We start from the raw sequence: 57,246 nt of genomic DNA, 5'->3' as shown, positions 1-57,246 counted from the left end.
GGGAGCGCGGGTTCTCAGTAGGACCGGTTGATGCAGTGGTCGACGACCGGGATCATCGAGTCGACGGTGACCTCGCGGGGGTTGCCCGGGGTGCACCAGTCGTCCTGGATGTGCTCGGAGATCGCCCGGACGGTCTTCTCGTCGCCGCGGATCGTGTCTCCGCGACCCGCATACTTCTTGGTGTTCATCTGGTTCTTCTCGTACGAGTCGGTGCGCACCTGCCCGAAGTTGTCGGGGATGCCGACGTCCTTCGCGAGACGGATCGCCGCTTCGACCGCCGCGTCGGCGGCCTGGACGGTGGTCATGTTGCGGGTGTCCACGCCCATCGCGGTGGCGATGCGGGCGTAGTGCTCGTAGCGGGAGGGCAGGTTGTACTCCCACACGCGCGGCAGGGCGATGGCGTTGTTGAGGCCGTGGTGGCTGTCGAAGAAGGCCGAGACGGCGTGCGAGATGGAGTGCACGATGCCGAGGCCGCCGGAGTTGAAGGCCTGCGCGGCGATGTACTGGGCGTTCATCATGCCTTCGCGAGCCTTGAGGTTGCGCGGCTCGAAGACCGCTTCACGCAGGTGCTTCGCGACGAGCTCGATCGAGTACAGGGCGTTGCCGAGCGACGGGGCGAAGTCCAGCCGGGAGACGTACGGCTCGGAGCCGTGGGCGAGGACGTCGAAGCCGCAGTAGGCGGTGAAGTGCTGGGGGCAGCTGTAGTAGAGCAGCGGGTCGTCGATCGCGAGGGTGACGATCGTGGCCTCGTCGAAGCCGACCCACTTGTGTGGGTGGTCCATGTCGGAGGTGTCGGTGATGACGTAGGCCCAGGACGTCTCGGAGCCGGTGCCGGCGGTCGTGGAGACGGCGATGTGCGGCGGGTTCTCCTTGTTGGTGGACTTCGCGAAGCCCTCGAACTCGTTGATGTTGCGGCCGTCGTGGGCGATCACGACGCGGGCGCCCTTCGCGGCGTCGTGGCTCGATCCGCCCCCGACGGAGATGATCGAGTCGCACTTCTCCTTCTGGTAGAGCGCCGCGGCCTCCATGACGTTGTAGTCCTTGGGGTTGGACTCGACCTTGTCGTAGAGGACGACCTCGACGCCCTGGTACTCGATCTTGCCGATGAGCTCCTCGATGATCCCCGATCCGCGCAGGCCGGTGGTCATCAGCAGGGCGCGCTTGAAGCCGAGGTTCTTCGCCTCGACGCCGAGGATGTCGTGGGCGCCGACACCCATCAGCGCGCGGGGGAAGGGGTGGAATTCCTTGATCGGGAAGTCCCAGATCTGATTGAGCTCGATTGCCATGGTGTATCTCCTCGCAGAGGGGGTGTACCGGATCGGGAGTGTGATGTGGACCTCATCCGCGATTCACCATCGACCAGAGCTGCGAGGCGTGAAAGACGCAGCGGCCGAAACCGTCCGGTCGCCGCGGGGGCACCGCCCGTTCGGGTAGGGCACCTCCCGCTGACCGGGTGGGCGCCGCACCCGCCCGAGCAGTGCCGGTACCGTTTTCCTCATCCCATGCGCGCTGGTAACCTGAATTAGAACACGTTCTAGATTCGGTCGTGCGCGGCCATCTTTGCAGGAGAGGACGAGACCCACCCATGACGACTGTCGAGGTGCCCCACGGCTCACGCTCGGTGATCCTCACCGTGTCCGCCGTCGTCGAGGAGACCGCCGACACGCGGTCGATCGTGTTCGCCGTCCCGGACGAGCTGCGCGACAAATTCGCCTACCGGCCCGGCCAGTTCCTCACCCTGCGCATCCCGAGCGACCGGACGGGCTCGGTGGCCCGCTGCTACTCGCTCGCAAGCTCCCCGTTCACCGACGACGCCCCCAAGGTCACCGTCAAGCGCACCGCCGACGGTTACGGATCCAACTGGCTGTGCGACAACATCGCGGCCGGACAGACCATCGAGGTGCTGCCGCCCGCGGGTGTCTTCACCCCGAAGTCGCTCGACCACGACTTCCTGCTGTTCGGCGCCGGCAGCGGCATCACCCCGGTGATCTCGATCCTCAAGTCCGCGCTCACCCAGGGCGGCGGCAAGGTGGTGCTGGTCTACGCCAACCGCGACGAGAAGTCCGTCATCTTCGCCGAGGAGCTGCGGGCTCTCGCGGAGAAGTACCCGACGCGCCTGACCGTCGTGCACTGGCTCGAGTCCGTCCAGGGTCTGCCCACCGCCGACCAGCTCGCGGCGATCGCAACGCCCTACGAGTCGTACGAGGCGTTCATGTGCGGCCCCGGACCGTTCATGGACACGGTCCACCAGGCACTGAACACCGTGGGCATGCCCCGCGCCCGCGTGCACGCCGAGGTCTTCAACTCGCTGTCGGGCGACCCGTTCGCCGACCAGGCGCCGGTCGAGGTCAGCGACGAGGACGCCGCCGACGCCGCGACCGTCGAGGTCGAACTCGACGGCGAGGTCCACAAGCTCTCGTGGCCGCGTAAGCAGACCCTCGTCGACATCATGCTCGCGAAGGGCATCGACGTGCCGTATTCGTGCCAGGAGGGCGAATGCGGGTCGTGCGCGTGCACCGTGCTCGAGGGCAAGGTCGAGATGGAGAACTGCGACGTGCTCGACCCCGAGGACATCGAGGCGGGCTACATCCTCGGTTGCCAGGCCCGGCCGGTGACCGACCACCTCAAGATCGAGTTCTGAGCCGGCGGGTTCACGCCCCGCTGCTCCCGCTCTTTGCGGAAGTGCCCGGCCCCTACGAACGTGCGGGGACGGGCACTCCCCGCATCCCGGCGGAGTCGGGCTTCGGCTTGCGCACGAGCACGCCGACCCCGGCCACGAGCGCCAGCACGGCGACGACCACGCCGTAGCCGACGGCGGTGGACATCAGGCCGAACGATCCGGCCGCCACCCCGGCGGCCATCGCGGGCACCGAGAACGCGAAGTAGCAGACGACGAAGGTCGTCGCGAATATCCGGCCGCGCTCGTGGGGTCGGCCGAGCGAGCCGACCACGCCCATGGCCGCGACGAAGGTCGAACCCCAGCCGAAGCCGGCGACCGCGGTACCCGCGTAGTACACCGCGACCCATCCCGTGAGGAGCGCGGTGATCACCGCGGCCAGTCCCGTCGCGAGCAGCACGGCCCCGAGGATCACGATGCGATGGGGGTCGCGGCGGGCCGTGGTGGTCGCCGCGACCGTGCCCGCCGTGAACAGCGTGCCGATCGCCAGACCCGCGGCGAGGCGGTTGTCGATACCGAACACCGAGTCGACGATCGAGGGCCCCAGCGACATGTACAGCCCGCCGAGTGCCCACGCCGACATCAGGCTGGGCAGGATGAGCAGATAGCGGCCCCGGACCTCACGGGGCACCGACGCGCTCGGCACCAGGCTCCGCAGGGCGTCGCGTCGCGACGGGAAACCCACCGACGGCGACGTCTCCGGCACGAAGATCAGCGCGATCGCCAGCACGACGGCGAGAACGCCGACGACCGCATAACTCAGGACCGTGGGGAACGGCGCGAACTGTACGAGTACGCCGGCTCCCGCCGCGCCGAGTGCGAGGCCGAGCGACGGCGCCGCGGTGTTGATCAGCGGACCGATGTGCCTGTTCGGCTGCATCTCGATCACGGCCGCCGCCAGCGCGCTCGTCGCCGCGCCCACCGCGAGACCCTGCAGGATCCGCGCGACGATCAGCCACCCCACCCCCGGGGAGGCGATGAAGACCACCATGCTCGCCGCGAGCAACAGCAGGGCCGTCACGATCACGGGTCTGCGCCCGACGTGGTCGGACAGCGACCCCACCGTCACGAGCGCCGCGAGCAGTGCGAGCACGTAGACCGCGAACACCACCGTGAGCATCGCCGCGGAGAATCCCCACATCTGCTGGTAGACGGGATACAGCGGTGACGGTGCCGACGACGACGCGGTGAGGGTGAACGCTCCCAGGCCGACCACGGCGAAACCGAACGAGCGGATACGGCCTCGGGGCTGTACGGGAGCAGTCATCGAACCTCCAGAAGGTGATCGGCGCGTTCCACGCGAGAGACGAACGGCGTGTCCCACGCGGAAACGAACGATGCGCCCCCGCGCGAATTGGTGAACATCCCTTCACCAACATACTTCGCTCGACGAAGTATTCCTCCGGCCATCCACCCGACGGCTCGGACACTCAGAGGGAGGTGGCGTCCTCGACGTCCTCGTCCCGCATGTCGCCGGGCGCCGCGAGCAGGGCGCGACCGGCAGCGAAGACCGTCGCTGCCGGCGGCAACTCTCCGGGCACACCGCTGCGGAAGACTTCGACACGACCCGATCCCGAGGCGGGTCGCCCGAGCGCATCGATCCGGCGCAGCGTCTGCCGTGCGACGGCCTCGGCGCTGTCGAACAGGCGCACTCCGGCCGGCAGGTGTTCGGTGATGGTGTCGGCGACAAGCGGGTAGTGGGTGCAACCGAGAACCACACCCTGGACGTCCCGAGGGGTGCGCTCGGCCGCGGAGGCGACCGCTGCGGCGACGGCCACCCGATCACCCGCATCGATGGCGTCGGCAAGTCCGTGACACGCCACGCCGACGACCTCGGACCCGTTCGCGAACTGTTCGATCAGATTCGCCTGGTACCTGCTCGCGGTGGTCGCCGCGGTGGCCCAGATCGCCACCGAATCGCACGCGGCGGCCGCGGGCTTGACCGCGGGGACCGTGCCCACCACGGGCACCGACGGACCGAGATCGGCCCGGACGTGTTCGAGGGCAGTCACCGATGCGGTGTTGCACGGGAGCACGACCACCTCGGCGCCCCGGGCGACGGCGCGACGGGCGGTAGTGACGACCCGGTCGATCACCCAGTCCGGAGACTTCGGGCCCCACGGGGCGCCGTCGGGATCCGTCGACAACATGAGGTCGAGATCGGGACGCAACCGTCGCAGCCACGCGGACGTCGGCAACAGCCCGAGACCCGAGTCGATGAGCGCAACGATCACCCTACGAATCTAGCGGGTCGCGCGCGGCCGGCCCGACGGCGGTCGTTCCGGCGCGCAGCCCACTCCCCTAGACCGCCGCTGTGAGCAGCTCGTCGATCGGGGCGCCCGCGGCGATCTTCGCGCGCGACTTCATGACCAGCGCGGGCAGGCCGCCGCCCACAGCGCCGACGAACCTGCCGTCGCGCTCGTAGTACGCGAGAAACTTGCGGCCGTCGTCGCGCACGACGTGCACCGTGTCGTCGGCGGTGACCGCACCGAGGCCCTGGATCTTGATGTCGTACTGGTCGCTCCAGAAGTAGGGCACCTGCGCGGCCGCCCCGGCCTCGACGCCCATGATGGTCTTCGCCAGGACGGATGCCTGCTCGCCGGCGTTCGTCCAGTGCTCGATGCGCCTGCGCCCCCCGGCCGGTACCTGCCAGGACGCGACGTCGCCGACGGCCCACACGTGCGGGGTGGAGGTGCGGCCCGTGCCGTCGCACACGACACCGTTCTCGACTTCGACACCCGATCCCTCGAGCCACTCGGTGGCCGGGATCGAACCGATGCCCAGCACCACGAGGTCGACGTCGATCTCGCTGCCGTCGCCGAGGACTGCGGAGGTGACACGCTCGTCGCCGCGGATCTCCGACAATCCGACGCCGGCACGCACGTCGACGCCCTCGGCGGTGTGCAGGCGGGTGACGAGAGCACCGACCTCGGCACCGAGCACCGATGCGAGCGGGGTGGGCTGCGGTTCGACCAGCACGACCTCCACCTCGCGCGCCCGCAGGCTCGCCGCGACCTCGCACCCGATGAACCCGGCACCGACGACGAGCGCGCGGGCACCCGGAACGATCGCCTCGCGCAGGGCGCGGCTGTCCTCGAGCGACCGCAGGACGTGGACCCCCGCCAGATCCGGCAGACCGGGGATGCGGCGGGGCCGCAGACCTGTGGCGACGACGAGTTCGTCGTAGCCGAGTTCGATGCCGTCGGTGAGGGTGAGGGTGCGCGACGCGGTGTCGACCGAGCGAGCCGCGGCACCGAGCTTCAGCTCGATGCGGTTCTCGCCGAAGAACTCGCTCGGCCGGAGGGTCGTGTCGTCGCGGTCGCCGCGCAGAACCTCCTTCGACAGGGGCGGGCGGTCGTAGGGCAGGTGCGTCTCGTCGCCGACGAGCACGAGTTCGCCCTCGTATCCGGCGCGGCGCAGCTCCTCGGCGGTACGCACCGCCGCCAGGCCGGCGCCCACGACGACGACGCGCTCCGGCGTACTCTCGGTCTCCCGCTCGATCGACACCCTCGGCCCATCCTTCGCTTCGTCTGTGACACGCATGCGCGTGCCGCGCGGTAGTGATGCATCCCACCCTGCGTCCCACGTTCTTACCAAACGGCGACGACGGGCGACAGACCTACGTCGGCCGTTAGAGTTCGAGGCACCGTGAGGACAATGGGATCCAGCACAGGATCGAGCACGGAACACGACCGGTACACCTACCTGGGAGCCCTCATGACCAGCGACAGCGGCGCAGGTATCAGCCGCATACAGTTCGGCGCCGGAACCTCCTCCGGCCCCGCCGACCCGCAGGGCCGCACGATCATCGCGGACGCGGTGGTGGCCAAGATCGCGGGGCTCGCGACCCGCGAGATCAGCGGCGTCATCGAGGTGGGCGCCGGCACCGCCCGCGTCGTGGGCGCACTGCGCGACCGCATCCCCGGTGCGCGCATCAACCACGGGCAGGGTGTCGCCGTCGAGGTCGGTGAACGTCAGGCCGCGATCGACATCGGAATCGTCGCCGAATACGGCGTCGCGCTGCACGAACTCGCCGTCGCCATCCGGCACAACGTCATCGCTGCGGTCGAACGCATGACGGGACTCGAGGTCACCGAGGTCAACATCACGGTCTTCGACGTCATGCTCCACGAAGAGGCCGCGGCCCTCACCGACGACGCCAAACCCCGCGTGCAGTGAACCCCGGATCAGCAGCGCAGGCGAACGCGGCCGACCTGGTGGCGGACGCCGCGCTGTCCGTTCCCGGCGTCGTGGGTCTGCACCGCGGCGCATTCGGGGAGGTCGCCACCTATCTGCCCGGCCGACGGGTCGAAGGTGTGCGGCTGACCGATCAGCTGTGCGCGGTGCACATCGTCGTGCGGATCCCCGCCGATCTCCCGGCCGTCGCCGACGCCGTCCGCGTCCGGGTGTCCCCGCTGGTGGACGTCCCTGTCCAGGTGACCATCGAAGACGTCCACGCCGGTGAACGAGAAGGAGCCCCATCGTGAACCACACACCCGTCAGCAACACCGTCGTCGGACTCCTCGCGGGGCTGCTCCTGGCCCTCGCCGGCATCATCGGCGGGTTCAGCGGTCTGCTGTTCGCCGTGCTGCTCGGCGCGCTCGGTGCCGCGATCGGCGCCCATCGCGACGGCCACCTCGACCTCGGCGCCCTGCTGAGGAGTCGGGGCCGTGGCTGATCCCACTGCGTCCGACGTCGGGACATCCGACGACACCGGGACCGGGGTCGTTCCCCCGGGCGAACGCGGCAGCCTCGTCGTCAAGGACCGTGCGATCGAACGCATCGCCGCGGCTGCCGCGCTCGGCGTTCCCGGTGTGGTGCGGCACAGCGGAGGTGGGATCCTGCGTCTCACCGGCCGCGACCTGCCCCGGGCCGACGTCACCACCGGCGCGAAGGCCGTCGCGGTGAATCTCTACATCGCCGCCGAATGGCCGTACGACGCGGCGATGCTCACCCGCCGGGTCCACGACGCGGTCGAACGCCAGCTGCACGACCTGACGGGCATGCGGATCAGCGAACTCAACGTGCTCATCGTCGCGACCGCGCTCGTCGAGGACGGCGAGACCGACGAGGCGCAGCCACCCGTCGAGTACCTGGAATCCGACATCGTCGCGGCGCGGACCACTCCGCATCCCGACATCCCCACCGTCGCTCCCCTGCCACCGCTGGCGCCGCCCGCGGCCGCACCCGCCGCCGCGATCGTGGCGATCGCGGCGCTCGCCCTGTCGTTCGTCGCCGCCCGGGAACTGCTCATCGTCAACGGGACGTACGGCGGTGCCCCGTGGCTGCGCAACTCCTTCGAGTGGTTCGGCCGCCTGCACTGGCACACCTGGCTCGCACCCGTCGCGGGCGTCTGCCTCGTCCTCGGGATCGTCCTGATCGTCGTCGCCCTCAAACCCCGCCGCCGGACGCATGTGCCGCTGCAGGTCGCGGGGCCGGTGCCCACGGTGTGGATGCGGCGCACGGACGTCGCACGCATGTGCAGCGCCCACGCGTCCGCGCTCACCGGCGTGCGCACGGCCCGCACGGTCGTCGACCGTCGCCGTGCCGTGGTGCGCATCTCGATCGAGGACGAGACACCGGTCGACGAGATCACCGCGTCCGTGCGCGGCGCGGTCGCCCCGAACCTCGCGGCGCTCGCCGACCCCGTCGAACTCGTGGTGGAGGTGGCGCGGTGAAACTCCGTACCGTGCTGGCGAATCGGCTCGTCACCTTCCTGGCGGGCCTTGCCCTCGCCGGTGCCGGCGCATTCGCCCTGGCGTGGGTGTGGCAGGTTCCCCTAGCCCGAGAGCAACTCTCGCGTCTCGACCGTCCCCGCGTGACCGACGTCCCGGACCAGTCGTGGTGGACACCGGCCCTGTGGTCGGTCTTCGCGGGCGGACTCGTGCTCGGCATCGCGTTGCTCGCCGTCAACCTGTCGCGCCGGCGCACGTCGACCGTGCAGCTCTACGACCAGGTCACCGACGCCACCCTCGGTGTCGAACTCGGTCCCGTCGCCGACGGTGTGGCAGCCGAACTCGCCGCCCTGCCGGGCGTGCGGGCCGTGCGCGGACGCGCGGTCGTCGAACGCCACCTGCCGACGCTCTCGGTGGTGGTGCACGCCGACCCGACCATCGACGTCACCGAGCTGACAGAAGCCGCGGAGGATGCCGCCCAGCGGGTCGCGCGGGCTCTCGGCGGGGCGCACGTGGCGACGCAGGTCCTCGTACATCTCGACCCGGCTGTGGACGTTCACTGAGCCCACCCACCCGGGGCCGGAACCCATCCGGCCCGGGGCGGCTCAGCTTCGGGCCGCGTCCACGAGGTCGTGCTCGACGCTGTAGTCCACGCGCATCCGGTCCATCGCCACGTCGCGCACCTTGTATGCCCGCTGTGTGGTGCGTTCGAGGTCCGGATAGCGGAATTCCTGGACGCGGTCGACGAGCGCGAGCAGCGGCCCGACGCGTCCGAGGACGTGCTTGAGCGGGCTGTCGGGGATGTGCAGGGCGTCGGCGTCGGCGTCACCGATGAACACCCGCTGCAGCGAGTGCATCACCGTGCGGGCGACCGTCGTCCGGATCGGTGCGGTGCCCGGCAGCAGGTTGGCCAGCTCCGGGACGAGATACTGCTCGGTCAGCGCGGTGACGAAATCCCGGTCCTCGTCGCTGGGGCCGGGCGAGGTGAGCCGGTACAGGTCCTCGACCGCGATGTGGTCGCGTTCGGTGCGCAGGCCCAGTTCCTCGCCCATCCCGATCACGTGCCCGACGTAGCGCCACAGGTGGTAGATGTCGTCGAGTTCGCGATCGGTGAAGCGCACCCCGAGGATCTGCATCGCCTCGACCGCGATGTGCCCGAACTCGGCCATCGTCAGCGCCATGTACGACTGCGGGATCGGCACTCCCCAGGCGTCCTCGTCCCACACCCCGCTCGCGAGGATGCTCTTGCGCACGTGGGCGTGGATCAGGCGCACCCGCACCGTGAACGCGAATCCGCCTCCGTCGCGGCGCATTCCGCCGCGAGTGAGGACGTGCCGTAACCACTCCCCGACCTCGACCGACCGCACGGCAGGCTGACTCACATAGCGGCCCGTCAGTGCGAGAGGCTTTCCGGCGATGAAGTTTCCGGCACCGCGCAGCAGCGAGGCGGCACCGAGCACCATGCCGAGGATCGGCGTGTGCCGAACGAGCGCGTCGGCGGCGTTGTCGATGCGGTGGTGGTCGACCCAGGCGGGTTCGTCGTCGAGGAAGGCGAACAGCTCTCGCAGGGATTCGGGTGCGTCGGGGACCGCCTCGACACCGTCGGTGAGTGCGACGCGCACGGCAGCCGTCGCGGAGTTCGGACCGAAGTCGTCGTTCACCACGGCGTCGGCCGGCGGGTCGGCCTGCCACATGCCGTCGAGCCAGCGCTCGCCGAGATCTGCGTATCGGCGCACCGCAAGGTCGGCGTTGACGAGATCACGTGGGATACGTCGCTCCATACATCCATGGAAACACGAGGAATCCTCACTTACTATTCACTTTTCATGAGCTCCCCGCGCGGCAACAGAACCGCAGGCAGAACCCCTCGGAAGCGTCCTGTGCAGCAGCGGAGTCACGACACCCGTAAGCTGCTCCTCACCTCTGCGTACGAGTTGCTCGAGCGCAGCCCCACCGCGCGGATCAGCACCACGGCACTCGCCGAGCACGCCCACGTGAGCATCGGGACGGTCTACCGATACTTCCCCGACGTCGACGCCGTGCTCGACGAACTCCGCATGACCGCCGTCCACGCGATCACCACCTCGCTGTCCACCGCCATCGGGCGGGCGATGGACCAGGAGCCGGAGGAGGCCATGGTGACGGTCGTGGAGAGTCTCACCGCCGCGTTCGAGAAACACGCCGCGGTGCTCCGGGTGTCGTACACCTCCGAGGAGATCGAGTTCGGACTCGCGTGGGCCGAGGTCGAAGGTCCGCTGCGGCCGCTCGGACGCATCATCCCGGCGCGGCTGCGACCCGATCTCGACGACGCAGCACTCGACGATCTCGTGTTCATCGTGATGGGAGCGACGGCGAGCCTGTGTTCACGGATCGCCCTCCTGCGGCCCCGGAGATCCGATCGGACCCGGATGATCGCGGTGACGGCGCGGATGCTCCTCGCCGCGATCGAGAGCGCCTGACGCACGGCGCATCATCTACGGCGCGCGGTCATCTCCGGGTTCGAAAACAGACCCGGCGTCCTGCCGAACGGCACATACTGATCACTGTCGTTCTCACACCGTCGACTCGACCGGGGAGAGTGCCGTGCGTCGACTACCGATCGTGTTGTCCGCCGTGATCCTCACCGTCGTGGCCGCCTGCGGCAACGACACCTCGGGCGAATCACCGCCCGCCGCAACGTCCGAAGCGACAGCGACCGGTGCGACCGCCACCGGCGCGGCGCCCGCCGACGAATTCCAGGACGTGCTCGACCGCGTCCGCGAGGAAGTCGGCTTCCCGGGAGTCGTTGCGCGCGTGGTCACCCAGGAATACGAGTGGACCGGTTCGTCCGGCACGATCGGCGCGGATCGATCGGAGGAACCCGGCCCCGACGACCACACTCGCATCGGCAGCATAACGAAGACGATGACGATCACCGCTCTGCTGCAACTGGCGGAGGACGACCGCCTGTCGCTGGAGGATCCGATCGACCGCTATGTGCCGGGCCTGCCGAACGGCGACGTCGCCACCCTGGGTCAACTGGCCTCGATGGTGAGCGGTATCCCCAGCTACACCTTCGACGAGGAGTTCCAGCAGCAACTCTTCGACGATCCGGAGGCACCGTGGACCCCGGACGAACTCCTCGACTACGTACGCGGTGACGCACCGAACTTCGCTCCCGGGGAGCGGTTCGAGTACTCCAACACCAACACGATCGCGCTCGGGGTGGTCGTCGAGCAGGTTTCCGGGCAGAGCCTGCACGAGTACTTCCGGGCGAACATCTTCGAGCCCCTGGGCATGGCCGACACCGTGATGCCCACCGACGCGGCCATCGCGTCACCGCACCTGTACGGGATCACCGAACAGGGACAGCCGGACGGGCAGACGGCCGATGCGACCGGTTGGAACCCGTCGTGGGGATGGTCGGCCGGCGCGGTGATCTCCACCGTCGACGACCTCGAACTGTGGGGCACGGCCCTCGGGACGGGCGAGGGCATCCTCTCCCCCGAGATGCAGCAGCTCCGTCTCGACTCGTTCCTGTTCGACGTCCCCGGTGCGACCGACACCCGCGCCTACGGCCTCGGGCTCGGTATCGAGAACGGCTGGCTCGGCCACACGGGCGAACTCCCCGGTTTCAACACCTACGTGGGATATCTGCCCGAACGCCGGGCCGTGGTCGTCGCCGCCGTGAACAGCGACATCCCGACGGCCGACGGGGAGGAACCGGTGACCCCCGTGGCGAACCAGCTGAAGGAGATCGTCGGCTGATCGCCTGTGACCCCGAAACGCCGAACGGCGTCCACGCCGGAGCAGAAACGCCGAACGGCGCCCACCCCGGAGGGTGGACGCCGTTCGAGCGTCAGTGAGGACTAGCTCACTTGATGATCCCGTAGGCGGTGCCTACTTGATGATCTTCGTGACGCGACCGGCGCCGACGGTGCGGCCACCCTCGCGGATCGCGAAGCGGAGGCCCTCGTCCATGGCGACCGGCTGGATCAGCTTGACGGACATCTCGGTGTTGTCACCGGGCATGACCATCTCGGTGCCCTCGGGGAGGGTAACAACGCCCGTCACGTCCGTGGTACGGAAGTAGAACTGCGGACGGTAGTTGTTGAAGAACGGCGTGTGGCGGCCGCCCTCCTCCTTGTTGAGGATGTAGGCCTGGCCCTCGAACTCCGTGTGGGGAGTCGTGGTGCCCGGCTTGACGACGACCTGGCCGCGCTCGACGTCCTCGCGCTTGATGCCGCGGACGAGGAGACCGACGTTGTCGCCGGCCTGGCCCTGGTCGAGCAGCTTGCGGAACATCTCGATGCCGGTGACCGTGGTCTTGGTCGACTCGGGGCGGATGCCGACGATCTCGACCTCTTCGTTGACGTTGATCACGCCACGCTCGATACGGCCGGTGACGACGGTGCCACGACCCGTGATGGTGAAGACGTCCTCGACGGGCATGAGGAACGGCTTGTCGGTCTCACGGACCGGGTCCGGGATGGAGTCGTCGACGGCCTGCATGAGGTCGACGATCGACTGGACCCACTTCTCGTCACCCTCGAGAGCCTTGAGAGCGGAGATCGGGACGACCGGAGCGTTCTCGTCGAACTCCTGCGAAGCGAGGAGCTCGCGCACCTCCATCTCGACGAGCTCGAGGATTTCCTCGTCGTCGACCATGTCGGCCTTGTTCAGGGCGACGAGGATGTAGGGAACGCCGACCTGGCGAGCGAGCAGCACGTGCTCACGCGTCTGGGGCATCGGGCCGTCGGTGGCGGCCACGACCAGGATCGCGCCGTCCATCTGGGCGGCACCGGTGATCATGTTCTTGATGTAGTCCGCGTGACCCGGGGCGTCGACGTGCGCGTAGTGGCGCTTGTCGGTCTGGTACTCGACGTGGGAGATGTTGATCGTGATACCACGAGCCTTCTCCTCAGGTGCCTTGTCGATCTGATCGAAAGCGAAGCTCTCGTTCAGGTCGGGGAACTTGTCGGCAAGCACCTTGGTGATCGCAGCCGTGGTGGTGGTCTTGCCGTGGTCGACGTGACCGATGGTGCCGATGTTCACGTGCGGCTTGGTCCGCTCGAACTTCGCCTTCGCCACTGGATGTCCTCCTGGACTGTTGTTGCTTGCTGTATGCAGCAGTGCGGTTTGTATTACTTGGTCGTGCAGGTGACCGAGGGATAACCCGGAGGCTACTCGCCGGTCGCCTTGGCGATGATTTCCTTCGCGACGTTCGAGGGAACCTCTGCGTAGGAATCGAACACCATGGAGAAGTTCGCACGACCCTGGGTCTTCGACCGCAGATCGCCGATGTAACCGAACATCTCCGAGAGCGGAACCAGCGCCTTCACGACACGGGCACCACTGCGTTCCTCCATGGCCTGGATCTGACCACGGCGGGAGTTCAGGTCGCCGATCACTTCACCCATGTAGTCCTCGGGCGTGGTGACCTCGACCGCCATGAGGGGCTCGAGGATCACCGGGGCGGCCTTGCGGGCCGCTTCCTTCAGTGCCTGCGAGCCGGCGATCTTGAACGCCATTTCGGACGAGTCGACGTCGTGGTACGCACCGTCGATGAGGGTGACCTTCAGGTTCACCAGCGGGTAGCCGGCGAGCACGCCGTACTGCATGGCGTCCTGAGCACCCGCGTCGACCGACGGGATGTACTCGCGCGGGATGCGACCGCCGGTGACCTTGTTCTCGAACTCGTAGGTCGCGCCGTCCTCGCCGACGAACGGCGAGAGGCCGATGATGACCTTTGCGAACTGGCCCGAGCCACCGGTCTGCTTCTTGTGCGTGAACTCGAGCTTCTCGACCGGCTTGGTGATCGTCTCGCGGTACGCGACCTGCGGCTTGCCGACGTTGGCCTCGACCTTGAACTCGCGCTTCATGCGATCGACGAGGATGTCGAGGTGGAGCTCGCCCATACCGCCGATGACGGTCTGGCCGGTCTCGTCGTCGAGCTCGACCGAGAAGGTCGGGTCCTCTTCGGCGAGCTTCTGGATGGCCGTCGACAGCTTCTCCTGGTCGGCCTTCGACTTCGGCTCGATGGAGACCTGGATGACCGGGTCCGGGAAGGTCATCGACTCGAGGACGATCGGGGCGTCCTGCGCGCACAGGGTGTCGCCGGTCGTGGTGTCCTTCAGACCGATCATCGCGTAGATGTGGCCCGCGACCGCCTCGTCGACCGGGTTCTCCTTGTTGGCGTGCATCTGGAACAGCTTGCCGACGCGCTCCTTCTTGCCCTTGGTCGAGTTGAGCACCTGGGTGCCCGAGTCGATCCGGCCGGAGTACACGCGGACGAAGGTCAGCTTGCCGAAGAAGGGGTGCGCAGCGATCTTGAAGGCGAGAGCCGAGAAGGGCTCCTCCTTCGAGGGCTTACGACGCATCTCCTCTTCTTCGTTACCGACCTGGTGGCCGATGACGTCGCCGATGTCGAGCGGGTTCGGCAGGTAGTCGATGACCGCGTCGAGCATGGGCTGGATGCCCTTGTTCTTGAAGGCGGAGCCGCACAGCACCGGGTAGAGCTCGGAAGCAACCGTCATCTTGCGGATGGCGGCCTTGATCTCGGCGACGGTGAGCTCCTCACCGCCGAAGTACTTCTCCATGAGCTCTTCGTCGGACTCGGCGACCGTCTCGAGCAGCTTCTCGCGGTACTCGGCAGCCTTGTCGGCGAGATCGGCCGGGATCTCCTCGATGGTCGGCTCGGCACCGATCTCGGTGACGCCGCGCCAGGTGATGGCCTTCATCTCGACGAGGTCGACGACGCCGTCGAAGGCATCCTCGGCACCGATGGGGAGCTGGAGGACCAGCGGCTTCGCGCCCAGGCGATCGATGATCGTCTGCACGGTGAAGTAGAAGTCCGCGCCCATCTTGTCCATCTTGTTGACGAAGCAGATGCGCGGAACGTCGTACTTGGCAGCCTGGCGCCAGACCTGCTCGGACTGGGGCTCGACGCCCTCCTTGCCGTCGAACACGGCGACTGCGCCGTCGAGGACGCGCAGCGACCGCTCGACCTCGACCGTGAAGTCGACGTGCCCGGGGGTGTCGATGATGTTGATCTGGTTCTTGTTCCAGAAGCAGGTCACAGCAGCGGAGGTGATGGTGATACCACGCTCCTTCTCCTGCTCCATCCAGTCGGTGGTCGAGGCACCGTCGTGCGTCTCACCGATCTTGTAGTTGACACCGGTGTAGAAGAGGATGCGCTCGGTGGTGGTGGTCTTGCCGGCATCGATGTGCGCCATGATGCCGATGTTGCGGACCTTGTTCAGGTCGGTCAGCACTTCCTGTGCCACAGGTAACCCCGCTCGTAGCTCGTGTCGGTCCTTGGGTGCGGACCACATGTTCTTGTGTTGTCAGCCGGCCTTTACGGGACCGACACAGTTGTGCGAGCAGCCGACCGGGAGNNNNGGCGACGACTCACCAGCGGTAGTGCGCGAACGCCTTGTTGGCTTCAGCCATCTTGTGCGTGTCCTCGCGGCGCTTCACGGAGGCGCCGAGGCCGTTGCTCGCGTCGAGGAGCTCGTTGGCGAGCCGCTCGACCATGGTCTTCTCGCGACGCTGACGCGAGAACGTCACCAGCCAGCGCAGCGCGAGCGTGGTGGAACGACCGGGGCGAACCTCGACCGGCACCTGGTAGGTGGCACCACCGACGCGACGGCTGCGGACCTCGAGGGCGGGCTTGACGTTGTCGAGCGCGCGCTTGAGGGTGACGACCGGATCGGTACCGGTCTTCTCGCGAGCCTGCTCGAGCGCCTGGTAGACGATGCGCTCGGCGGTGGACTTCTTGCCGTCCAGCAGGATCTTGTTGACCAGCTGGGTGACCAGCGGCGAACCGTAGACCGGATCGGCGATCAGCGGGCGCTTGGGAGCGGGACCCTTACGTGGCATCAGCCCTTCTCCTTCTTCGCTCCGTAGCGGCTGCGGGCCTGCTTGCGGTTCTTGACACCCTGGGTGTCGAGCGAGCCGCGGATGATCTTGTAGCGCACACCCGGGAGGTCCTTCACACGACCGCCACGCACGAGCACCATCGAGTGCTCCTGGAGGTTGTGGCCCTCACCGGGGATGTAGGCGGTGACCTCGACCTGGGAGGTCAGGCGCACACGGGCGACCTTACGGAGAGCCGAGTTCGGCTTCTTCGGGGTGGTGGTGTACACGCGAGTGCACACACCGCGACGCTGGGGGCTGCCCTTGAGCGCCGCGCTCTTGACCTTGGCGGCCTTGTCGCGGCGGCCCTTGCGGACCAGCTGATTGATGGTTGGCATTAACCGGCTTTCTTCGTTGTCTGAAGCTGCTCACTTCGAGCAACCTCGGCTGTTCTGAAATTAGGGATCCATCGGTTGGGGCAAGAAAGCTGCTGCCCCGCACTCGCCCCTCGTGTGCACACGAGGTCGGGTGTGTCGCGTACCCCCACACAGGCAGCCGGGGGCTCGCTCCTGCAGATATCCACAGACCGCGCGCACGGCACTACCTCGCATAGGCACACAGACCGGCCCGGGCATGCCGGACACGACCCACAACGATACCCGGCGTGCGCGCATGAGGTCAAAGTGAGGAGCGCGCACCCTCCCGAGGATCCGCACACACCGTCAACTGCTGAGGTTCAGTGTGAGCCGGGCCAACGTAGCAGCAGCTTCACACGGGTCCGCTCCCCCGGAGGTGTACTGCACCCACCACCCGAAGATGCCGGTCGTCGACGCCCCGGAACTGACCCCGCACGACAGCGGATCGCCGGGTCGGCGCATCTGCAGTGCCCGCCGGCCCTCGATGGTCGTGTTCTCGATCTCGTAGCCGAGCCCCTCGGCGGCGGCGCGTTCGTGGTCGAGGGAACCGGTCTCGAACCAGTTGAAGGTGACCTTCACTACTCCCGTGGGCCCCTCGCCGTCCCAGCGGCAGATCGCACCGAAGAACCCGCGATAGACGTAGTCCGCGCCCACGGCCTCGGCGATCTTCTCGTCGGCGACCGCATCGCACTCGGTGAGCAGCCGGGTGAACTCGGCGCCCGTGCCGCCGCCGATCCCCTCCGGGACGGCCCGCCCCTCGATGGTGCGGGTACATCCGGTGAGCAGAGCACCCGTCGTGAGGACGGTCGCGAGTGCGGCACCCCAGCGGCGGGCGTTCACTTCTGCACCCTTTCCACACTCGTGGTGGCCAGTCCGCGAGCGACGACGCAGGCGTCGGCGACGGGCGTGAGGTTCGAGTACGAGACCGACCAGTGGACGAAGTCGCCGCCGAACTCCACGCCGATCTCGCACAGCGTCGTCTGCCCCAGCTCGTTCTGATAGGACCCCATGAAACCGGACCGTCCCCCGATCTCGACGTCGGCGGCGGGTCGGCCGATGAGATCGGAGCCGGCGCGTTCGCGGCCGATGGGACTTCCCCGGTACCACGAGAAGCTCACGCTGGGGCCGCCGACGTAGATCTCCCATTCGCAACCCACCGAGTTGCGCGTCACCGTCGTGAAACTGCCGAGACCGAAGGCCGCCGCCACCTCGTCGTCGGACATCGCGCCGCACTCGTCGAACAGCGGGCCGGGGTCGGTGACGGACGCGGTCGGCGAGGTCTCGACCTGTCCGGCGTCGTCGGAGTTCCCGCACGCCGCCGCACCGAGACCCATGAGACCGACCGTCGCCACGGCAGCCGCCGTCCTTCCGATGCGCGGGAGAGGCATGGCGGGAAGACTACCGAGCCGGGCCCGCCTGTGTGCGACGACTCGAGGACTCCCGGAGCACCTCGTCGAGCTGCGCGGCCCAGTGCCGGACGATCTCCCGCCGGCGTGCCGAGTCGTCCGTCAGCACGTCGGCCAGGCCGAGGCCGCGCGCGAGATCCAGGGTCGCCTGCACCGTCCGGTGCACGACCGGGTCGGTGTCGTCGGCACCGAGCTGCTCGACGGCCACCGCGTGCGAGACACGCCCGAACTTCTCCTCGAGCGGCAGGAGCATCTCGCGCAGAGCCGGATCGGCGGCCGCGGCCGTCCACACCTGCAGGGCGGCCTTGAACATGTTGCCGGTGCACTGGTCGACGATGCGCTCGACCACCGCCTCCGTGCGGCCGACGCCCTCGGGCACGTCGAACGGTTCGGTGCGGACCCGCTCGATGCGACTGTCGAACATGAACTCGAGCGATGCGGTGATGAGATCCTCCCGGGTCGGGAAGTGATGCTGGGTGGCCCCGCGCGACACTCCTGCCCGCTCGGCGACCACACTCACCGTGGTTGTGGCCCAACCGGATTCGACGAGGCAGTCGATCGTCGCCTCGAGCAGTCGCCGCCGCGTGGCGCGGCTGCGGTCCTGCTTCGGTTCTCGCGCCATCGGGACTCCTGTTCCTGCCTGTCCTGTCACGACCCCCTGGTCACGACCGTTCCGTCACGACTGATCTTCCGCCGAGCGGGTATTCGTGCGACCCCGAGACCGTACGCAAAGCTCATCATCCGTACACTCGTATAACAGGTCGGGGCGAAAGGGGAGCACCACGTGGCGACCATCGTCAGGCGCGAGGACTACTTCGACGCCGCGCTGGCCATCCTGGCCACCAACGACCATGCCGGACTCAAGCAGGCACGGTTGTGCAGTCACCTCGAGGTGACGACCGGCTCGTTCTACAACTATTTCGAGAGCTGGGCGCAGTTCAAGACCGAATTCCTCCAGCACTGGCTCGAGAGCCAGACGCTCCAGCTCGCCGCCGCGGCGCGCCTCGAGGGTTCGCTGACCCGGCGGCTCCGGTTGCTCGTCGAATTCGCGTGCAGCCTCCCCCACTCCGCCGAGTCCGCCATCCGCGGTTGGTCGCACAGCGATTCCGGCGTCCACGAGGTGCAGAGCAAGGTCGACGACCTGCGGTACGCGGTGGTGGCCGAAGCGGTGGCCCAGTACCTCGGTTCGAGGGAACAGGCCGAGCGGTTCGCGCGGCTGGCCCTGTACACGCTCGTGGGCTACCAGCAGACCGTGCCGCTGCAGGACGTGAGCTCGTTGCGGTGGTCCCTCGCCTATCTGCTGGGGACGCTGCTCCCGGCGGAGGAGGCGGCCGGTCTCCTCCCGCCGGATTCCTTTCCGCCGAACATCGGAACCTCCGGGTCCGAGGTGTCGAACCCCGAAACCTCGAACCCGGAAGCATCCGACTCGGAAGCGTCGGCCTAGTACGACTTCGGCAGGCCCAGCGAGTGCTGGGCCACGAAGTTGAGGATCATCTCCCGGCTGACCGGCGCCACGCGTGCGATGCGCGCGGCGCCGAGCATCGCCGCGAGGCCGTACTCCCGAGTGAGGCCGGCACCGCCGTGGGTCTGGATCGCCTGGTCCAGCGAGGCGATCGCGGCCTCACCCGCGGCGTACTTGGCCATGTTCGCGGCCTCGGCGGCCCCGAAGTCGTCGCCGCTGTCGTAGAGGACGGCGGCCTTCTGCATCATGAGCTTGGCGAGTTCGAGCTCGATCTTGCGCTGCGCCAGCGGGTGCGCGATGCCCTGGTGCGCACCGATGGGCTGCTTCCAGACGGTCCGCTCGTTGGCGTAGCGCACCGCGGCGTCGAGGGCGTACCGGCCCATACCCACTGCCATCGCCGCGCCCATGATCCGTTCGGGGTTCAGTCCGGCGAACAGCTGCATGAGCGCGGCCTCCGGCTCACCGACGAGTGCGTCGGCGGGAAGTCGGACGTCGTCGAAGAACAGGGAGAACTGGTAGTCCGGCTCGAGGATGTCCATCTCCATGGGCGTCTTCGTGAAGCCCGGGGCATCGGTCGGCACGATGAACAGGGCCGGACGGAGCTTGCCGGTCTTCGCGTCCTCGGTGCGGGAGACGACGAGCGCGGCGTCGGCCTGGTCGACACCGGAGATGTACACCTTGCTGCCGGAGAGGATCCAGTCGTCACCGTCGCGGCGCGCGATCGTGGTGATGTTGTGCGAGTTGGATCCGGCGTCGGCCTCGGTGATGCCGAAGGCCATGATGCGAGAGCCGTCGGCGAGGCCGGGCAGCCATTCCTGCTTCTGGGCGTCGGTGCCGTACTTGGAGATGATGGTGCCGCAGATCGCCGGCGAGACCACGACGAGCAGCAGCCCGGCGCCCTTCGCGGAGAGCTCCTCCTGCACCAGCGCTAGTTCGTAGATGCCGGCGCCGCCGCCTCCGTATTGCTCGGGAAGGTTCACGCCGAGGAAGCCGAGCTTGGCCGCCTCCGCCCACAATTCGGTGAGCGGCTCGTGCGCGCGCGACTTGGGAAGTACGTAGTCGACGTAGTTGTAGCGCTCGGCCAGAGCCGCCACCGCAGCGCGTAGTTCCTTCTGTTCTTCGGTCTCGATGATGCTCACGGGGATGCCTTCCGGGTCGGGTGAGAGGACGCGCGGCCGTGGACGGTCGCATGAGGGAACAGGTGGGTCAGGCGCCGTAACCCAGCCGCTTGGCGGCGAGTTCGGTGAGGATCTCTGTGGTGCCACCACCGATGCCGAGGATGCGCATGTCGCGGTACTGCCGTTCGACCTCCGATTCGGCCATGTACCCGAGGCCGCCGAACAACTGAACCGCCTGATTGGCGACCCATTCGCCGGCCTCGACCGCGGTGTTCTTCGCGAAACACACCTCGGCGATCAGGTCGGTCTCCCCCGCCACGGCGCGCTCGGTGACGTGCCGGGTGTAGACGCGCGCGACGTCGACGCGACGCGCCATCTCGGACAGGGTGCGCTGCACGGCCTGGCGGGTGATCAGCGGCCGGCCGAAGGTCTCGCGGTCGCGGCACCACGCGACGGTCAGGTCCAGGCACCGCTGCGCACCCGAATAGGCCTGGGCGGCGAGGGCGATCCGCTCGGAGACGAAACCCTGTGCGATCTGCCAGAATCCGGTGTTCTCCGCGCCGACGAGGTTGGTGACCGGTACGCGGACGTCGGCGAAGGACAACTCGGCGGTGTCCGACGCGCGCCACCCCATCTTGTCGAGCTTGCGGGAGACGGTGAAACCCGGTGTGCCCTTCTCGATCACGAGCAGCGAGACTCCCCCGGCGCCGGGACCTCCGGTGCGGACCGCGGTGACCACGAAGTCGGCGCGGCATCCCGAGGTGATGTAGGTCTTCGCGCCGTTGACGACGTAGTGGTCGCCGTCGCGTACCGCGGTGGTGGTCAGATGGCCGACGTCCGATCCACCGCCCGGTTCGGTGATCGCGAGGGACCCGACGAGTTCGCCTGCGAGAGTGGGCCGTACCCATCGGTCGATCTGATCGGGATCACCGGCCGCGATGAGGTGCGGCAGTGCGATGCCGCACGTGAACAGCGACGCGAACGTACCGCCCGAGGCCCCCGCCTCGTGGAACGCCTCGCACACGGTCAGCGTGTCGGCACCGTCACCGCCGGAACCGCCGACCTCCTCGGGGAATCCTGCGCCGAGCAGGCCGATCTTCGCGGCCTCGACGTGCAGTTCGCGGGGCAGTTCGCCGGCGCGCTCCCAGTCGTCGAGGTGGGGCAGGATCTCGCGCTTCACGAAACCGGTGACGGTCTCGCGGAGGGCGAGGCGCTCGGGGGTGGTCCACATGCTCACGATGTCTCCGATGGTGTTTCGGTCGAAGATGGTGTTTCGGTCGAAGATGTCTCGGCCGGAGGTGTCTCGACTGGGGGGGGTGGTCTCAGGAGGCGGGCGAGCCGGGCTCGCGCCCGGCGCCGGGGGCACCGGCGAAGGCTTGCGCGAGACCGAGCCATTCCTCCGCGTCCGGGCCGTCGGTGACGAGGGCGGTGTCGTCGCGGTGGATGCGCTGGGTGACGAGCAGGCAGAAGTCGAGGGCCGGGCCGGTGACCGACTGCGCCGCGTCCTCCGGACCCCATTCCCAGCTGTCCCCGTCGGGGGCGGTAAGCACGACGCGGAACGGCTCGGCCGGGGGCTTCCGGTCGCGGATGACGTACGCGAAGTCGCGCGTCCGCACCCCCAGGTGCGCGACGTTCTTCAGGCGCGCGGTGGGCGTGCGGGTGACGCCGAGGGCGTCGGCGACGTCACCCCCGTGCGCCCAGGTCTCCATGAGCCGCGCGGTCGCCATCGACGCCGGGGACATCGGCGGTCCGAACCACAGGATCTTCGTACCCCGCGGGAGCTCGGCGAGCGCGTCGGCGAGTTCGCGGCGGGTGTCGCGCCAGTCGGCGAGCAACTCCGCGGGCGGCCGCCCCGCCTGTTCCTCGGCACCGACGTCGACGAATCCCAGCGGGTCGCCGAATGCCGCTTCGACCATCTTCACGAAGGCGTCCGGGTCACGCACGGCGGTGAGCGCCGCCCGGTCGGTCCACAACAGGTGACCGATCTGGTGAGCGATGGTCCAGCCCTCCGCCGGGGTGGGCAGTGCCCAACTCTCGTCGGGCAGGGTCGCGACGAGAGCGTCGAGATCGTCGCCCTCCGCGCGGAGATCGTCGAGCACGATGTGCAGATCGGACATGCGGCAAGCGTCACACGTCACAGTCCCAAAATCAAGCACGTGTGATTGTTTTTTGCGGCAGGCGTCGTTCGTGCTCGTCGGACAGACTGACGGGATGGCCGACGATTCCCGCACGCACACCGTCGGTCCTGTCGTCGCGGTCCTCACCGCGGTGCTGTCGATGCAGTTCGGGGCGGCCTTCGCCGCGACCCTGTTCGACCGGGCTGGTGCCCTCGGCACGGTGACCCTGCGCCTGCTGTTCGCGGCCGTGATCCTCTGCGCGTTCACCCGGCCCCGGCCGCGGACGTGGACACCGGAACAGTGGCGGGCGGTGGTGACACTGGGCGCGAGTCTCGCGCTGATGAACACGGCGTTCTACGGGGCGTTGACGCGACTGCCGCTCGCCGCGACCGTCACCATCGAGTTCCTCGGCCCTCTCGGGCTGGCCGCGATCCTGTCCCGACGTGTGCGCGACGCCCTGTGGGTGGTGCTCGCGCTGGGCGGGGTGGTCCTGCTCGGCGTCGGCGACGGTGCCGGGCTGTCCACCGGTCTCGATCCGCTCGGAGTCGCCTTCGCGCTGGTCGCCGCAACGGGGTGGGCCTGGTACATCGTGGCCGGCTCACGTGTGGCGACGACCCTGCCCGGATCGGCGGGGCTGGCCGGGGCGACGACGATCGCGGCCGTCGTCGTCCTGCCGTTCGGCGCGGCGACGGCCGGCACCGAGCTCCTCCGGCCCGACCTCGTGCTCGCAGGACTCGCCGTGGCGCTGCTGTCGTCGGCGATCCCGTACACCCTCGAGATCCGTGCCCTGCGCGACCTGCCGAAGAAGGTGTTCGCGATCCTCATCGCGCTCGAACCCGCCGCCGCAGCGCTCGCCGGCGCCCTGGTGCTGGGGCAGGTCGTCGAACCTCTCGCCCTCGCGGGTATCGCACTCGTGGTGGTCGCGGGGGCCGGTGCGTTGCAGCACTCGCGCGCGTGACCCGGCACCGGATGTAAGCCAGGTCAGCGGGTACGGGTGATCAGTCGGACCAACTCCCCCGCCGGACCGGACAACGCCCGCGGCGGCCTCCAGACCGCGCGGAGCACACGCTGCAGGTCGAGTCCGTCCACCGCCACCGCGACGAGCCGGCCGGAGTCCAGATACTCCTCCACCGCCAGGGTGCTCAGCACCGCCGGGCCCGTGCCCCCGAGCACACTCGTGCGGACCGCGGCTCCGCTCCCGAGTTCGAGCAGCGGTGCGGCCCGGTCGTACTCCTGCAACGCGAGGTCGAGGGTGCGCCGGGTGCCGGACCCCTCCTCGCGGACGACCAGCGGCGTCGCTGCGAGTTCGGCCACGGTGAGCGGGCGCCGCCGCCGCGCCCACGGATGCTGCGGCGGGACGACCACGACCAGGCGGTCGCGTGCCACCGCGACACTGTGCAGTCCCTCCGGAACCGTCGGCCCCTCGACGAACCCGACGTCGCATCCGCCCTCGGCGACGACGTCACACACCCGCATCGAGTTGTGGACCTGCAACTGGATCTGGACGTCGTCACGGAGCGTGCGGAAGGCGCCGAGCCACCGCGGGATGAGGTGTTCGGCGACCGTCATCGACGCCGCGACCACCAGTTCGGGTTGCTGCTCGACGCGCAGTGCTGCAGCGGCGTCGAGGAGGCGTTCCGCGTCGGCCAGGACCTCCCGCGCCCAGTGCGCGACCACCGTGCCCTCCGGGGTGAGCACCGAACCCGTCCGGCCCCGCCGCACGAGGACCGCGCCGAGTTGCCGTTCGAGCCGGCGCAGCATGCGGGTCGCGTTGGGTTGGGCGAGACCGGCCGCGCGGGCCGCGGCGCCGAGCCCGCCCCGGTCGTCGACCCCGACGAGCAGTTCCAGAGCGACGAGATCCGGCCAGCTGGTCATGCACGAACGATATGCCGCACTCACTACTCATATCCATTCGATATGAGCTCATGTCCGATCGACGCCTGGTGCGGACACCGCTGCGGCGGAAGAGTCTAGGCATGCTCACCGTCCACGCGCCCCCATCCCGGCCCACCGTCGTCCCGGGTCTCCTGGTGGCCGCGGCGGGCGCGGTCGTCGCACTGGGAGCGGCGCACCTGATCCCCGGGGCGAGCCCGTTGCTCGTCGCGATCGTCCTGGGTGTGGTCGTGGCGAATATCGGTCTACCCGCACCGGTGGTCGGCCTTCTGGAGCCGGGCCTGGGTACGGCGTCGAAGCGTCTCCTCCGAGTGGGCGTCGCTCTTCTCGGCGTGCAGCTCGCGGTCTCCGATCTCGTCGACCTCGGGTGGGGCACAGCGGTCGTCGCGGCGACCGTCGTCGTTGCGGGTATCGGCGGGTCGCTCGCCTTCGGCCGGTGGCTCGGGGTGGGCTGGACCCAGCGCCTGCTCATCGCGTGCGGTTTCTCGATCTGCGGAGCCGCGGCCGCGGCGGCGGTCGACGGTGTGATCGATTCGCGCAAACGCGAACTCGTCACCACCGTCGCATTGGTGGTCGTCTTCGGCACCGCGATGATCCCGCTCGTTCCGCTCGCCGCCGGGATGCTCGGGCTGACCCCCGGGACCGCGGGCCTGTGGGCGGGTGCGGCGATCCACGAGGTCGCCCAGGTGGTCGCGACCGGCACCGCCCTCGAGGCCACCGCCGGTGGGGTGCTCGCCGCGGCGGTGACGGTCAAGCTCGCGCGGGTGGCACTGCTGGCCCCGGTCGTGGCGGTCGTCGGGGTCGTCGCTCGGCGGCGCGGTGAGGACCGCCGCGACGAGCGCACTCCCCCGATCGTGCCGGTCTTCCTGCTGGGCTTCCTCTCGTGCGTCGCACTGCGCTCGACCGGACTGCTCGATCCGATCGTGGTGGAGGCTGCGGGGACGGTGCAGCGCACGCTGCTGACCGTCGCGATGTTCGCCCTGGGCGCGGGGGTGCGCCGGGAAGTGCTCCGCGGCGTCGGATGGCGTCCGATCGCGCTCGCGGCAGCGGCGACCGTCTGGGTCGCGGCGATAGCCCTGATCGGCGTGTTGTCACTCAGCGGGCGGTGACGATCAGGACGGCCGACGAGATCGCGAGCACCACGACCGTGGCGGAGACCGCGACGTTGCGCCACCAGAAATAGGGCGCGCGACCCGCGACCAGACCGCGCACTCGCGCGCGGTGACCGATCCGGGAGGCGAGCAGCACCGCCAGCACGGGCACGAGGCAGATCAGGCCGATCGACGCGACCACGGCACCCGGGCCGGGCACGAACCGCATGAATCCGAGCACCACCGCACCGAGCACCGAGGCGGTGCGCAGCCACGCCAAACTCGTCCGTTCGGGCTGCAGACCGGCGTCGCCGTGCCGCAGATCGTCCCGGCTCACGATGCGGCTCGTCTCACCGGGCGATCGCGACGGCGAGCACGACCCCCGAGACCCCGAGGGCCACGGCGAGCAGATAGGCCACCCACGGCACCGGGAGTGCCCGTCCGGTGCGCATCGCGTGCTCGACGCGGTGCCAGCGGATCAGCGCGAACACCGTGAGCACGGCGGCGAATCCGAGCAACGCGCACGCCAGCACCGTGCGGAGCCCCTCCGACACGATGCCGCCCGCGAAGGTCTCCAGCGCGACCGCCGCGGCGATGACGCCGAGCGCGGTCCGCACCCACGCGAGGAAGGTGCGCTCGTTGGCCAGCGTGAAACGAGGGTCCGGGTCCGTACCGTCACGCAGCGCCTTCGGGCGCCAGCCTCCGCTGGTCTCCACGGAGCGGACTCTATCCCCGGACCGATCAGCCCACGACGAGATCGGACCCGCGCGCCGCCACGGGACGGGTCTTCAGTGGCCGCTTCGCCGGTCCTTCCACCGGGGCGCCGTCGAGGTCGTATCTGCTGCCGTGGCACGGGCAGATGATGCGGTCGCCCTCGACACCGCTGAGATTGCAGCCCTGGTGGGTGCAGATCGCGATGAACGCGCGGAAGTCGCCCTCTGCGGGCTGGGTGACGACGAGCCTCTTCGATTCGAGCATGACGCCCCCGCCGACCGGCACGTCCACGACCGCGGCGACGACCTCCGCGTCGGGTCCGGGAGGCGCCGTCGTGGTCGGTGCAGGCACCGCCGATCGCGCCTCGCCGGTGTCGCCGGACGAACCGCAGGCCGTGAGGGCCGCGCCGGCCGCCACCACACCGGCGCCGCCGATGAGGGTGCGGCGCGTGAGCGCCGTGCGGTCGAGGTTGTCGCTGCTCATGCACATGTCCGTTCGGGTCGGGATTCGGTTCTCCCGAGCCTATCGACGAACGTCCGGGCGGGCCGCGACCTGCGTCACCCGCGGCTGTGTCAACGACGCAACGAGGCGAGCAGCGGAAGACGGCGTCGGCGACGACCGAGTTCGACGAGGCTCTCGCGATCGGTGATCTTGACGCGCGGCCGGCCCTGGGCTCGTCCGGCCTGCCGCTCGGCGGCGTCGATGGTCTTCCAGCCGTCCAGATCCACCCGATCGGGCCTGCGCTGTGCGAGCAACCGGTTCAGCGCACGACGGTCGCCGCGGGGAGCGGCGAGTGCACCGGAGTCGAAGTCGGCCAGCAGCGCCGCGACGGTCTCCTTCGCGCATCCCTTGTTGGTGCCGATGACGCCGCTCGGGCCGCGCTTGGCCCACCCGGTGACGTAGACGCCGGCGTCCACACGACCGCCGGTGTTGGGAACGACCCCGCGGACATCGTCGAAGGGCACACCCGGCAGGGGAACGCCGCGATAGCCGATCGACCGGAGTACGAGCGTGGCGGGCAGGTCCTCGAAACGGCCGGTGGGTCGGGCGGTGAGACGACCACCGTCGTCGACGAGTTCTGTGCGTTCGATCCGCACGCCGGTCACGTGGTCGTCGCCGAGCAGTTCGCTCGGCGCGGCGAGGTACCGGAAGACGATGCGGCGGTGCCCGGGACGGACGGGCCGGCCGGCGTACTCGCGGGCGAGACGGACGCGCAGCGCGGTCGCCGCGTCCTCCTCCACGGCCCGGGCGCTCACCGGATCGAGTTCGAGGTCGGCGTCGTCGACGACGACGTCGACCCCGGTGAGGTCGCCGAGGGCGAGGAACTCCGGATTGCTGTACGCGGCCTGGGCCGGGCCGCGCCGGCCGAGCAGGACGACCTCGCGGATGTTGCTTTTCCGCAACGCCTTCAGGGCGTGGTCGGCGATGTCGGTGCGCGCGAGTTCGTCGACGTCCATGGTGAGGATCCGCGCGACGTCGAGGGCGACGTTGCCGTTGCCGACGATGACGGCGCGTTCGCCGGACAGATCGAAAGTGCGGTCGGCGTAGTCGGGGTGGCCGTTGTACCAGGCGACGAACTCGGTGGCGGCGTGGCTGCCGGGCAGGTCCTCACCGGCGATCCCGAGGCGGCGGTCGGACGACGCACCGGTCGCGTAGATCACGGCGTGGTGGTGCTCGAGCAGTTCGGCGTGGGTGATGTCGCGACCGACCTCGGTGGCGAGGTGCAGGGCGAACTCCTCGCGCCGGAACGACCATTCGAACGATTCCGTGACCGCCTTGGTCCCCGGGTGATCGGGGGCGACACCGGCGCGCACGAGGCCGAAGGGAGTCGGGATCCGGTCGAACATCTCGACCTCGACGTCGGACCGTTCGAGCAGTTCCTGGGCGGCGTAGCAGGCCGCGGGGCCGGCGCCGACGATCGCGACCCTCAGCGTTCCACGATCGCGCGGAGGCGCCGGGGTGGGCACGAGGGGCTGCCACCCCTCCGGCGCCGGGTGGTCCTCGTACCAGGCCGCGTTGATCTCGGCGAACCGCATCTGGGAGGGATCGAGCTTGTCGTCGGGCAGGATCGCCTCGACCGGGCACGCGTCGGCGCAGGCGCCGCAGTCGATGCAGGTCTTCGGATCGATGTGCAGCATCTCGGCGGTGGCGAACTCGGGCTCGTCCGGCGAGGGGTGGATGCAGTTCACGGGGCAGACCGCGACGCAGCTCGCGTCGTTGCAGCAGGTCTGGGTGATCACATAGGCCATGGGAAGGGTCCTCGGCAGCCGGGCGGAGCGTCCGCGAATTTCATGTAACGATCCGTAACAGTTAATTCGACTGTAGCGGCTGTCGGCGTGGGTTCGCAAGAGAACCTGCGACCACCCACCGAAGCTGCAAGAATCGCACGATCGGACATCCGACCCGGGGGGGACACATGGCCACGTCGACGCCGAGCACCGACCTGCCGCGGACACGACCGCTGACGGAACTGCCCGAGGAAGCGGATCCCTTCTCCACCGAGCGCACCGTCCGCACCGGCGACGTCGACACCGGCAAGCGACTGCGACTCGACGGCATCGCCCGCTATCTCCAGGACATCGGCACCGACAACCTCGCCGCCGTCGGCGCGTCCGAGACCGACCCGCTCTGGATCGTCCGGCGCACGATCGTCGACGTGCACCGCCCCGCCGAGTACGGCCGCACGCTCCGACTGCGACGCTGGTGCGACGCCCTGTCGACACGGTGGGCGAACGTGCGGGTCCGCCTCGACGACCCCGACGACGACCCGGACGGCCCGCTGATCGAGACCGCAGCGTTCTGGATCGACATCGGCCCCACCACCGGAGCCCCCACCCGGATCAGCGACGGCCTGTTCGAGCACATGGCCCGCTACGCGCACGACACGCGTCTGAAGTGGACGGCGTGGCTGCCCGGTCGCGCACCCGACGAGGTCGACGACGAACGGGTCTTCCCCCTACGCGCCACCGACCTCGACCCGTTCGGGCACGTCAACAACGCCGTCTACTGGCACGGCCTCGAGGAGCTCCTGCCCCTCCGGCCGGACGTCCCGGACGCGCCGTACCGGGCAGTGATCGAACACCTGCGCCCCGTCGCCGCCGGCGAGACCCTCACACTGCGGACGACGCTGCGAGAGGACGGACTGACGGTCTGGTTCACGGTCGAGGATCACACTCGCGCGGTCGCGTGGATCGGCCGGAAACCGGACGCTCTACGGTGGACCCCATGACCCGTACCCTGATCTTGCTGCGCCACGGCAAGTCCGCGTACCCGGACGACGTGGACGATCACGAGCGTCCCCTCTCCCCCCGCGGACGCCGCGAGGCCGGACTCGCCGGTCGCTGGATCCGGGCGAACCTGCCCGAGGTGGACGCCGTTCTGTGCTCCACCGCGACCCGGACGCGCAAGACACTCGCCGAAGCGGCCGTGGAGGCTCCCGTCGAGTACCGCGACAGCCTGTACCACGCCGATCCGGAATCCCTGGTCGCCGAGATCCGGGGAACGGCCGACGACGTGCACACCCTGCTCGTCATCGGGCACGAGCCGACCCTCTCCGCGACCGTCCTCGGGCTCATCACGGATCACAGCACCGACGCTGCCCATCAGGTGGCCGAGAAGTTCCCCACCTCCGCGATCGCGGTCCTCACGGTGAGCGGATCCTGGTCCGAACTGTCGCGAGGCACCGCCGAACTCGTGGACTTCCACATCCCGCGCTGACCCGCGTCCCGAGCGACCCACCCCGAGCGGAACTGCCACGGGACGCTCGCACGCCCGCCATGACGGCGTCACCGTCGAGAACAAATGACGAAGGCCCCGCCCCCGAAGAGAAGAGGGCGGGACCTTCGTCGTCTACTACGGCAGCGAACTACCGGTAGTCGTTGGAGTAACCGTAGTCATCCAGCGGCACTGCAGCGCCGGTGTTCTGGCCGAAGCCGTCCGGCGAGTAGTACTGGTCGTCGTACGCCGGGATGGCGTACGCGGCCGCACGGGCCTCCTCGGTCGGCTGGACCTCGATGTTCCGGTACTTGTTGATACCGGTACCGGCGGGGATCAGCTTGCCGATGATCACGTTCTCCTTGAGACCGATCAGCTTGTCCGAGCGGCAGTTGATCGCCGCGTCGGTGAGCACGCGAGTGGTCTCCTGGAAGGACGCCGCCGACAGCCACGAGTCGGTGGCCAGCGACGCCTTCGTGATGCCCATGAGGACCGGACGGCCGGCAGCCGGCTCGCCACCCTCCTGGACCACACGACGGTTCGCAGCCTCGAACTCGCTGCGCTCGACGAGCGAACCGGGCAGGAACTCCGTCGAGCCCGAATCGATGATCGTCACGCGACGCAGCATCTGGCGCACGATGACCTCGATGTGCTTGTCGTGGATCGACACGCCCTGGCTCCGGTAGACCTCCTGGACCTCGTGGACCAGGTGGACCTGAACCTGACGCGGGCCCATCACGCGCAGCACCTCGTGCGGATCGGCAGAGCCCTCGAGGAGCTGCTGACCGACCTCCACGTGGTCGCCGTCCGCGAGCACGCCCTCGGTGCCGTCGGCCTTGCGGATGACGTGCAGACGCTGACGCTTGGACAGCTTGTCGTACACGACCTCCTCGCCACCGTCGTCGGGGATGATCGTGATCTTGTAGAAACGATCGTCGTCCTCGAGACGGATGCGACCGGAGACGTCGGCGATCGGGGCCTTGCCCTTGGGGACGCGAGCCTCGAACAGCTCCTGGACGCGGGGCAGACCACCGGTGATGTCCTCACCGACGCCACCCTGGTGGAAGGTACGCATCGTCAGCTGCGTACCGGGCTCACCGATCGACTGGGCGGCGACGATGCCGACGGCCTCGCCGATGTCGACGAGCTTGCCCGTCGCCATCGAGCGGCCGTAGCAGGTCGCGCAGACGCCGGTGCCGGTGTCGCAGGTCAGGACCGAGCGGACCTTGACCTTCTGGATACCGGCCTCGAGCAGCGCCTCGATCGCCGGGTCGCCGAGGTCGGAACCACGCTCGACGACGACGTTGCCGTTCGCGTCGACCGCGTCCGTCGCCAGCGTACGGGCGTAGGTGCTGGTCTCGATGTGAGCGTCGCGCACGAGCTCACCGGTCGGCTGACCGGTCGCGTCGCGTGCGAGCTCGGCGATGGTCATCTCGATGCCGCGCGGCGTGCCGCAGTCGACCTCGCGGACGATGACGTCCTGCGAGACGTCGACCAGACGACGGGTCAGGTAACCCGAGTCGGCGGTACGGAGAGCGGTGTCGGCCAGACCCTTACGCGCGCCGTGCGTGTTGATGAAGTACTCGGCGACGGTCAGGCCCTCACGGAAGGAGGACTTGATCGGGCGCGGGATGAACTCGCCCTTCGGGTTCGTCACCAGACCCTTCATGCCCGCCAGCGAACGGATCTGGGTCATGTTGCCCGCAGCACCGGACTTGACGATCGTGGGGATCGGGTTGTCGTCCGGGTAGTGCGCCTCCATGACCTGACCGACCTCTTCGGTCGCTTCCTGCCACAGCTTGACGAGCGAATCGCGACGCTCGTCCTCCGAGAGCTTTCCTCGGTCGTACTGCCGCTGGATGGCATCGGCCTGCGTCTCGTACCGCTCGAGGATGTCCTTCTTCTCCGGCGGAACGAGCACGTCCGCCATCGAGATGGTGACACCCGAACGCGTGGCCCAGTAGAAGCCGGCGTCCTTGAGCTTGTCGACGGTCTGCGCGACGACGATCATCGGGTACCGCTCGGCCAGGTCGTTGATGATCGCGGCCTGGCGCTTCTTCGGCATGATGTCGTTGACGAACGCGTAGTTCGTCGGCAGCAGCTCGTTGAACAGCACGCGACCGAGGGTGGTCTGCGTGGTCCACGGCTGACCGAACTTCCAGCCCTCCGGGAACAGCTCGTTCTCGACGTCGCGCGGCGGACGCAGCTGGGTCAGGCGCACCTTGATCGGAGCCTGGACCGACAGCACGCCACGGTCGACGGCCATCTGGGCCTCGGCCGGCGACGAGTAGACGCCCTGCTCGGGCTCGTCGGCGGTCGCGGCCTTGTAGGCGCCGGGGGCGTCCTCGACCAGACGGGTCAGGTGGAACAGACCCGTCACCATGTCCAGACGCGGCATGGCGAGCGGGCGGCCCGATGCCGGCGACAGGATGTTGTTCGACGACAGCATCAGGATGCGGGCCTCGGCCTGCGCCTCCGCGGACAGCGGGAGGTGCACGGCCATCTGGTCGCCGTCGAAGTCGGCGTTGAAGGCCTCACACACGAGGGGGTGCAGCTGGATGGCCTTGCCCTCGACGAGCTGCGGCTCGAACGCCTGGATACCGAGGCGGTGCAGCGTGGGAGCACGGTTCAGCAGAACCGGGTGCTCGTTGATGACCTCTTCGAGGACGTCCCACACCTGCGGGCGCTGACGCTCGACCATGCGCTTGGCGGACTTGATGTTCTGCGCGTGGTTGAGGTCGACGAGACGCTTCATCACGAACGGCTTGAACAGCTCGAGCGCCATGAGCTTCGGCAGACCGCACTGGTGCAGCTTGAGCTGCGGGCCGACGACGATGACCGAACGGCCCGAGTAGTCGACGCGCTTACCGAGCAGGTTCTGACGGAAGCGGCCCTGCTTGCCCTTGAGCAGATCGGACAGCGACTTGAGCGGACGGTTACCGGGACCGGTGACCGGCCGGCCACGACGGCCGTTGTCGAACAGGGCGTCGACCGACTCCTGCAACATCCGCTTCTCGTTGTTGACGATGATCTCGGGGGCACCGAGGTCGATCAATCGCTTGAGGCGGTTGTTGCGGTTGATGACGCGGCGGTACAGGTCGTTGAGGTCGGAGGTCGCGAAGCGGCCACCGTCGAGCTGCACCATCGGACGCAGTTCCGGCGGGATCACCGGCACGGCGTCGAGCACCATGCCCATGGGCGAGTTGCCGGACTGCTGGAACGCCGCCACGACCTTCAGGCGCTTGAGAGCACGGAGCTTCTTCTGGCCCTTGCCGCTGCGGATGGTCTCGCGCAGCGACTCGGCCTCGGCGTCGATGTCGAAGTTCTCGATGAGCTTCTGGATCGCCTCGGCACCCATGGCACCGGTGAAGTACTCGCCGTAGCGGTCCTGGAGCTCGCGGTAGATCATCTCGTCGACGATCAGATCCTTCGGCTTCAGCTTCGTGAAGGTCGTCCAGATCTCGTCGAGGCGGTCGAGCTCGCGCTGCGCACGGTCGCGGAGCTGACGCATCTCGCGCTCGCCGCCGTCCTTGACCTTGCGGCGGACGTCGGACTTGGCGCCCTCGGCCTCGAGTTCGGCGAGGTCGGCTTCGAGCTTCTGTGCACGGGCTTCGAGGTCGGCGTCGCGCTGGTCGGCGACCGACTTCTTCTCGACCTCCATCTCGGCTTCGAGAGTGGAGAGCTCGTTGTGGCGCAGCTCGTCGTCGACCGACGTGATGACGTACGCGGCGAAGTAGATGATCTTCTCGAGATCCTTCGGCGCGAGGTCGAGCAGGTAGCCGAGGCGGCTCGGCACACCCTTGAAGTACCAGATGTGCGTCACCGGAGCGGCGAGCTCGATGTGGCCCATGCGCTCACGGCGGACCTTGGCGCGGGTCACCTCGACGCCGCAGCGCTCGCAGATGATGCCCTTGAAGCGGACACGCTTGTACTTGCCGCAGTAGCACTCCCAGTCCCGGGTGGGACCGAAGATCTTCTCGCAGAACAAGCCGTCCTTCTCGGGCTTGAGCGTGCGGTAGTTGATGGTCTCGGGCTTCTTGACCTCGCCGTACGACCAGTTACGGATGTCCTCGGCGGTGGCCAGGCCGATCCGGAGTTCATCGAAGAAGTTGACGTCGAGCACGTAACTTCCTTTCCCCTGTGCGGGTTGTATTGCTGCTAGTTGTCGCTATCGCTGCCGGGGCCCGACGCGGTACGCGCCCGGTGGTGTCGGGGTGCGTACCGCATCGGCTCGGCTCCTAGTTCGCGAGGTCGTCGACCGTGGCCGACTCGTTGCGGGAAAGGTTGATGCCCAGGTTGGCGGCCGCCCGCTCGAGGTCCTCGTCGTCGCCGTCGGCCATCGCGATGGCCGCGCCGTCGCTGGAGAGGACCTCCACGTTCAGGCACAGCGACTGGAGTTCCTTGAGGAGCACCTTGAACGACTCGGGGATACCCGGCTCGGGGATGTTCTCGCCCTTGACGATCGCCTCGTAGACCTTGACGCGACCGACCACGTCGTCGGACTTGATCGTGAGCAGCTCCTGGAGGGTGTAGGCGGCGCCGTAGGCCTGCATGGCCCAGCACTCCATCTCACCGAAGCGCTGACCACCGAACTGCGCCTTACCACCGAGCGGCTGCTGCGTGATCATCGAGTACGGACCGGTCGAACGCGCGTGGATCTTGTCGTCGACCAGGTGGTGCAGCTTGATGATGTACATGTAGCCGACCGACACCGGGTACGGGAACGGCTCGCCGGAGCGACCGTCGAACAGCGTCGCCTTGCCGTCGGGGCCGACCATGACCTCGCCGTCGCGGTTCGGCAGCGTCGAGGACAGCAGACCCGTCAGCTCCTCCTCGCGGGCACCGTCGAACACCGGCGTGGCGATGTTGGTGTCGGGATCGGCGGCGAGCATCTCATCGGAGAGGTTCTGAGCCCACTCGGGACGGCTGCCGTCGTCGGCCACCTGGATCTGCCAGCCGGCCTTGCCGATCCAGCCCAGGTGCGTCTCGAGGACCTGGCCGATGTTCATACGACGCGGAACACCGTGGGTGTTCAGGATGATGTCGACCGGGGTGCCGTCGGGCAGGAACGGCATGTCCTCCTGCGGGAGGATCTTGCCGATGACGCCCTTGTTGCCGTGGCGGCCGGCGAGCTTGTCGCCGTCCTGGATCTTGCGCTTCTGCGCCACGTACACGCGGACGAGCTCGTTGACACCCGGAGGCAGATCGTCGTCGTCCTCGCGCGAGAACACGCGAACACCGATGACCTTGCCGTTCTCACCGTGGGGCACCTTCAGCGAGGTGTCGCGGACCTCGCGCGCCTTCTCACCGAAGATCGCGCGGAGCAGACGCTCCTCGGGGGTCAGCTCGGTCTCGCCCTTCGGCGTGACCTTGCCCACGAGGATGTCGCCGTCGCGGACCTCGGCGCCGATGCGGACGATGCCACGCTCGTCGAGGTCGGCGAGGACCTCGTCGGAGACGTTCGGGATGTCGCGGGTGATCTCCTCGGCACCGAGCTTGGTGTCGCGGGCGTCGATCTCGTGCTCCTCGATGTGGATCGAGGTGAGCACGTCCTCCTCCACAAGGCGCTGCGACAGGATGATCGCGTCCTCGTAGTTGTGGCCTTCCCACGGCATGATCGCCACGAGCAGGTTCTTGCCGAGCGCCATCTCACCGTTCTCGGTGCAGGGGCCGTCGGCAAGGACCTGACCGGACTCGACGCGCTGTCCCTCGTCCACGATCGGACGCTGGTTCGAGCAGGTGCCCTGGTTCGAACGGTCGAACTTGCGCAGACGGTAGGTCTTGCGGGTTCCGTCGTCGGCCATGACGGTGATGAAGTCGGCGGAGACCTCTTCGATCACACCGCTCTTCTCGGTGACGATGACGTCGCCGGCGTCGACGGCGGCACGCAGCTCCATGCCGGTACCGACGATCGGCGACTCGCTGCGCACCAGCGGCACGGCCTGACGCTGCATGTTCGCGCCCATGAGGGCACGGTTGGCGTCGTCGTGCTCGAGGAACGGGATCATCGCGGTCGCGACCGACACCATCTGGCGCGGCGAGACGTCCATGTACTCGACCTGGTCGGCGGCGACGTACTCGATCTCCGCGCCCTTCTTACGGACGAGGACACGCTCGTCCGAGAAGCGGTTGTCGGAACCGATCGGCGAGTTGGCCTGCGCGATGAGGTAGCGGTCCTCCTCGTCGGCCGTGAGGTACTCGACCTCGTCGGTGACGACACCGTCGACGACCTTGCGGTAGGGCGTCTCGATGAAGCCGAACGGGTTGACCCGCGCGTACACCGACAGCGAGCCGATCAGGCCGATGTTCGGGCCTTCCGGGGTCTCGATCGGGCACATGCGGCCGTAGTGCGACGGGTGGACGTCGCGGACCTCGAGGCCGGCACGCTCACGCGACAGACCGCCGGGGCCCAGCGCCGACAGACGACGCTTGTGCGTCAGGCCCGACAGCGGGTTGTTCTGGTCCATGAACTGCGACAGCTGGGAGGTTCCGAAGAACTCCTTGATCGCGGCCACGACCGGACGGATGTTGATCAGGGTCTGCGGCGTGATCGCCTCGACGTCCTGGGTGGTCATGCGCTCACGGACCACGCGCTCCATGCGGGACAGGCCCACGCGGATCTGGTTCTGGATGAGCTCGCCGACCGTACGCAGACGACGGTTGCCGAAGTGGTCGATGTCGTCGACCTCGACGGGAACCTCGACGCCGCCGGGGACGGTCATCTTGTTCTCGCCCGCGTGCAGACGCACGAGGTACTCGATCGTGGCGACGATGTCTTCCTCGGTGAGGGTGGACGCCTCGATCGGCTGACCCGTGTTCAGGCCGAGCTTCTTGTTGATCTTGTAACGGCCCACGCGCGCCAGGTCGTAGCGCTTGTCCTTGAAGAAGAGGTTCTCCAGCAGGGTCTGCGCGCTCTCCTTGGTCGGCGGCTCGCCCGGACGCAGCTTGCGGTAGATGTCGAGGAGCGCCTCGTCGGTGCCCGCCGTGTTGTCCTTCTCGAGCGTCGACATCATGATCTCGGAGAACCCGAAACGCTCGACGATCTGCTCGGTGGACCATCCCAGCGCCTTGAGCAGCACGGTGACCGGCTGACGGCGCTTGCGGTCGATACGCACACCGACGGTGTCGCGCTTGTCGACGTCGAACTCGAGCCAGGCACCGCGGCCCGGGATGACCTTGACGCTGTGCAGGTCCTTCTCGGTGCTCTTGTCGACGTTCTTGTCGAAGTACACGCCCGGCGAACGGACGAGCTGGGACACCACGACACGCTCGGTGCCGTTGATGATGAAGGTGCCCTTGTCGGTCATCATCGGGAAATCACCCATGAAGACCGTCTGGCTCTTGATCTCGCCGGTGTTGTTGTTGATGAACTCGGCAGTGACGAACAGCGGAGCCGCGTACGTCATGTCCTTGTCCTTGCACTCCTCGACGGAGGCCTTGACCTCGTCGAAACGAGGATCGGAGAAGGACAGGGACATCGAACCCGAGAAATCCTCGATCGGCGAGAGCTCGTCGAGGATCTCCTCCAGGCCACCGACGACGTGACCGTCGCCGCGCTCGGCAGCCTTCGCGCGCCAGCGCTCCGAGCCGATCAACCATTCGAAGGAATCGGTCTGTAGATCGAGGAGCCCGGGAACTTCGAGGGGTTCGCGAATCTTCGCGAACGACACCCTCGTCGGGGCTCCGGGGATTCCGGCTACTGCCTTGGTCTGGCTAGAGACTGCCAAGATGCGTCCTTCCAGCACCTCACGCGGGCCGCTCCAACCGGTGCGACCGCCGCTGTACCTGCTTCTTCATGTGGGGCGTTTTCGCTGGTCGCAACCCGAACGAGAACCCCACCGACGCACCGAAACGGTCTCGCCCGAAAGAGCGAATTCCGACTCGACGATCAGAAGGTGAACAGGAGGCAGCCAGCGCAAAGAACTAACCTACACCTGAGTAGGCGAAATGTCCACAGGGGTGCCTCAAAGAAACCTGGCAAACGACCTCGAGCGGCTCACGAGGAAGCCTTCAGTCGAACAGGCGTACCGATAGAGTGACCGCTCGCGTCGCCTGCGTCAAGACTGCGCGTCCGGAACGATCCGCGCGTCGCGGCCGCGGACGCCCCCGGTGTGGGGGCGATCCGCAGCCGTCGTCACCGGTCGCGGATCTCCGAGACCAGCCATCGTCCGTCCGACTTCTCCATCCTCACCAGCAGGGGTGCGGCCGCACTTCCCTGGGCGATCCCGTCGCCGGTGGCGCTGACGTTGATGTAGGCGGCGACCTCGGCGCGGGTGTCGTCGAGCATCGTCGCGCCGATGTGCTCGACCATCACCTCGGTGACCGTGCGGGTGTCGATCGCGGCCTTCTTGGTGACGTCCGCGGTCGAGTCGAACTCCTCGAGCCGCTCCGGGGTCAGCAACTCCCGGATCCGGCCGAAGTCCTCGTCGATGGTGCGGTAGTCGTAGCCGTGCATGGTCTCGATCGCGATCTTCGCGGCCTCGGTGACCTCGCGTGTCTCCGCGGTGTCGACCCACGCGACGTTCGAGACCTCGGCGCCGGGGCGGAAGGCTGCGACCGCGGCGATCACCGCGAGCACCACCGCCACCGCACCGACGACGATCACCGGACGCCACCCACCGGAGGCACGCGACCTGCCGGCGTCACCGGCGGGAGGCTCGGGCGGATCGACCGGCTCGGCCGGAGACTCCGTCGGGTGCTCTGCGGGAGTTCCGTCGCCGGCCGCCGGGGCCGGCTTCTCCTGCTTCTCGTCCTGCTTGTCGAGCGTCACCTCGGAGGGTCGTGACTGCTCCGCAGAAGTTTCCTCGGCAGGGTTTTGCTCTGCCCGGGTCGGGCGTTCGTCCCCTGCCCGGGTCGGGCGTTCGTCCTCTGCCCGGGTCGGGCGTTCGTCCTCTGCCCGGGTCGGGCGTTCGTCCTCTGCAGGGGTCATCCGAGGCGGTCGGGACGTGCCGGCGACCTTCGGCCGACGGCGCGGGGGCCCACTGGGGCCGGTCTTCCGTCGCTGCGGGGGCACTACACGTTCTCCTTCGTCGACTTGCCGAACATCACGGGCCTGCCTCGCCCTCGGGCGCGGGCGCCCCGGAGCCCTCGGGCGCGGGCGCCCCGGAGCCCTCGGGTGCGGGCTCACCGTCGGGTGCGGGCTGCGCGCCGGGATCGGGAGCCGGAGCACCGGGGACCGGTCCCGACTCCATCTCGACGGAGGCGAGCGGTTCGATGGTCTCGGCCTTCCACACGTCGCCGTCCTTGCGCAGCGACACGAGCACCGGGACCTTGTTGGTCACGAAGTACTCGGGGGTCTGGGTGCGCACGGCCAGGACGACGAGCGCCTTGCCCAGGTCGTCGTCGGTGTTGAGTTCGGTGAGCGTTCCGAACAGCACCTCGGCCGACATGCTGGTGCCGGTCTCCGCGACCCGGGCCCGGATGTCCTCCTCGGTCGCCGCGAGATCGTTGCGCAGGGCGTCGCCGGTGATCGACGACCGCATGTTCTCGATCGACAGGTCGACGTCGTTCGCGTCGACGCTGTTCAGGTTGACGGCCGCCTGCATGGCTCCCGAGAGCGCGGCGTCGCGCGCCTCGGCAGCCGAACGGTCCACCAGGAGCGCGCGCCCCCAGCCGTAGCCGAACCACACCGCCGCCGCGAGGGCGACGACGGCGAGCACCGAGACGACGGCGAGGGCCGCCCTGCGTGCCCCGCCCGGCCCCCGCCCGTCCGCGGACGAGTTGCCGTCGGCGGAGGGGGGCGGGGTGGGCGGAGCGTCGGAGGAAATTGGTGCACTCACTCCACAAACCTACTAACTGCTCACTTCGGGGTGACTCCGAGCAACGGCGCGAGCTGCGTCGCGATCGGATTCAGGTTGAGCTTGTCGGGGTCCTTCTTCGGCTTGAAATCCCAGGGCTGGATCGTGTTCGGATCGGCGAAGACGATGCGGTTCGCGCTGCGCACGCCGGTGACACTGCCCTGCGGCACCTCGCACGAGGCGTTCGTGTTGAACGGGAAGTCCTGCTGGGTCTCGTCGAAGTTCGGATCCTGCGCGCGCATCTGCGCGAGGATCTCCTGCGTCCCCTCGTACCCGATGGTGCACGAAGGCGGATTGTTGGTCTCGAGCACGATGCCCTGACGCACCGCGCCGTCGCCCGGAGCGACCGTACTCGCACTGCCCGCAACGGCGGGAAGGAAGGCCAGCAGCGGCTGCAGAGCGATCGACTGCGGGGCTGCCGCTTCCGCCACCGCCGCGAGGTTGGCGAGGTCGGTGGTCAGGCCCGGGCCGGAGCCCTCGATCAGCTGGGAGAGCTGGTCGCTCGCGTCGGTGCCGGTGTCGATCAGGCGCCGCAGATCGGGGTCGCTGTCGCGGAGCTGCGCGGTCACCAGATCCAGATCCGAGCTGAACTGCTGGATCGCCGACGACTGGGCGGACTGCGTGTCGAGCACCGTGAGGCTGTCGCGGATGAGCGTGACGGTCTGCGGCAGGTATTCGGTGCCCTTCTCGCTGAGACCGGCGAGCGCGTCGACGAGCACCTGCAGGTCGTCGCCGCGGCCGTCGAAGGCCGCGCCGAGCTCGGTGACGACGGTGCGCAGCGGCTCGAGCGGAACCGAGTACACGAGGTCGTTCGTGCTCAACAGCAGGTCTTCGACCGGCGTGGGCAGATCGTCCTCGGTGCCCTCGATGACGGAGCCCTGTTCGAGATAGGGGCCCTCGTCGTTCGGCGGCTGCAGATCGACGTACTGCTCACCGATCGCCGACCGGTTCGCCACGACGGGACGCGCCGACGCCGGGATCTGCGGTCCGCCGTTGTCGAGGCGCAGTTCGACGTTGATTCCGTCGTCCGTGAGGCTGAGCGCCCCGACTCGACCGACGGGCACCCCACGGTAGGTGACCTCGGCGTTCGGGAAGATGCCACCGCCGGTGGGGAACCGCGCGTCGACGGTGTACTGACCGAAGCCCATGAGGTTGTCGAGCCGCACGTACCGGGCACCGACGAACACGATGCCGAGCAGCGCGATGACCACGAACAGCGCGAGCTGCACTTTCACCAGGCGCGATCTCACTGCCCACCCCCGAGTCCGAGCTGATTCAGCAAACCTTCCAGCGGCCCCGGCGGCGGGACCTCGTCACCGTCGGTGCCGGTGCCGGTATCGGTGTCCGTACCTGCCTCGGTGACCCCCGGGATCTCGATGCCGTCGGGCAGCGACACCCCTTCGGGCAGGGTCACACCGGGCAGACGCGGAGTGGGAAGCACCGGCAGCAACGACACGGTGGGCCAGCCAGGGGCAGGTCCGTTCCCGTCGTAGTACGGGTTGGACGGGTCGACGAGCGGCTTCGGATTGCCGAATTTCGGCTGGCGGTAGACCGGGTCGCCCTGGCCCACACCGAGCGCGGCCAGCGCGTTGCCGATCTGCAGGTCGACGACGAGGAAGAGGTTCACCGAGTTGCCCAGCGCGACCTTCTCGACACCGTCCGGGAACGGCACCGTGGGCACGAAGGCGAGCGCCTCGACGAGGTCGTCGCCCGACGCTGCGAGTGCCTGGAGGGTCGGGCGCAACGCCAGGAGGTCGGCGATCAGATCCTCCTTGGACTGATCGAGGACGTCGACACCCGCGGTGCCGAGCCGGTCGAGCTGGCCGAGCAGCTGCGTCAGCTGCGGCCGTTGCTGCTCGAGCACCTCGGTCGCGACCGGCAGTTCGTCGAGCACGGCGGCGATCTTGTCGTTCTGCTCCGCGACCCGCACCGTGAGCTCGTCGAGTCCGTCGAGCGCCCGGGTGATGTCGTCGCGTTGCTGTTCGAGACCGGTGATCAGGGTCTCGGCCTGCTCGATGAGGCTGCGCGTGGTTCCCTCGCGGCCGTCGAAGGCCGTCGACAACTCGCTGACGATCGGCGCGAGCTGGCCGACACCGCCACCGTTGAGCAGCAGCGACAGCGCGCCGAGCACCGGTTCGAGTTCGGTGGCGTGCCGGGTGCGGTCGAGCGGGATCACGTCGCCGTCGGCGAGCCGGCCCGTCGGGGGCTCGTCCTCCGGAGGCGTGAGCTGCACGAACTTCTCACCGAGCAGACTCGACTGTTCGACGCTCGCGAGCGCGTTCGCCGGCAGGTCGACGCTCGAGTCGAGCACGATGCCGACGTCGGCGGTCCACCCGAAATCGGATGCGACCGAGATCGATTCGACACGCCCGACCGGCACACCGTCGACCTTCACGCTCGACTGCGGAACCAGGTCGAGCACGTCGTCGAACTGGATGGACAGACGGATCGGATCGCTACCCACATCGGCGCCGCCGGGCAACGGGACGTCGGACAGACCTCCGCACCCCGTGACCGTCACCGCGACCACGCACGCGGCCGCTCCGAAGACACCTGTGCGGCCCATCCTCTTCGCGCCGCTCACCGATCTCCTCCCTGGAGGTCGAGCCGGGGCGAGACCACGCCGGGCACCGTGCCCGGAGTGACCTGCCGCTGGATGTTCTCACCGCTCAGGACACCGAACGGCAGGATCAGATCCGGGGACCGCTGGTCCTCGGTGATCTGCGTGGCGACGTCGCGGCACCGGTCGATCAGCGGCTGCATCTGCCGGCCGAGCTGCTCGAAACGCTCGTCGCCGGGCACGAGATTGCCGAGATCGATGAGCTTGCACACCGCTCCCGCGGGGTCCTGCAGGTCGGGCAGCACGAGCCGTGACGCGAGCACACCCGCTTCGGCGTCGTACGAGTTGACGAGGTTGCTCACCGCGAGCGGGAGCAGCGTCAGCGAATCCACGAGTTCCTGCCGGCGGTCCGCCAGGGTCTCCGTGATCGGCACGAGTGCGTCGACGTTGTCCTTCACGGCAGCCTGGTTGTCGCGCACGAACGTCGCGACGTCGCCGAGCGTGACCGACAGCGTGTTCAGCGCCTCACCGAGGTTCTGCCGCTCCCCCGCCAGGAATCCCGACAGGTCCGAGAGCTGCGCATTGAACTGGCGCACCTGCTCGTCGTTGGCCGCGAGAGCACTGACGAACAGCTGCAGGTTCTCGATCGTGCCGTAAAGGTCGTCGCGCGACTGGTCGAGCGTACGCGCAGCGGCCGACAGGTTCTCGATGCTCTGCCCGAGGGCCTCACCGTTGCCGGCGAGGTTCTCCGCACCGACTTCGACGAAGTCGGTCAGCGCGCCCTCGCGGTTCGCGCCGTCGGGACCGAGCGCGCGGGAGAGCTCGTCGATGCTCGCGTAGAGCTCGTCGACCTCCACCGGGGTGGCGGTGCGCTCGCGGTCGATCACCGCACCGCTGCTCATCGTGTCGCCACCGGTGTAGGCGGGGGTGAGCTGCACGTAGCGGTCGGCGACGACCGACGGGGTGATCTGCACGGCGCGGGCGTCGGCCGGGATGTCGACGCCGCGGTTCACCCGCAGACCGACCTTCACGAGGTCGCCCTGCGGTTCGACGGAGGTCACCTTCCCCACCTCGACGCCGAGCACCCGCACGTCGGAGCCCTCGTAGATGCCGACGGCCTTGTCGAAGTAAGCGGTGATCTCGGTGGTGCCCAGTCGGGTGAACAGCCACCAGCCCGCTCCGGCCAGGGCCACCGCGACCGCCATGACGGCCGCGATCAGCGCGATGCGCCCGCGATTGCTGCGGGACTCGCCGTTCTCGGCGTGTGCCATCAGTTGCCCCCTTCCAGGCGGCGACCGGGCTCGCGGTAACCGGGGATCTCCGGCAGGCCCGGCGGGGTCAGGTTCACGACGACCTGGTCGAACCACCGGCCGTTGCCGACGACGTTGGTGTAGACACGCACGAACGGCTCGTACAGCTCCATGGCCCGATCGAGGTTGTCGTTGTTCTCCTGGAGGACGTCGACGACGCCGCGCAACTGCTGCAGGGCGGGACCGATGGTCTCGCGGTTCTCCTCGACGAGCCCGGAGAGCTCGGCCGACAACCGCTTGGTGCCATCGAGCAACTGGGAGATCGCCTCCTGCCGGTTGTTCAGTTCCGCGACGAGCAGCGCACCGTCGGAGAGCAACCGGTTGAACTCGGCGTTGCGGTCGGCGAGCACCTTCGAGACATTGCCGGTCGCGTCGAGGAGCTTCTTCAGCTCCTGGTCACGACTCGCGACGGTCTCGGACAGGCGGCTGATGCCGTCGAGCGAGGCCCGGATGTCGTCGGGTGTCTCCGAGAACGCCTCCGACAGGGTCTGGAAGCCGGTCGCGAGCTGCTCGGAATCGATCTCGCCGAGGGTCGTGGCCGCCGACGAGAACGCTTCGATCACGTCGTACGGCGCGACCGTTCGGTCGAGCGGGATCCGGTCGTCCGGGTCGAGCACCTCCGTACCCCGCGGCTCGAGTGCCAGATACTTCTGTCCGAGGATCGTCTTGATCTGGATGGAGGCCGCCGTGTCGTTCCCGACCCATGCGTCCTGGACCTTGAACGAGACGATCACGCGGTCGCCCTCGAGGTCGACTCCGGTGACCTTGCCGACCTTCACGCCGGCGATACGCACCTCGTTGGTGGTTTTGAGACCTGCGGCCTCGCTGAACTCGGCCTTGTAGGTCGCGCCTGCCCCGATGATGGGCAGTTCGTCGAGGAAGAAGGCGGACAGTGTCCCCAGCAGCACCACGACGATGCCCAGGGCACCGGCGGCGGCCGGACTGCGACGTTTGCTCATCGTCCCTGCAACTCCTGCATCCCCTCCTGCGAGCAACGCTTCGCCGCATTCGTGTAGATGGGTTGGTTCACGGTGGGCAGCCCCGTCGGCAGATTCAGATACGGGACCGAACCGGGACCTGCGACGATGTCGATACCGCACAGGTAGAACTGGAACCACGAACCGTAGCTGGCCACGCGCCCGAGCTTGTCGAGCTTGACCGGCAACGTCTCGAGGACGCGGTCGACCTCGTCGCGGTTCGCGTTGAGATTCGAGGTGACCTGTTCGAGCGCCGTGATCGACTGTGCGATCGACGGGCGGGTGGGCTCGAGTACGTCGGAGACCGCGTCGGTCAGCCCCGCCATCGACGCCACGGCCGAACCGACGGTCGCCCGGTCGGCCGACAACCCGCTGACAAGTGCCTGCGTGTTGACCAGCAGCGAATCGAGCTGCTCGTCGCGCTGGTCGATCGTGGCCAGGACGGTGTTGAGGTTGTCGATCACCGCACCGATCACGCGATCCTTGTCGGCGATGGTGTTGGTCAGCGACGCGGTGCTGCGCACCAGATCGCCGATCGTTCCGGCCTCGCCCTGGAAGACCTGGATGATCTGGAACGAGAGCTTGTTGACGTCGTCGGCGCTCAGCGTCTGGAACAACGGCCGGAAGCCGTCGAAGAGCGTCGTGAGGTTCACCGCCGGCTTCGTGCGCTCGATCGGGATCGTATCGCCGCCCGTGATCTTCTCGCCCTGCGCGCCCTCACCCTGACCGAGCGCGATGTAGCGCTGGCCGACGAGATTGCGGAACCGGATGGTCGCGGTGGCACCGGCCGGGAGCCAGTCGCGCTCCTCGAGCGAGAAGGTGACCCGCGCCTGCCGTTCGTCGAAGACCGAGATCTCCTCGACCTGCCCCACGCGGACACCCGCGATGCGGATGTCGTCGCCCTTGTTGAGTGAGGTGACGTCGGAGAAGATCGCGTGGAACTTCGTTCCTCCCCCACCGCCGACACTGGCGATGGTCGCGGCGAGGACACCGGTCGCGAGGACGGTGACCACGGCGAACACGATGAGTTTGATCAGGGGTGCTGCCAGACCTCTCACTGGAAGCTCACCTCCGTACCGCGGATCGCCGGAGCGCCGAGCCGGGTGGTCCAGGACGGGACCTCCTCGGGGTCGACACCGGTGGCCTGTCCGTAGATGACGTCGAGCGTGTCCTGTTCCAGACGCGAGCCGGCGTACGAGACGGGAGTCGCGCCGCCGTCCGAGGTGCCGATGATCTCACCGACGTCGTCGGGGACGCCGGATCCTGCCGGGGCAGGGAAGAAATCGATGGTCTCGGGGCCGGGATTACGCGACGGCACCTGATACGAACCGTCGTTGACCGAACCGCCCGGATACTGCGGGAAGTTGCGGCCGGGCGCGGTCACGTCGTCGTAGCAGGCCGGTCCGCGATCGTCGAGCAGACGCGGTTCGTCCTGGTTCGGCAGGTAGCGGCCCTTCGGGTTCGTGAACTGGATGTTCGCGCGCACACCCGGGAACGGATCGTCGGCCGCGAGCAGGTCGACGGCCGCCGGCTTCGCATCGGCGAATCCCTTGAAGGTGCACGGGAAGGACGGCGAGTAACGGGCGAGCAGCTGCAGCGCCTCCTTCGAATCGGCGGACAGCGTGATGATCGAGTTCGAGTTCTGCTCGATGAAATCGGCCGTCTGCGACGACGCTCCCGTCGCGCTCGCGAGCAGCGTGCGGATCTGGTTCTGCTGTTCGACGACCGTGCCACCCGTCGTGCGCAGGTTGTTCAGCGCCTCGACGAGATCCGGTGCGGCCTCGGAGTAGGTCTGCGAGAAGTCGGCGAGTCCGCGCAGATCCTCCTGCAGCGTGGGCAGTTCGACGTTCACCTCGCGGAAGATCTGTTCCAGATCGTCGACCGTCTGTCCCAGCTTCTCGCCGCGTCCGCTCAGTCCCTGGGCCAGGGCGCCGAGCGTGTTGGCGAGGTCCTGCGGCGGGACGGCCTCGAGGAGCGGGAGCAGCCCGTCGAGCACGTCGCCGAGTTCGACGGTGCGCTCGCTCGTGTCCTGCACCAGCACATCGCCGTTCGTGACGGGACGGCCCGGATCGTCGGGGATGATCAGCGAGACGTAGCGCTCACCGAAGAGGGTCTTCGGCAGCAGCTGTGCGGTGGCGTTGACCGGGATCAGATCGGCCTTGTCGGGGTCGAGAGCGAGATGCGCGGTGACGTCGCCGCCTTCCGCGCTCGTTCCGCGGACCTCGCCGACGAGCACACCGCGTGCCTTGACGTCGGCGTTGAGCGGCAGGGCGTTTCCGATGCTGTCGGTGCGGAGGTCGACCTTCACGACCTTCGTGAACGTCTTGTTGTACATCGCGATCGTGACGTACAGGAACAGCGCCAGCACCACGAAGAAGATCAATCCCAGGGTGCGGCGACGCAAGGGCGAAGTGGTCGTGTCGCTCATCCGGCCACCCTCACCGTGGTCGTCGTGCCCCAGATCGCGAGGCTGAGGAAGAAGTCGAGGATCGCGATCGTCACGATCGCGGTACGCACCGCGCGGCCCACGGCCACCCCGACGCCGGCGGGACCACCGCTGGCGTGGAAACCGTAGTAGCAGTGAATGAGGATGACCACGAACGCGAAGACCAGCACTTTCGCGAACGAATACAACACATCCTCCGGTGGGAGGAACAGATAGAAGTAGTGGTCGTACGAGCCGCTCGACTGGCCGTTGAACAGCGTGCTGATCGTGCGGGTCGCGAGATAGGCCGCGAGGAGACCGATGATGTACAGCGGGATCACGGCGACGAAGCCGGCGATCATCCGGGAGGTCACCAGGAACGGCAGCGACGGCACGGCCATCACCTCGAGGGCGTCGATCTCCTCGCTGATCCTCATGGCACCGAGCTGTGCCGTGAAGCCGCAGCCCACGGTCGCCGACAACGCGAGCGCCGCGACGATCGGGGCCAGCTCACGGGTGTTGACGTAGGCCGAGAGGAAGCCGGTGAGCACCGACGAGCCGAGCTGCTCGAGCGCGGCGTAACCCTGCAGACCCACGACGACGCCGGTGAAGCCGGACATCATCGCGATGACGCCGATGGTGCCACCGATCACGGCGAGTGCACCGCTGCCGAAGGTGACCTCGGCGAGCAACCGCAGGACTTCCTTGCGGTAGTGGGTGAGGGTTCGCGGGGTCCACGCGACGGCGCGCGCGTAGAAGGACATCTGGTCCCCCGCGCGGTCGAGCACGTTCAGCGGTGCGCGCACCGCTCGGCGACCCCGGAGAAGAACGAGATCTCCGCGGCCTCTGGAGACTGTCATCTGGTCAGGATCCCTTCGCAGGAACGATCTGCAGGTACACCATCGTCAGGATCAGGTTCGCGAAGAAGAGCAGCAGGAACGTGATGACGACGGTCTGGTTCACGGCCTCCCCCACGCCCTTCGGGCCCGCACCGGGGTGCAGCCCCTTGTAGGACGCGACGACGCCGGCGATCAACCCGAAGATCGCAGCCTTGAGTTCGGCGACGTAGAGGTCGGGTAGCTGCGCTAGGGCGGAGAAGGAGGCGAGGTAGGCGCCGGGGGTACCGCCCTGCAGCACCACGTTGAAGAAGTAGCCGCCGGCGATGCCGATCACGGAGACGAGACCGTTGAGCAGGAGCGCGACGAGCACCATCGCCAGTACTCGCGGGACGACGAGGCGCTGGATGGGATTGATGCCCAGCACCTCCATCGCGTCGATCTCCTCGCGGATCGTCCGCGATCCGAGGTCGGCGGTGACCGCGGAGCCGGCGGCGCCGGCGATCAGCAGAGCCGTCACGATCGGACTGCCCTGCTGGATGACCGCCAGGACGCTCGCAGCGCCGGTGAACGATTCGGCGCCGAGCTGCTTGATCAGCGAGCCGGTCTGCAGCGACACGACGGCGCCGAACGGGATCGCGACGAGCGCCGTCGGAAGAATCGTGACACTGGCGATGAACCACGCCTGTTCGATGAATTCCCGGAACTGGAACGGCCGGCGGAAGGTGTTCCGCACGACGTCGACGAACAGTTCGACGATGTTGCCGGCCTGGGTGAGTGCGCCGTGAACCGGCCGCACGAGCGAGCTGCCCGCCCCCATCTACTCTCCTACTTCTCCAGCCTGCGGCTGTACCACTACTGACGCTGTACCAGTGCTGCGGCTGGTGCTACTGCTGGGCCTGCTGCTCGTATCCCTCTCCGGTGTAGGCGGGAATGATCTGGGTGTCGTCGTCGGCATAGCCCCGGGCGGTGTGGGGCGCGCCGTTGTGATCGAGCGACTCGAGGATGGCGCTCTGGGCGGCCGGGGGCAGGGTGTGCAGGATCGACCGCACCCGCTCCTGCCGACGCGCCACCGCCTGCCGCTCCGGCATCCCCGGCGTGGCCTGCATCTGCGGCACGATCCCCTCGACATCGTCCACACCACCGGCATGATGACCCGCCTCGACGAGCGCCTGCTCGTGCGCCATCGTCGCCTCGTCCTTCTCCTCCGACATCCCGATCGGACCGATCATCGTGCCGTTGAGGAACTGCTTGACCACCGGCTCATCCGAGGTCAACAACACCTCCCGCGGACCGAACATCACCAACTGCCGACGGAACAACATCCCGATATTGTCCGGCACCGTGCGCGCCAGATTGATGTTGTGCGACACGATCAGGATGGTCGCATCGATCTCGGCGTTGATGTCGATCAACGTCTGCGAAATGTAGGTGGTGCGCACCGGATCGAGACCCGAATCCGGCTCGTCGACCAGGATGATCTCCGGATCGAGCACCAGCGCCCGGGCCAGGCCGGCGCGCTTGCGCATACCCCCGGAGATCTCCCCGGGCAGCTTGTCCTCGGCGCCGAGCAGACCGACGAGCTCGAGCTTGCTCATCACGATCTGCCGGATCTCGGACTCGGACTTCTTGGTGTGCTCACGCAGCGGGAAGGCGACATTGTCGTAGAGGTTCATCGACCCGAACAACGCACCGTCCTGGAACAGCACCCCGAACAGCTTGCGGATCTCGTAGAGCTCCTTGCTCGAGCACTGCAGGATGTCGGTGCCGTCGATGACGATCGAGCCCTCCTCCGGGCGCAGCAGACCGATCAGCGACTTGAGGAACACCGACTTACCGGTACCCGACGGACCGAGCAACGCGGACACCTCACCGGCCGGCAGCGTCAACGTCACGTCCTGCCAGATACGTTGCGAGCCGAAGGACTTGGTCAGCCCCTCGACGGAAACCTCGACTCCCACGATTACCTCCGCTGTCCGATACCGTCGCCCCCGTGTGGGTTGGGCCACTCTATCGCATGGATAGTGGTATCTGTGACTAGCGATCCTACTCATGAGTAAGGATCTCGTACAAGGGGTTCTACATATCTCGACTTACGGTGTGACCTGCGTGAACACCGGGTGGAATGCGCTTCGGATATACCGGACATATAGCTCGGAGTGCTTTTGCCACGATATGCAGAAGGGCCGTTTCCGCGAAGCGAATTCGNCCCTTCTGCGGAACCGTCCCGGAGAGCGTCGGAACGCTCGACGGGGAAGGTCGGAAACCGTCTTACTTGACGGTGACCTTGGCGCCGGCCTCTTCGAGCTTGGCCTTGGCAGCGTCGGCAGCGTCCTTGGCGACCTTCTCGAGGATCGGCTTCGGAGCACCCTCGACGAGGTCCTTGGCTTCCTTCAGGCCCAGGCCGGAGACGATCTCGCGAACGACCTTGATGACCTGGATCTTCTTCTCGCCGGCACCCTCGAGGATGACGTCGAACTCGTCCTGCTCGGACTCGGCCTCGGCAGCAGCGGCCGGAGCACCGGCGGCAGCGACGGCAACCGGAGCAGCAGCGGTGACCTCGAAGGTCTCCTCGAATGCCTTAACGAACTCCGAGAGCTCGAGCAGGGTCAGTTCCTTGAACGCGTCGAGCAGCTCTTCGGTGGTGAGCTTCGCCATGGTGGCGGTCCTTCCTGATAAGTCCCATGTCGCTGATCCGCGACCGGATGGGATGGTGCGTGCCGGAGCACGCGTGGATGTATCTTTCGCGGTGATGCAGATTCGCAGTGATGCGGATCAGCGTCAGGCGGCTTCTTCGCCCGCCTTCTTCTCCTGCAGAGCGGCCGCGAGGCGGGCCACCTGAGAAGCGGGGGCGTTGAACAGGCCTGCGGCCTTTGCCAAGTTGCCCTTCATCGCGCCGGCGAGCTTGGCCAACAGCACCTCGCGGGACTCGAGGTCCGCGATCTGGTTGACCTGCTCCACGGACAGCGCAGCGCCGTCCATGTAGCCGCCCTTGATGACGAGAGCCTTGTTGTCCTTCGCGAAGTTCTTCAGAGCCTTCGCAGCATCCACCGCTTCGCCCTTGACGAACGCGATGGCGGTCGGACCGACGAACAGGTCGTCGAGACCCTCGACGCCCGCCTCAGCGGCGGCACGCTTGACCAGGGTGTTCTTGGCGACGGAGTAGGTGGCACCCTCTCCGAGAGCGCGACGCAGCTCGGTCAGACTTCCCACCGACAGACCACGGTATTCCGTGATCACGGCAGCGGTGGAGGTCTTGAACTGCTCGGTGATCTCCGCAACTGCGGAAACCTTCTCGGGCTTTGCCATACTTCGCCTCCTCTCAGTAACAGTCGTTTTCCCGGTGTCCCGAGTGGGACGCCCCACCGGACGACCGCCGGGACCGGAAAACGACGAACGCCCCGGCGCAGGGCACACGGGGCGTACAAGGAGGAGGAACTCGAATGCACCCGGAAGGCACATCGCGGTTCACATCTCCCTAACCTCGTCCTCCTGCGTGGGCCGCCGGACAACTCCGGACCTTCAACCGATCCGCACGCGGATTCGGTGACCAACGGTCTTGGGTAGAACATGATCGGGGTGAAGATCGGCGCACGCCGAACTACCCGACCACTGTAGCGGACGATGTCCGCGAAATGCAAAACGGCCGGCACAGCGATGCTGTACCGGCCGCTTCAGGACGCAAATCCACTGCGTGCAGTGCGAATTACTCCGCGGTCTCGAGGAGGTTGCGGGTGCGCTGCGGATCCACCGGGATGCCCGGGCCGGTGGTCGTAGCGATCGTGACCTTCTTGATGTAGCGGCCCTTCGCGCTGGACGGCTTGGCGCGGAGCACCTCGTCCAGAGCAGCAGCGTAGTTCTCGACCAGCTTGGTCTCGTCGAACGAGGCCTTGCCGATCACGAAGTGCAGGTTGGCGTTCTTGTCGACGCGGAAGCTGATCTTGCCACCCTTGATGTCGGTGACGGCCTTCGCGACGTCCGGAGTGACCGTGCCCGTCTTCGGGTTCGGCATCAGACCACGGGGACCGAGGACGCGGGCGATACGACCGACCTTCGCCATCTGGTCGGGGGTCGCGATCGCGGCGTCGAAGTCCAGCCAGCCGCCCTGGATGCGCTCGATCAGATCCTCGGCGCCCACGACGTCGGCACCTGCGGCCTCGGCTTCGGCAGCCTTCTCGCCCACCGCGAAGACGATGACGCGAGCGGTCTTACCCGTGCCGTGCGGCAGGTTGACCGTGCCGCGCACCATCTGGTCCGCCTTGCGGGGATCCACACCGAGTCGCATGGCGACCTCGACGGTGGCGTCGTAGTTCTTCGAGGTGGTCTCCTTCGCGAGCTTCGCAGCTGCGAGGGGGCTGTACAGGTTGTCCGAGTCGATCTTCTCGGCCGCGGCGAGGTATGCCTTGCTGCGCTTTGCCATGTTCTTTCCTAACTTCTCACCGGCAGGTGAATGGTTCGGGCGTGGTAGCGGGCCTGGCCGGCCCTCCCACGAGTGCTACTGCAGGCCCGGGGACGGAGCCCCGGAACAGCGAGGGGCTCAGCCCTCGACCGTGATGCCCATCGACCGAGCGGTGCCGGCGATGATCTTCGCGGCAGCCTCGATGTCGTTGGCGTTCAGGTCTTCCTGCTTGGTCTTGGCGATCTCGCGCACCTGATCCATGGTCACCTTGGCGACCTTGGTCTTGTGCGGCTCGCCGGAGCCCTTCTGCACGCCTGCGGCCTTGAGCAGGAGCTTCGCGGCCGGCGGGGTCTTCAGCTTGAAGTCGAACGAGCGGTCCTCGTAGACCGTGATCTCGACCGGCACGACGTTGCCACGCTGCGACTCGGTCGCCGCGTTGTACGCCTTGCAGAACTCCATGATGTTGACGCCGTGCTGACCCAGCGCGGGGCCGACCGGCGGAGCCGGGTTGGCCTGGCCGGCCTGGATCTGGAGCTTGATGAGCCCGGCGATCTTCTTCTTCTTGGGGGGCATCTCTATTCCTAGTTTCTTGCTCGGTGTGGTTCTTGCGTACTGCTACTGCAAGCTTGTGCGCGCCGGATGCCGGCGCCGTCGGATCCTGGGGATCGTCAGATCTTCGACACCTGGTTGAACGACAACTCCACGGGAGTCTCACGGCCGAAGATCGACACCAGGACCTTGAGCTTCTGCTGCTCGGCGTTGACCTCGCTGATGGAGGCGGGCAGCGTCGCGAACGGGCCGTCCATCACGGTGACGGACTCGCCGACCTCGAAGTCCACCTCGATGGCGGGCTTCGCAGCGGCGGCGGGAGCCTGCTCGCCTGCTACCGGAGCACCGGCCGCCGGCTTCTTCTTCGCCTGCTGCGGGAGGAGGAACTTCACGACCTCCTTGATCGTCAGCGGCGACGGACGCGACGTGGCTCCGACGAAGCCGGTCACGCCGGGCGTGTTCCGGACGGCGCCCCACGACTCGTCGTTGAGTTCCATCCGGACGAGGATGTAGCCGGGCAGGACCTTGCGGTTGACCTGCTTGCGCTGACCGTTCTTGATCTCGGTGACCTCTTCGGTCGGCACCTCGACCTGGAAGATGTAATCGGCGAGGTCGAGGTTCTGGACGCGGGTCTCGAGGTTGGTCTTGACCTTGTTCTCGTAGCCGGCGTAGGAGTGCACGACGTACCAGTCGCCGGGCTCGCGCCGCAGCTGCTTCTCGAGGGCCTCGGCCGGGTCGACCTCGTCCTCTTCGGCGGCGGCGTCGTCGGCGCCCTCCGCTGCGTCGGAGACCTCAACATCGGTCTCGGCATCGGTGCCGGACTCGACAGCAGCGTCGGACTCGGAGACCTCGGTGTCCGCATCCGCCGACTCGGCCGTCACGTCGTCAACCAAGGCCTCGTCCGAAACGTGCTCCTCGGCCGAAGCCTCGTACGAGTCGTTCTCGGGGGTGCTCACCGGGCACTTTCCTCTCGTCGATCACATTTTTCGTCTCGCGCGGACAGGCGCTAACCGAACAACCAGCTGACGCCCTGTACGAACGCCAGATCCAATCCGAAGATGAACGCCGTCATGACGGTCACGAACGCAAGGACCACGAGTGTGTAGGTGGTCAACTGCTTGCGGTTGGGCCAGATCACCTTGCGGAGCTCGGCGACGACCTCACGGAAGAAGCGCACGAGTCGCTTGAAGATGTTCTCGGACTTCGCGGCGGGACGATCGCTCACGGCCGTGGCCGAACGCGACGTCTTCTTCATGGACACCGCACTCGTCGTGGATGCCGAGGAATCGGCTGCACCACGACGGGTGGCCCGCTTGCCGGTCGGCCGAGCAGCCGCGGAGGAACCGTCGGGGGTCGCGCCGGTAGCCGTTCCAGCGTCGCCGGGGATGTTCCCTGCGGTGCCGCTGTGGCGCTGACCGCGCTCCTCGCTCACATCGTTCCTCTCGGTCGCTGGCAGTCCGGGGGCAGGGGCGACAGGACTTGAACCTGCAACCTGCGGTTTTGGAGACCGCTGCTCTGCCAATTGAGCTACGCCCCTCTGGTCGGACATCCACACTCGTACGAAGCGAGTGTCCGGAACCGACCCATCTGCGACCACATGACACGCGCGCTACCCCGTCGGGCCGTTACGGCCTTCGTAGAGCAGCGCGCTGCTATGCGATCCCAGAAGCCTAAGTGTACTGCATTGCCCCGGGACAAACCCAATCCGCTCGGCCGTCAGGCCAAACGGACCGTTGCCGTGGCGCGACCGAAGATCTTACGACCGTCGGACTTCGCCACGATAGCGACCACTGCTGTCTTGCTCTCCGCGTCCACCGACTTGATCTTGCCGGTGAACTCGATCTCGGCGGCCTTGTCGGCCTCCACATATACCGGACTGGTGAACCGAACGTTGTATTCGGTCACCGCGCCGGGGTCTCCCAGCCACTCCGTGACGAAGCCGGCCGCGATGCCCATCGAGAGCATGCCGTGCCCGACGACGTCGCGCAAGCCGGCCAGTTCGGCCACCTTGTCGCTCCAGTGGATCGGGTTGGGATCACCCGACACACCTGCATAGTTGACCAGATTTCCACGCGTGAGCGTGACGACCTTCGACGGAAGCTCGTCCCCTACCGCGACATCCGCGAAACTACGGAGTGTCACTGTGCATCACCACATCCTTGACCGCGTGCGCGATGTTGTCGTCGACCTCGCCACCGGAACGGGCGACGAGCGTCGTCCAGGAGGTGAGCACGAGATTGTCGTACTGATCCGTGATCACGTTCTTGGTGGTGATGATGTCGCTGCCGGCAGCCTGACGGAAATCGTCGAGGTAGACGTCGCAGAACAGCCTGTCGCCGGCCTGGATCGGGCGGTGGTAGACCATCCGCTGGTCGGTCTGCATGATCTGGCTCAGGTCGTAGCCGGTGACGACCTCTTCGAACAGCTTGCGCTGCGCGATCATGCCGACGATCGAGACGAAGGTCAGCGGCGCGATCACTCCGTCGTATCCCAGCCCTCGGGCTGCGTCGTCGTCGTGATGGGCCGGATGCGAATCGCGCACGGCAAGGGCGTACTCGCGGATCTTCTCGCGACCGACCTCGTAGTAGTCGTCCACCCGGTAGTGGTGACCGACCATGGACTTGGCGTGCGCGGCGGCATCGAACGGGATCCCGGCCTGTTCGGTCGCGTCCACCGATTCCTGGTTGTCGAGTACGTTCGTCATACGCAAAACCTCCGCAATTCCGACGACGCCAACTGGCACGGTCGGTATTGCGGAGACCTTACGCGTCGACGTCGTTCCGACCGGCTACTTGGACTCGCGGTGCGACTGGTGCGTACCGCAGTTCGGGCAGAACTTCTTCAGTTCGAGCCGGTCGGGGTCGTTGCGACGGTTCTTCTTCGTGATGTAGTTGCGGTGCTTGCACACCTCGCAGGCCAAGGTGATCTTCGGCCGAACGTCAGTAGAGGAGGCCACGGGATGCCTTCTTTCGCGTCAATCCGATCAGTATCGATCAGGGTGGATCAATGAACTTTTGGTAGCGGTGACCGGACTTGAACCGGCGACGCAACGATTATGAGTCGTTTGCTCTACCAACTGAGCTACACCGCCTCGGTGCCGAGTGTCGCTACGAAGGCGGCACCTCAATCCAGCGAGCCCCCTGACGGAATCGAACCGTCGACCTTTTCCTTACCATGGAAACGCTCTGCCGACTGAGCTAAGGGGGCGTGGCCTCCGGAGCATCTCTGCTCGCTGCGGCCTCCAAAAGATTACACACACTCGGTCCTGGTGCAAAATCCGCTGGTAGAGGCCCATAAACGCCGCTCCTCTCCGAGCTCTGCCCACCCGCACCCACCCGTGCCCACACATACGCGCGCGGCGGGCCGGCGGGAGGCACCGGGCGCGAGGCGGAACGGCACCGCGTGCCGAGCCGCCCGGAACCTCGGGGAGAGCAGGACCCACACTCCGGAGCCCGCACCGAAGGGCCCCGGAATGCAGAACGGCCCCGGTTCCGNGCCGTTCCGGTGGCAGGTGTAGGATTCGAACCTACGTAGGCGTAAGCCGACGGATTTACAGTCCGCTCCCATTGGCCGCTCGGGCAACCTGCCGGGTGCGATCGGGACCGCGTCCTCGATGCGTTTGGAAGAATACAACGCATACCCCCCCGAAACGCAAACCGAGTGGTCACAGCCCCGCGCGACCCGATAGCGTCGGGTGGACAGAACCCTTACAGACCGACCCGGAAGTGGAGTGAGACGTGGCTGATTCGTCGTTCGATGTGGTGAGCAAGGTCGACCGCCAGGAAGTGGACAACGCGCTGAACCAGGCGGCGAAGGAGATCGCCAACCGCTTCGATTTCCGGAACACCGGGGCGCACATCGAGTGGTCGGGCGACGAGGCCATCACGATCTCGGCCGAGACCGAGGACCGCGCGCTCGCCGCGCTGGAGGTCTTCAAGGAGAAGCTGATCCGCCGCGACCTGTCGCTCAAGTCCTTCGACGCCGGCGAGCCGACGCAGTCCGGCAAGGTCTACAAGATCACCGGCACGCTGGTGCAGGGCATCAGCCAGGAGAATGCCAAGAAGATCTCCAAGCTCATCCGTGACGAGGGCCCGAAGGGCGTCAAGGCGCAGATCCAGGGCGAGGAGCTGCGCGTGAGCAGCAAGAAGCGCGACGACCTGCAGGCCGTCATCTCGCTGCTCAAGAACGCCGACCTCGACATCGCCCTGCAGTTCGTCAACTACCGCTAGTTCGTCGACCGCTGCCGACGAAGCCCTCTCCTACGACTCCGCCCG

56 protein-coding genes and 4 tRNA genes are annotated in these 57,246 nt (G+C 67.7%); 14 read left to right on the top strand and 46 right to left on the bottom strand.

The window, feature by feature from the left end; all coding sequences use genetic code 11:
- Positions 1-14: 14 nt before the first annotated feature.
- Positions 15-1,286 carry an NDMA-dependent methanol dehydrogenase gene (mdo, locus tag ACLBYD_RS16335; protein ID WP_159417779.1) on the bottom strand — a complete coding sequence of 424 codons (1,272 nt, stop codon included), beginning with the start codon at positions 1,284-1,286 and terminating at the stop codon, positions 15-17.
- Between the two features lie 299 nt (positions 1,287-1,585).
- On the opposite strand from mdo, the gene ACLBYD_RS16330 reads away from it, so the two are divergent.
- Complete coding sequence (locus tag ACLBYD_RS16330; protein ID WP_271036931.1) at positions 1,586-2,641, top strand: ferredoxin--NADP reductase; 1,056 nt, start codon at positions 1,586-1,588, stop codon at positions 2,639-2,641.
- Between the two features lie 52 nt (positions 2,642-2,693).
- On the opposite strand, the gene ACLBYD_RS16325 is transcribed toward ACLBYD_RS16330, so the two are convergent.
- The 3 genes from ACLBYD_RS16325 to ACLBYD_RS16315 all read right to left on the bottom strand — a co-directional run bounded on the left by ACLBYD_RS16325 (position 2,694) and on the right by ACLBYD_RS16315 (position 6,184).
- Positions 2,694-3,944, bottom strand: coding sequence for an MFS transporter (locus ACLBYD_RS16325; RefSeq protein ID WP_447817263.1), 1,251 nt, complete (start codon positions 3,942-3,944; stop codon positions 2,694-2,696).
- 163 nt (positions 3,945-4,107) lie between these two features.
- Positions 4,108-4,911: a glutamate racemase gene (locus ACLBYD_RS16320; RefSeq protein ID WP_060650738.1), complete on the bottom strand. Its 804-nt coding sequence runs from the start codon at positions 4,909-4,911 to the stop codon at positions 4,108-4,110.
- Between the two features lie 67 nt (positions 4,912-4,978).
- Positions 4,979-6,184, bottom strand: a complete 1,206-nt coding sequence (locus ACLBYD_RS16315; protein ID WP_447817262.1) for an NAD(P)/FAD-dependent oxidoreductase — start codon at positions 6,182-6,184, stop codon at positions 4,979-4,981.
- Positions 6,185-6,394: 210 nt separating this feature from the next.
- Here ACLBYD_RS16315 and ACLBYD_RS16310 point away from each other — a divergent pair, with 210 nt between their 5' ends.
- Genes ACLBYD_RS16310 through ACLBYD_RS16290 form a run of 5 tightly spaced genes read left to right on the top strand, consistent with a single transcriptional unit; the run spans position 6,395 to position 8,915 of the window.
- Positions 6,395-6,856 carry an Asp23/Gls24 family envelope stress response protein gene (locus tag ACLBYD_RS16310; RefSeq protein ID WP_026060889.1) on the top strand — a complete coding sequence of 154 codons (462 nt, stop codon included), beginning with the start codon at positions 6,395-6,397 and terminating at the stop codon, positions 6,854-6,856.
- Positions 6,853-7,164 carry a hypothetical protein gene (locus ACLBYD_RS16305; protein WP_006552247.1) on the top strand — a complete coding sequence of 104 codons (312 nt, stop codon included), beginning with the start codon at positions 6,853-6,855 and terminating at the stop codon, positions 7,162-7,164. Before ACLBYD_RS16310 ends, ACLBYD_RS16305 begins: the two co-directional genes overlap by 4 nt.
- Positions 7,161-7,355, top strand: a complete 195-nt coding sequence (locus ACLBYD_RS16300) for a hypothetical protein (protein WP_006552248.1) — start codon at positions 7,161-7,163, stop codon at positions 7,353-7,355. Before ACLBYD_RS16305 ends, ACLBYD_RS16300 begins: the two co-directional genes overlap by 4 nt.
- A complete protein-coding gene (locus ACLBYD_RS16295; protein WP_271036935.1) occupies positions 7,348-8,355 on the top strand; it encodes a DUF6286 domain-containing protein in 1,008 nt (335 codons plus the stop codon). The genes ACLBYD_RS16300 and ACLBYD_RS16295 overlap by 8 nt, the downstream gene beginning before the upstream one ends.
- The gene (locus tag ACLBYD_RS16290) at positions 8,352-8,915 is read left to right on the top strand and encodes a hypothetical protein (protein ID WP_060650735.1); all 564 of its coding nucleotides are present in this window, start codon (positions 8,352-8,354) and stop codon (positions 8,913-8,915) included. Before ACLBYD_RS16295 ends, ACLBYD_RS16290 begins: the two co-directional genes overlap by 4 nt.
- Positions 8,916-8,957: 42 nt before the next feature.
- Here the strand turns inward: ACLBYD_RS16290 and ACLBYD_RS16285 are convergent, their stop codons facing one another.
- A complete protein-coding gene (locus ACLBYD_RS16285) occupies positions 8,958-10,133 on the bottom strand; it encodes an oxygenase MpaB family protein (protein ID WP_447817261.1) in 1,176 nt (391 codons plus the stop codon).
- A gap of 99 nt (positions 10,134-10,232) precedes the next feature.
- Between ACLBYD_RS16285 and ACLBYD_RS16280 the strand changes: the two genes are divergently transcribed.
- Complete coding sequence (locus tag ACLBYD_RS16280; RefSeq protein WP_033096098.1) at positions 10,233-10,811, top strand: TetR/AcrR family transcriptional regulator; 579 nt, start codon at positions 10,233-10,235, stop codon at positions 10,809-10,811.
- 124 nt (positions 10,812-10,935) lie between these two features.
- A complete protein-coding gene (locus ACLBYD_RS16275) occupies positions 10,936-12,099 on the top strand; it encodes a serine hydrolase domain-containing protein (RefSeq protein WP_447817260.1) in 1,164 nt (387 codons plus the stop codon).
- Positions 12,100-12,231: 132 nt separating this feature from the next.
- Here ACLBYD_RS16275 and tuf read toward each other — a convergent pair whose 3' ends face one another.
- The 7 genes from tuf to ACLBYD_RS16240 form a co-directional block, all read right to left on the bottom strand.
- Positions 12,232-13,422 (bottom strand): elongation factor Tu, encoded by a 1,191-nt coding sequence (gene tuf / locus ACLBYD_RS16270; RefSeq protein WP_016690893.1) that lies wholly within the window; start codon positions 13,420-13,422, stop codon positions 12,232-12,234.
- A 92-nt stretch (positions 13,423-13,514) separates the two neighbouring features.
- On the bottom strand, positions 13,515-15,617 hold the full coding sequence (fusA, locus tag ACLBYD_RS16265; RefSeq protein WP_016690892.1) for an elongation factor G: 2,103 nt from the start codon (positions 15,615-15,617) through the stop codon (positions 13,515-13,517).
- Positions 15,618-15,741: 124 nt separating this feature from the next.
- Positions 15,742-16,212: a 30S ribosomal protein S7 gene (gene rpsG, locus ACLBYD_RS16260; protein WP_006552257.1), complete on the bottom strand. Its 471-nt coding sequence runs from the start codon at positions 16,210-16,212 to the stop codon at positions 15,742-15,744.
- On the bottom strand, positions 16,212-16,586 hold the full coding sequence (rpsL, locus tag ACLBYD_RS16255) for a 30S ribosomal protein S12 (protein WP_006552258.1): 375 nt from the start codon (positions 16,584-16,586) through the stop codon (positions 16,212-16,214). The genes rpsG and rpsL overlap by 1 nt, the downstream gene beginning before the upstream one ends.
- Before the next feature lie 324 nt (positions 16,587-16,910).
- On the bottom strand, positions 16,911-17,444 hold the full coding sequence (locus ACLBYD_RS16250) for a DUF3558 domain-containing protein (RefSeq protein WP_006552259.1): 534 nt from the start codon (positions 17,442-17,444) through the stop codon (positions 16,911-16,913).
- A complete protein-coding gene (locus tag ACLBYD_RS16245; protein WP_051121622.1) occupies positions 17,441-17,992 on the bottom strand; it encodes a DUF3558 domain-containing protein in 552 nt (183 codons plus the stop codon). Before ACLBYD_RS16245 ends, ACLBYD_RS16250 begins: the two co-directional genes overlap by 4 nt.
- Positions 17,993-18,002: 10 nt before the next feature.
- Positions 18,003-18,632 (bottom strand): TetR/AcrR family transcriptional regulator, encoded by a 630-nt coding sequence (locus tag ACLBYD_RS16240; protein WP_447817259.1) that lies wholly within the window; start codon positions 18,630-18,632, stop codon positions 18,003-18,005.
- Between the two features lie 162 nt (positions 18,633-18,794).
- On the opposite strand from ACLBYD_RS16240, the gene ACLBYD_RS16235 reads away from it, so the two are divergent.
- Positions 18,795-19,454: a TetR/AcrR family transcriptional regulator gene (locus tag ACLBYD_RS16235; protein ID WP_447817258.1), complete on the top strand. Its 660-nt coding sequence runs from the start codon at positions 18,795-18,797 to the stop codon at positions 19,452-19,454.
- Here ACLBYD_RS16235 and ACLBYD_RS16230 read toward each other — a convergent pair.
- The 3 genes from ACLBYD_RS16230 to ACLBYD_RS16220 all read right to left on the bottom strand — a co-directional run bounded on the left by ACLBYD_RS16230 (position 19,451) and on the right by ACLBYD_RS16220 (position 22,707).
- Positions 19,451-20,611, bottom strand: a complete 1,161-nt coding sequence (locus tag ACLBYD_RS16230; RefSeq protein WP_447817257.1) for an acyl-CoA dehydrogenase family protein — start codon at positions 20,609-20,611, stop codon at positions 19,451-19,453. The genes ACLBYD_RS16235 and ACLBYD_RS16230 overlap by 4 nt on opposite strands.
- 67 nt (positions 20,612-20,678) lie before the next feature.
- Positions 20,679-21,827, bottom strand: coding sequence for an acyl-CoA dehydrogenase family protein (locus tag ACLBYD_RS16225; protein ID WP_447817256.1), 1,149 nt, complete (start codon positions 21,825-21,827; stop codon positions 20,679-20,681).
- Positions 21,828-21,912: 85 nt separating this feature from the next.
- Entirely contained in the window at positions 21,913-22,707 is a 795-nt protein-coding gene (locus ACLBYD_RS16220; protein ID WP_447817255.1) for a TIGR03084 family metal-binding protein, read from the bottom strand.
- A gap of 94 nt (positions 22,708-22,801) precedes the next feature.
- On the opposite strand from ACLBYD_RS16220, the gene ACLBYD_RS16215 reads away from it, so the two are divergent.
- A complete protein-coding gene (locus tag ACLBYD_RS16215) occupies positions 22,802-23,665 on the top strand; it encodes an EamA family transporter (protein ID WP_447817254.1) in 864 nt (287 codons plus the stop codon).
- Between the two features lie 23 nt (positions 23,666-23,688).
- On the opposite strand, the gene ACLBYD_RS16210 is transcribed toward ACLBYD_RS16215, so the two are convergent.
- Positions 23,689-24,582: a LysR family transcriptional regulator gene (locus ACLBYD_RS16210; RefSeq protein WP_447817253.1), complete on the bottom strand. Its 894-nt coding sequence runs from the start codon at positions 24,580-24,582 to the stop codon at positions 23,689-23,691.
- Positions 24,583-24,683: 101 nt separating this feature from the next.
- Here ACLBYD_RS16210 and ACLBYD_RS16205 point away from each other — a divergent pair, with 101 nt between their 5' ends.
- Positions 24,684-25,709 (top strand): YeiH family protein, encoded by a 1,026-nt coding sequence (locus tag ACLBYD_RS16205; RefSeq protein WP_447817252.1) that lies wholly within the window; start codon positions 24,684-24,686, stop codon positions 25,707-25,709.
- Here the strand turns inward: ACLBYD_RS16205 and ACLBYD_RS16200 are convergent.
- The 4 genes from ACLBYD_RS16200 to ACLBYD_RS16185 all read right to left on the bottom strand — a co-directional run bounded on the left by ACLBYD_RS16200 (position 25,696) and on the right by ACLBYD_RS16185 (position 28,654).
- Complete coding sequence (locus ACLBYD_RS16200; protein ID WP_447817251.1) at positions 25,696-26,028, bottom strand: DUF202 domain-containing protein; 333 nt, start codon at positions 26,026-26,028, stop codon at positions 25,696-25,698. The two genes, ACLBYD_RS16205 and ACLBYD_RS16200, sit on opposite strands and share 14 nt — an antisense overlap.
- 13 nt (positions 26,029-26,041) lie before the next feature.
- Complete coding sequence (locus ACLBYD_RS16195; protein WP_145692544.1) at positions 26,042-26,407, bottom strand: YidH family protein; 366 nt, start codon at positions 26,405-26,407, stop codon at positions 26,042-26,044.
- Between the two features lie 25 nt (positions 26,408-26,432).
- Positions 26,433-26,888 carry a Rieske (2Fe-2S) protein gene (locus ACLBYD_RS16190; RefSeq protein ID WP_447817250.1) on the bottom strand — a complete coding sequence of 152 codons (456 nt, stop codon included), beginning with the start codon at positions 26,886-26,888 and terminating at the stop codon, positions 26,433-26,435.
- An 89-nt stretch (positions 26,889-26,977) separates the two neighbouring features.
- Positions 26,978-28,654 carry an FAD-dependent oxidoreductase gene (locus ACLBYD_RS16185; protein WP_447817249.1) on the bottom strand — a complete coding sequence of 559 codons (1,677 nt, stop codon included), beginning with the start codon at positions 28,652-28,654 and terminating at the stop codon, positions 26,978-26,980.
- A gap of 167 nt (positions 28,655-28,821) precedes the next feature.
- Here ACLBYD_RS16185 and ACLBYD_RS16180 point away from each other — a divergent pair, with 167 nt between their 5' ends.
- Positions 28,822-29,634, top strand: coding sequence for an acyl-[acyl-carrier-protein] thioesterase (locus tag ACLBYD_RS16180; protein WP_447817248.1), 813 nt, complete (start codon positions 28,822-28,824; stop codon positions 29,632-29,634).
- On the top strand, positions 29,631-30,122 hold the full coding sequence (locus ACLBYD_RS16175) for a SixA phosphatase family protein (RefSeq protein ID WP_059383303.1): 492 nt from the start codon (positions 29,631-29,633) through the stop codon (positions 30,120-30,122). The genes ACLBYD_RS16180 and ACLBYD_RS16175 overlap by 4 nt, the downstream gene beginning before the upstream one ends.
- 148 nt (positions 30,123-30,270) lie before the next feature.
- On the opposite strand, the gene ACLBYD_RS16170 is transcribed toward ACLBYD_RS16175, so the two are convergent.
- From ACLBYD_RS16170 to ACLBYD_RS16045, 26 genes are all read right to left on the bottom strand, one after another.
- A complete protein-coding gene (locus ACLBYD_RS16170) occupies positions 30,271-34,242 on the bottom strand; it encodes a DNA-directed RNA polymerase subunit beta' (RefSeq protein WP_447817247.1) in 3,972 nt (1,323 codons plus the stop codon).
- A 115-nt stretch (positions 34,243-34,357) separates the two neighbouring features.
- Positions 34,358-37,864: a DNA-directed RNA polymerase subunit beta gene (rpoB, locus tag ACLBYD_RS16165; protein WP_447817246.1), complete on the bottom strand. Its 3,507-nt coding sequence runs from the start codon at positions 37,862-37,864 to the stop codon at positions 34,358-34,360.
- A gap of 389 nt (positions 37,865-38,253) precedes the next feature.
- The gene (locus ACLBYD_RS16160; RefSeq protein ID WP_447817245.1) at positions 38,254-38,889 is read right to left on the bottom strand and encodes a hypothetical protein; all 636 of its coding nucleotides are present in this window, start codon (positions 38,887-38,889) and stop codon (positions 38,254-38,256) included.
- A gap of 274 nt (positions 38,890-39,163) precedes the next feature.
- Entirely contained in the window at positions 39,164-39,778 is a 615-nt protein-coding gene (locus ACLBYD_RS16155; RefSeq protein ID WP_447817289.1) for a hypothetical protein, read from the bottom strand.
- Between the two features lie 140 nt (positions 39,779-39,918).
- Positions 39,919-41,166, bottom strand: coding sequence for an MCE family protein (locus ACLBYD_RS16150; RefSeq protein WP_039958116.1), 1,248 nt, complete (start codon positions 41,164-41,166; stop codon positions 39,919-39,921).
- Positions 41,163-42,482 carry an MCE family protein gene (locus ACLBYD_RS16145; protein WP_447817288.1) on the bottom strand — a complete coding sequence of 440 codons (1,320 nt, stop codon included), beginning with the start codon at positions 42,480-42,482 and terminating at the stop codon, positions 41,163-41,165. The genes ACLBYD_RS16150 and ACLBYD_RS16145 overlap by 4 nt, the downstream gene beginning before the upstream one ends.
- Before the next feature lie 14 nt (positions 42,483-42,496).
- Positions 42,497-43,747 (bottom strand): MCE family protein, encoded by a 1,251-nt coding sequence (locus ACLBYD_RS16140; protein WP_447817244.1) that lies wholly within the window; start codon positions 43,745-43,747, stop codon positions 42,497-42,499.
- A complete protein-coding gene (locus tag ACLBYD_RS16135; RefSeq protein ID WP_447817243.1) occupies positions 43,747-44,745 on the bottom strand; it encodes an MCE family protein in 999 nt (332 codons plus the stop codon). Before ACLBYD_RS16135 ends, ACLBYD_RS16140 begins: the two co-directional genes overlap by 1 nt.
- Entirely contained in the window at positions 44,742-45,821 is a 1,080-nt protein-coding gene (locus ACLBYD_RS16130) for an MCE family protein (RefSeq protein ID WP_447817242.1), read from the bottom strand. The genes ACLBYD_RS16135 and ACLBYD_RS16130 overlap by 4 nt, the downstream gene beginning before the upstream one ends.
- Entirely contained in the window at positions 45,818-47,191 is a 1,374-nt protein-coding gene (locus ACLBYD_RS16125) for an MCE family protein (protein WP_447817241.1), read from the bottom strand. Before ACLBYD_RS16125 ends, ACLBYD_RS16130 begins: the two co-directional genes overlap by 4 nt.
- Positions 47,188-48,048: an MlaE family ABC transporter permease gene (locus ACLBYD_RS16120; RefSeq protein WP_024101684.1), complete on the bottom strand. Its 861-nt coding sequence runs from the start codon at positions 48,046-48,048 to the stop codon at positions 47,188-47,190. The genes ACLBYD_RS16125 and ACLBYD_RS16120 overlap by 4 nt, the downstream gene beginning before the upstream one ends.
- A 4-nt stretch (positions 48,049-48,052) precedes the next feature.
- Entirely contained in the window at positions 48,053-48,844 is a 792-nt protein-coding gene (locus ACLBYD_RS16115) for an MlaE family ABC transporter permease (protein ID WP_006552286.1), read from the bottom strand.
- A 67-nt stretch (positions 48,845-48,911) separates the two neighbouring features.
- Positions 48,912-49,988, bottom strand: a complete 1,077-nt coding sequence (locus tag ACLBYD_RS16110) for an ABC transporter ATP-binding protein (RefSeq protein WP_324256240.1) — start codon at positions 49,986-49,988, stop codon at positions 48,912-48,914.
- 307 nt (positions 49,989-50,295) lie between these two features.
- Positions 50,296-50,682, bottom strand: coding sequence for a 50S ribosomal protein L7/L12 (rplL, locus tag ACLBYD_RS16105; RefSeq protein ID WP_024101686.1), 387 nt, complete (start codon positions 50,680-50,682; stop codon positions 50,296-50,298).
- Positions 50,683-50,805: 123 nt separating this feature from the next.
- Positions 50,806-51,333 (bottom strand): 50S ribosomal protein L10, encoded by a 528-nt coding sequence (rplJ, locus tag ACLBYD_RS16100; RefSeq protein ID WP_006552288.1) that lies wholly within the window; start codon positions 51,331-51,333, stop codon positions 50,806-50,808.
- Positions 51,334-51,730: 397 nt separating this feature from the next.
- Positions 51,731-52,444, bottom strand: a complete 714-nt coding sequence (gene rplA, locus ACLBYD_RS16095; RefSeq protein WP_016932671.1) for a 50S ribosomal protein L1 — start codon at positions 52,442-52,444, stop codon at positions 51,731-51,733.
- A gap of 117 nt (positions 52,445-52,561) precedes the next feature.
- Positions 52,562-52,996 (bottom strand): 50S ribosomal protein L11, encoded by a 435-nt coding sequence (rplK, locus tag ACLBYD_RS16090; RefSeq protein ID WP_006552290.1) that lies wholly within the window; start codon positions 52,994-52,996, stop codon positions 52,562-52,564.
- 95 nt (positions 52,997-53,091) lie between these two features.
- A complete protein-coding gene (nusG, locus tag ACLBYD_RS16085) occupies positions 53,092-53,928 on the bottom strand; it encodes a transcription termination/antitermination protein NusG (protein WP_447817240.1) in 837 nt (278 codons plus the stop codon).
- Positions 53,929-53,978: 50 nt separating this feature from the next.
- Positions 53,979-54,404, bottom strand: a complete 426-nt coding sequence (gene secE, locus ACLBYD_RS16080; RefSeq protein WP_120280027.1) for a preprotein translocase subunit SecE — start codon at positions 54,402-54,404, stop codon at positions 53,979-53,981.
- Positions 54,405-54,436: 32 nt separating this feature from the next.
- Positions 54,437-54,509 (bottom strand) — tRNA-Trp (locus ACLBYD_RS16075).
- A gap of 179 nt (positions 54,510-54,688) precedes the next feature.
- Complete coding sequence (gene hadB, locus ACLBYD_RS16070) at positions 54,689-55,114, bottom strand: (3R)-hydroxyacyl-ACP dehydratase subunit HadB (RefSeq protein ID WP_019291230.1); 426 nt, start codon at positions 55,112-55,114, stop codon at positions 54,689-54,691.
- Positions 55,101-55,676: a (3R)-hydroxyacyl-ACP dehydratase subunit HadA gene (gene hadA, locus ACLBYD_RS16065; protein ID WP_447817239.1), complete on the bottom strand. Its 576-nt coding sequence runs from the start codon at positions 55,674-55,676 to the stop codon at positions 55,101-55,103. The genes hadB and hadA overlap by 14 nt, the downstream gene beginning before the upstream one ends.
- A gap of 84 nt (positions 55,677-55,760) precedes the next feature.
- The gene (gene rpmG / locus ACLBYD_RS16060; RefSeq protein ID WP_003941903.1) at positions 55,761-55,928 is read right to left on the bottom strand and encodes a 50S ribosomal protein L33; all 168 of its coding nucleotides are present in this window, start codon (positions 55,926-55,928) and stop codon (positions 55,761-55,763) included.
- A gap of 59 nt (positions 55,929-55,987) precedes the next feature.
- Positions 55,988-56,063 (bottom strand) — tRNA-Met (locus ACLBYD_RS16055).
- Between the two features lie 43 nt (positions 56,064-56,106).
- Positions 56,107-56,179, bottom strand: a tRNA-Thr gene (locus ACLBYD_RS16050).
- A gap of 298 nt (positions 56,180-56,477) precedes the next feature.
- Positions 56,478-56,560 (bottom strand) — tRNA-Tyr (locus ACLBYD_RS16045).
- A 149-nt stretch (positions 56,561-56,709) separates the two neighbouring features.
- Between ACLBYD_RS16045 and ACLBYD_RS16040 the strand changes: the two genes are divergently transcribed.
- Positions 56,710-57,201, top strand: a complete 492-nt coding sequence (locus tag ACLBYD_RS16040; protein ID WP_006552295.1) for a YajQ family cyclic di-GMP-binding protein — start codon at positions 56,710-56,712, stop codon at positions 57,199-57,201.
- The last annotated feature ends 45 nt before the right edge of the window (positions 57,202-57,246 follow it).

Source organism: Rhodococcus sp. C26F (assembly GCF_053345925.1).
The sequence above is the reverse complement of the archived record's forward strand: the minus strand, read 5'-3'. Positions and strand labels throughout refer to the sequence as shown.

Coding starts and splice junctions, on each gene's coding strand:
- mdo (WP_159417779.1), bottom strand. CDS start 1,286: ATGGCAATCGAGCTCAATCAGATCTGGGACTTCCCGATCAAGGAATTC.
- ACLBYD_RS16330 (WP_271036931.1), top strand. CDS start 1,586: ATGACGACTGTCGAGGTGCCCCACGGCTCACGCTCGGTGATCCTCACC.
- ACLBYD_RS16325 (WP_447817263.1), bottom strand. CDS start 3,944: ATGACTGCTCCCGTACAGCCCCGAGGCCGTATCCGCTCGTTCGGTTTC.
- ACLBYD_RS16310 (WP_026060889.1), top strand. CDS start 6,395: ATGACCAGCGACAGCGGCGCAGGTATCAGCCGCATACAGTTCGGCGCC.
- ACLBYD_RS16285 (WP_447817261.1), bottom strand. CDS start 10,133: ATGGAGCGACGTATCCCACGTGATCTCGTCAACGCCGACCTTGCGGTG.
- rpsG (WP_006552257.1), bottom strand. CDS start 16,212: ATGCCACGTAAGGGTCCCGCTCCCAAGCGCCCGCTGATCGCCGATCCG.
- rpsL (WP_006552258.1), bottom strand. CDS start 16,586: ATGCCAACCATCAATCAGCTGGTCCGCAAGGGCCGCCGCGACAAGGCC.
- ACLBYD_RS16245 (WP_051121622.1), bottom strand. CDS start 17,992: ATGCCTCTCCCGCGCATCGGAAGGACGGCGGCTGCCGTGGCGACGGTC.
- ACLBYD_RS16240 (WP_447817259.1), bottom strand. CDS start 18,632: ATGGCGCGAGAACCGAAGCAGGACCGCAGCCGCGCCACGCGGCGGCGA.
- ACLBYD_RS16220 (WP_447817255.1), bottom strand. CDS start 22,707: ATGTCCGATCTGCACATCGTGCTCGACGATCTCCGCGCGGAGGGCGAC.
- ACLBYD_RS16215 (WP_447817254.1), top strand. CDS start 22,802: ATGGCCGACGATTCCCGCACGCACACCGTCGGTCCTGTCGTCGCGGTC.
- ACLBYD_RS16210 (WP_447817253.1), bottom strand. CDS start 24,582: ATGACCAGCTGGCCGGATCTCGTCGCTCTGGAACTGCTCGTCGGGGTC.
- ACLBYD_RS16205 (WP_447817252.1), top strand. CDS start 24,684: ATGCTCACCGTCCACGCGCCCCCATCCCGGCCCACCGTCGTCCCGGGT.
- ACLBYD_RS16190 (WP_447817250.1), bottom strand. CDS start 26,888: ATGAGCAGCGACAACCTCGACCGCACGGCGCTCACGCGCCGCACCCTC.
- ACLBYD_RS16185 (WP_447817249.1), bottom strand. CDS start 28,654: ATGGCCTATGTGATCACCCAGACCTGCTGCAACGACGCGAGCTGCGTC.
- ACLBYD_RS16180 (WP_447817248.1), top strand. CDS start 28,822: ATGGCCACGTCGACGCCGAGCACCGACCTGCCGCGGACACGACCGCTG.
- ACLBYD_RS16175 (WP_059383303.1), top strand. CDS start 29,631: ATGACCCGTACCCTGATCTTGCTGCGCCACGGCAAGTCCGCGTACCCG.
- ACLBYD_RS16145 (WP_447817288.1), bottom strand. CDS start 42,482: ATGGGCCGCACAGGTGTCTTCGGAGCGGCCGCGTGCGTGGTCGCGGTG.
- ACLBYD_RS16140 (WP_447817244.1), bottom strand. CDS start 43,747: ATGGCACACGCCGAGAACGGCGAGTCCCGCAGCAATCGCGGGCGCATC.
- ACLBYD_RS16135 (WP_447817243.1), bottom strand. CDS start 44,745: ATGAGCAAACGTCGCAGTCCGGCCGCCGCCGGTGCCCTGGGCATCGTC.
- ACLBYD_RS16125 (WP_447817241.1), bottom strand. CDS start 47,191: ATGAGCGACACGACCACTTCGCCCTTGCGTCGCCGCACCCTGGGATTG.
- ACLBYD_RS16120 (WP_024101684.1), bottom strand. CDS start 48,048: ATGACAGTCTCCAGAGGCCGCGGAGATCTCGTTCTTCTCCGGGGTCGC.
- ACLBYD_RS16115 (WP_006552286.1), bottom strand. CDS start 48,844: ATGGGGGCGGGCAGCTCGCTCGTGCGGCCGGTTCACGGCGCACTCACC.
- rplL (WP_024101686.1), bottom strand. CDS start 50,682: ATGGCGAAGCTCACCACCGAAGAGCTGCTCGACGCGTTCAAGGAACTG.
- rplJ (WP_006552288.1), bottom strand. CDS start 51,333: ATGGCAAAGCCCGAGAAGGTTTCCGCAGTTGCGGAGATCACCGAGCAG.
- rplA (WP_016932671.1), bottom strand. CDS start 52,444: ATGGCAAAGCGCAGCAAGGCATACCTCGCCGCGGCCGAGAAGATCGAC.
- rplK (WP_006552290.1), bottom strand. CDS start 52,996: ATGCCCCCCAAGAAGAAGAAGATCGCCGGGCTCATCAAGCTCCAGATC.
- hadA (WP_447817239.1), bottom strand. CDS start 55,676: ATGACGAACGTACTCGACAACCAGGAATCGGTGGACGCGACCGAACAG.